Here is a 42,775-nt window from a genome sequence, read left to right as displayed (position 1 = left end):
AGCGGCTTCGCCTCGAACGGGCCGAACTTCGAGAAGTCGACCTTCGGCCACGGCAGCAGGTTCAGCTCGCCGCCGCCGGCCGGCGCGGCCGCTGCGGCCGGTGCCGCGCGCTGGCCCGTCATCACGCCCTTCACGAAACCGGTGATGTCTTCCTTCGTGATACGGCCCTTCGGACCCGAGCCCTGCACGCGTGCGACTTCGACGCCGAGTTCACGCGCGAACTTGCGCACGGACGGCGATGCGTGGCTCGCGCGGTACTCGCCCGACGCAGCGGCCGGCGCGGCGGCAGCCGGAGCCGGTGCAGCCTGCGCGGGTGCCGGAGCGGCAGCGGGTGCCGGAGCCGGCGCGGCAGCGGCCGGAGCCGGTGCGCTCGCCTGCGGCGCGGCGGCAGCCGGTGCGCCGGCGGCGTCGAGCAGCACGATCAGCGTGCCTTCCGACACCGAATCGCCCACCTTGACCTTGATGTCCTTCACGACGCCGGCGGCCGGGCTCGGCACATCCATCGTCGCCTTGTCCGACTCGAGCGTGACGAGCGACTGCTCCTTCTCGACCGTGTCGCCGACCTTCACGCCGATCTCGATCACCGGGACGTCCTTGTAGTCGCCGATGTCGGGCACCTTCACCTCGAGCGTGCCGCCCGACGCTGCCGGCGCGGCAGCCGGCGCTGCTGCAGCCGGTGCCGGCGCTGCCGCCGGAGCCGGGGCTGCGGCCGGAGCCGGGGCTGCGGCCGGCGCGGCCGCGCCGTTCACCTGCGCCGCGGCGGCGCCGTCGAGCAGGATGATCAGCGAGCCTTCCGACACGGAATCGCCCACCTTGATCTTCACTTCCTTGACCGTGCCGGCTGCCGGGCTCGGGACATCCATCGTCGCCTTGTCCGACTCGAGCGTGACGAGCGACTGCTCGGGCTCGACCGTGTCACCCACCTTCACGAGCACCTCGATGACGGGCACGTCCTTGTAATCGCCGATATCCGGCACCTTCACTTCGATCGCTTGACTCATCTTTTTGTGTCTCCATGGCCGCGCGCGCCCCTCCCGGAAGCGGCGCGCGGCATCACACGGCGCGTGTGCGTTAAACGGTCATCGGGTTGGGCTTCGACGGATCGAGGTTGTACTTGGCGATCGCGTCCGCGACCACCTTGCGCTCGATCGTGCCTTCGTCGGCCAGCGCGTTCAGCGCGGCGACGGTGACCCAGTGACGGTCGACTTCGAAGAAGTGACGCAGCTTCTCGCGGGTGTCCGAACGACCGAAGCCGTCCGTGCCCAGCACGACGAAGCGGCGATCGATCTGACCACGGATCTGGTCGACCAGCGCGCGCACGTAGTCGGTCGATGCGATGACCGGACCCTGCGTGTCCTTCAGGCACTTCTGCACGTGCGACAGGCGACGCTCCTCGGACGGATGGAGCAGGTTCCAGCGCTCGACTTCGTGGCCTTCACGCGCGAGCTCGGTGAAGCTCGGCACGCTCCAGAGGTCGGCCGCGACGCCCCAGTCGTTCTTCAGCAGGTCGGCGGCTGCGATCACTTCGTTGAAGATCGTGCCCGCGCCCAGCAGCTGCACGCGCGGTGCCTTCTGGTCGGCGTCGGCCTTCTTGAACGCGTACATGCCCTTGATGATGTCGGCCGCCACGTGCTCGCCCTGCGGAATCGCCGGGTGCTCGTAGTTCTCGTTCATCACCGTGATGTAGTAGTACACGTCTTCCTGGTCCTGCACCATGCGGCGCAGACCGTCCTGGATGATCACCGCGAGTTCATAGCCGAACGTCGGGTCGTAGCTCACGCAGTTCGGCACCGATGCCGCCCACAGGAGCGAGTGGCCGTCTTCGTGCTGCAGGCCTTCGCCGTTCAGCGTCGTGCGGCCCGCGGTGCCGCCGAGCAGGAAGCCGCGCGAGCGCATGTCGCCCGCCGCCCATGCCAGGTCGCCGATCCGCTGGAAGCCGAACATCGAATAGAAGATGTAGAACGGCACCATGATCTCGCCGTGCGTCGAGTACGACGTCGCCGCCGCGATCCAGTCGCACATGCCGCCCGCTTCGTTGATGCCTTCCTGCAGGATCTGGCCGGTTTCCGATTCCTTGTAGAACATCAGCTGGTCGGAATCTTCCGGCACGTACTTCTGGCCCTGCTGGTTCCAGATGCCGATCTGGCGGAACAGGCCTTCCATGCCGAACGTGCGCGATTCATCCGGGACGATCGGCACGACGCGCTTGCCGAGCGCCTTGTCCTTCAGCAGGATGTTCAGGATCCGCACGAACGCCATCGTCGTCGAGATCTCGCGGCCTTCGCCCGTGCCCTTCAGCAGCGGCTCGAACGTGTCGAGCGCCGGCACCGGCAGCGACGTCGCCTTCTCGCGGCGGTGCGGCAGGTAGCCGCCGAGGTCCATGCGCTGCTTGCGCATGTATTCGAGTTCCTTCGAGCCTTCCTCGAACTTCAGGTACGGCACGTCGGCGATCTGCTCGTCGGTGATCGGCAGGCGGAACTGGTCACGGAACTTCTTCAGTTGCTCGACCGGCAGCTTCTTCTGCTGGTGCGTGATGTTCATCGCCTGGCCCGACTCGCCCATCCCGTAGCCCTTGATGGTCTTCGCGAGGATGACGGTCGGCGCGCCCTTCGTGTTGCTGGCTTCGTGGAACGCCGCGTAGATCTTGTGCGGATCGTGACCGCCGCGGTTCAGCGCCCAGATGTCGTCGTCCGACCAGTCGGCGACGAGCGCCTTCAGTTCAGGCGTGTTGAAGAAGTGCTCGCGCACGTACGCGCCCGACTCCGACTTGTACGTCTGGTATTCGCCGTCGACGACGTCCATCATGCGGCGCATCAGCGCGCCGGACTTGTCGCGTGCGAACAGCGCATCCCAGCGGCTGCCCCAGATGACCTTGATCACGTTCCAGCCGGCGCCGCGGAATTCCGATTCCAGTTCCTGGATGATCTTGCCGTTGCCGCGCACCGGGCCGTCGAGACGCTGCAGGTTGCAGTTGATCACGAACACGAGGTTGTCGAGCTTTTCGCGGCTCGCCATCCCGATCGCGCCGAGCGATTCCGGCTCGTCCGTCTCGCCGTCGCCGAGGAACGCCCACACCTTGCGGCCTTCCGTCTTCGCGATGCCGCGGGCCTCCAGGTACTTCATGAAGCGGGCCTGGTAGATCGCCATGATCGGGCCAAGGCCCATCGACACGGTCGGGAACTGCCAGAAGTCCGGCATCAGCCACGGGTGCGGGTACGACGAGATGCCCTTGCCGTCGACTTCCTGGCGGAAGCTGTCGAGCTGCTCTTCCGACAGGCGGCCGAGCAGGAACGCGCGCGAGTACACGCCCGGCGACGAGTGGCCCTGCACGAACACGAGATCGCCGCCGTGCTGGTCGGACGCCGCGTGCCAGAAGTGGTTGTAGCCGACGTCATAGAGCGTCGCGGCCGATGCGAACGACGCGATGTGGCCGCCGACGTTCGTGTCCTTGCCCGCGCGCAGCACCATCGCCAGCGCGTTCCAGCGCGTGTACGAACGGATGCGGTGCTCGACGTCCTGGTCGCCCGGGATCTTCGCCTGGGCTTCGACGGGGATCGTGTTGATGTACGGGGTATTCGCGGAGAACGGCAGGTGTTCGCCGTGCATGCGGGCGAATTCGATCTGCTTTTCGATCAGGTAGTGCGCGCGGCCGGTGCCCACGGAGGAGATCACGCCGTCGAGCGACTCGAGCCATTCAACGGTTTCCTGCGGGTCGTCGTCACGTTCGGCGGCGACATATTTCATCACTTCGTTCGGTACAGCGGACATTCTCGTCTCCTGGGTCCTGGAATGTGAGGATCGCTCTCGTGCAGACGACGCGACGCGGCCGGCTGCGGGCAAGCTCCGACGGATTGTAATGAGCGTGCACGGGCCCGCGCAACAAAATTTTCGAATTATGAGATCTTTTCTCGTAATGCGGAATATTGCTGCGCCGCACCCTTGTTTCGGGCCTCTCCGGCGCGCGCCGCGAGCACAAATTCGTTTCCGTTCAACATATCCGGTATGGGTTTTCCATGTATTGCGCTGCGCTACAATCCTGCCATGTTGACCGATCGGCTTTTCGCACGCTCGGCGCGACCGTCGGGCCCGCCGGCGGAGTCGCAGCCGTCCCGCTGGCACCACGGACCGTGGTGGTCCAACTCCTATTTGCTGACGCCGCTGCTGTCGATCCTCGTGTTCCTCGTGGTGATGAGCCTGATTCTATGGAGTCTCAATCGCCGCGAACAGCAGCAGCAGGAAGACACCCTGTTTCGTAACGTCGCATGGGCGCAGCAGCAGATCCGCCTGTCGATGACGGGCGCGCAGGAGCAGCTGCAGGCGCTGTCGCGTGATCTCGCGTCCGGCCGCCTCGACCAGAATGCCTTCCAGATGGCCGTCGCGGACGTGATGCAGACGCATCCGGAAATCCTCTATCTGAACTGGTACACCGCGCCCGGCGTGCAGCGCTGGCCGACCGTGCATCCGCCGCTGCTCGGCCAGCGGCTCGCGAAGCCCGGCGACGCGCAGATGCAGGACGCCGTGCGCGGCGCGTACGACGAAGCGCGCAGCACGCGCCGCCAGGCCTATTCGCCACTGATCTACGACGACTTCGGCAACGGCTTCATCACGCTGCAGACGCCCGTGATGCGCGGCGACCGCGAGTATCTCGGCTCGATCGCCGCGGTGTTCTCGGTCGAAGGGATCCTGAAGCACGACATCCCGCAGGAGCTGTCGTCGAAGTACAAGATCTCCATCACCGACTCGAACAACCGCGAGCTGTCGTCGACGTCGACGCGCCCGCGCCTGCCGCGCGACTCCCACTACGACCTGCCGCTCGATCCGCCCGGCCAGGGGCTGACCGTGCGCGTGTACGCGTTCCCGCAGCTCACGAACCTGACCAACAACACGCTCGTGTGGCTGGTCGCCGGGCTGTCGTGCTTCGTGCTGTGGAGCCTCTGGAGCCTGTGGAAGCACACGCGCCAGCGCTTCGAGGCGCAGCAGGCGCTGTACGCGGAAGCGTTCTTCCGCCGCGCGATGGAAAACTCGGTGCTGATCGGCATGCGCGTGCTCGACATGCACGGCCGCATCACGCACGTGAACCCCGCGTTCTGCCGGATGACGGGCTGGGACGAGACCGACCTCGTCGGCAAGGTCGCGCCGTTTCCGTACTGGCCGCGCGATTCGTACCCGGAAATGCAGCGCCAGCTCGACATGACCCTGCGCGGCAAGGCGCCGAGCTCGGGCTTCGAGCTGCGCGTGCGGCGCAAGAACGGCACGCTGTTCCATGCGCGCCTCTACGTGTCGCCGCTGATCGACAGCTCCGGCCGCCAGACCGGCTGGATGTCGTCGATGACCGACATCACCGAGCCTAAGCGCGCGCGCGAGGAGCTCGCGGCCGCGCACGAACGCTTCACGACGGTGCTCGAAAGCCTCGACGCCGCGGTGTCGGTGCTCGCCGCCGACGAGGCCGAACTGCTGTTCGCGAACCGCTACTACCGCCACCTGTTCGGGATCCGCCCGGACGGCCACCTCGAGCTGTCGGGCGGCGGCTTCGATCGCGCGCAGGCGTCCTCCGACTCGATCGACATGGTCGACGCGTTCGCCGGCCTGCCGGCCGCCGCGCTGACGAGCAGCACCGCCGATGCGCAGGAAGTGTATGTCGAGAGCATCCAGAAGTGGTTCGAGGTGCGCCGCCAATACATCCAGTGGGTGGACGGCCACCTCGCGCAGATGCAGATCGCGACCGACATCACGACCCGCAAGAAGGCGCAGGAACTCGCGCACCAGCAGGAAGAGAAGCTGCAGTTCACGAGCCGATTGATGACGATGGGTGAAATGGCGTCGTCGATTGCTCACGAATTGAACCAGCCGCTCGCCGCGATCAACAACTACTGCTCGGGCACGCTCGCGCTCGTGAAGAGCGGCCGCGGCACGCCCGAGACGCTGCAGCCCGCGCTGGAAAAGACCGCGCAGCAGGCGCTGCGCGCGGGGATGATCGTCAAGCGGATCCGCGAATTCGTGAAGCGCAGCGAGCCGAAGCGCCAGCCGGCGCGGGTCGCGGACATCGTCGCCGACGCGGTCGGGCTCGCCGAAATCGAGGCCAGGAAGCGCAGGATCCGGATCGTCACGGAAATCCTCGCAAGAATGCCTATTATTTATGTCGACCCCGTGCTGATCGAGCAGGTGCTCGTGAACCTGATGAAGAACGCGGCCGAGGCGATGGCCGACGTGAAGCCGGCGTCGGCGGATGGCATGATCCGCGTCGTCGCCGACATCGAGGCGGGTTTCGTCGACATTCGCGTGATCGACCAGGGTCCAGGCGTCGACGAAGCGACCGCCGAACGCCTGTTCGAACCGTTTTACAGCACCAAGTCCGACGGCATGGGCATGGGGCTGAACATCTGCCGTTCGATCATCGAATCGCATCGGGGGCGTCTGTGGGTGGTCAACAATGTCGAACCGGACGGCCGCATTTCCGGCGCGACATTCCACTGCAGCCTGCCCATTGGGGAACCCGCTGATCTCGGCCAAGGGGGGCGCGAGGCATCGGCATCACATACCGTTACGGGAGAACTATGAATAGCCCTGTCACCACCACTCAGGAAACTGTCTTCGTCGTCGACGACGACGAGGCCGTACGGGACTCGCTGCGCTGGCTGCTGGAGGCGAACGGCTATCGCGTGCAATGCTTCTCGAGCGCCGAGCAGTTCCTCGATGCCTATCAGCCGGCGCAGCAGGCCGGCCAGATCGCCTGCCTGATCCTCGACGTGCGGATGTCGGGCATGAGCGGCCTCGAACTGCAGGAGCGCCTGATCGCCGACAACGCCGCGCTGCCGATCATCTTCGTCACGGGCCACGGCGACGTGCCGATGGCGGTGTCGACGATGAAAAAGGGTGCGATGGACTTTATCGAGAAACCGTTCGACGAAGCCGAGCTGCGCAAGCTCGTCGAGCGGATGCTCGACAAGGCCCGAAGCGAAAGCAAGAGCGTCCAGGAACAGCGCGCCGCGAGCGAGCGCCTGTCGAAGCTGACCGCGCGCGAGCAGCAGGTGCTCGAGCGGATCATCGCCGGCCGCCTGAACAAGCAGATCGCCGACGATCTCGGGATCAGCATCAAGACGGTGGAAGCGCACCGCGCGAACATCATGGAAAAGCTCAACGTCAACACGGTCGCCGACCTGCTGCGCCTCGCGCTGTCGAAGAAGCAGGCCTGAACGTCGCGCGGCTGCGGGGCACCTGCCCGGCCTGCCGCGCCACCGCGCCGCGCGATGCGGCCCACTCGCGCGGCGTGGCCCGGCGCTTCCTCCCGGAGCGCCGGCGCCGCCGACATGACGCTTCCCGTGCATTCGCTGTCGGACGACAGCAAGCGAACGGTATAATTGCGTGCTTTGCTGCGGCGCTTCAGGCGTCGTACGCCCGCATTCCAACTTCCCGGCAGGACCCACCACCATGACAGCCCTCCTCATCGACGGCAACGCCCTCTCGAAGACCTTGCGCGCGCAGGCCGCCGAACGCGCCGCCGCGCTGACCGCACGCGGCCACCAGCCCGGCCTCGCGGTACTCCTCGTCGGCGCGAACCCGGCGAGCGAAGTCTACGTGCGCAACAAGATCAAGGCGTGTGAGGACAACGGTTTCTTCTCGCAGAAGGATGCGTATCCGGACACGCTGTCGGAGGCCGACCTGCTCGCGCGCATCGACGAGCTGAACCGTGATCCGAAGATCCACGGCATCCTGGTCCAGCTGCCGCTGCCCGCGCACATCGACAGCCACAAGGTAATCGAGGCGATCGCACCTGAGAAGGACGTCGACGGCTTCCACGTCGCGAACGCCGGCGCGCTGATGACGGGCAAGCCGCTGTTCCGCCCGTGCACGCCGTACGGCGTGATGAAGATGTTCGAAACACATGACATCCCGCTGCGGGGCGCCAACGCGGTCGTGATCGGCCGCTCGAACATCGTCGGCAAGCCGATGGCGATGATGCTGCTCGAAGCCGGCGCGACCGTGACGATCTGCCACAGCAAGACGCGCGACCTCGCCGCGCACACGCGCCAGGCCGACGTCGTGGTCGCCGCGGTCGGCAAGCGCAACATCCTGACGGCCGACATGGTCAAGCCCGGCGCGACGGTGATCGACGTCGGCATGAACCGCGACGACGCAGGCAAGCTGTGCGGCGATGTCGACTTCGCCGGTGTGAAGGAAGTCGCCGGCCACATCACGCCGGTGCCGGGCGGTGTCGGCCCGATGACCATCACGATGCTGCTGATCAACACGATCGAGGCAGCCGAGCGCGCCGCCGCGGCCGCCTGATCGCCCTGCCCGCCCAGCCGGCGCGCATTCGTGCGCCGGCATCCCGCCGGTCGCCGCCGCGGCCGCGCCGTCACCCTGCCACCCCCCGCTGCGTTTCGCCCGTATCCGACCCCGCGTCGAGCGCATCCAATCGCGTCGTTAGAAACTAACGATTGGAAAGCGCGCGATGCGCCCCAATAATGTCGATATCGGGCGCCGCTGCTTCGCGCCTCACCCTTTTCACCCCGGTTCATCCGGCAACAGACAGGGAGTCTTAATGTCCGCCAGCGCCAATACCAATCCGCTTCTCGATTTCTCCGGCCTGCCCCGCTTCGGCGAGATTCGTCCGGAACACGTGACGCCCGCGCTCGACACGCTGCTCGACGCCGCCAATCGCGCTGTCGACACCGCGAGCGCACCCGCGACGCCGGCGACCTGGGCCGCGATCGTCGAGACGGTCGAGCAGGCGACGGAGCCGCTCGGGCGCGCATGGGGCGTCGTCGGCCACCTCAACGCTGTCGCCGACACGCCCGAGCTGCGCGCCGCCTACGGCGAGAACCTGCCGCGCGTGACCGAATTCTGGTCGAGCGTCGGCCAGAACCTCGCGCTGTACGAGAAGTACAAGGCGATCGCCGCGAGCGACGAATACGCGACGCTGTCCGCCGAGCGCAAGAAGATCCTCGACAATGCGCTGCGCGATTTCCGCCTGTCGGGCGCCGAGCTGCCCGAAGACCAGAAGCCGCGCTTCGCGGAACTGCAGGAGCAGCAGGCCGCGCTGTCGAAGGCGTTCTCCGACCACGTGCTCGACGCGACCAACGCCTATGCGTATTTCGCGCAGGACGAAGCCGAGCTGGCCGGCCTGCCGGGCGACGCAATCGAAGCGGCCCGCGAAGCCGCGCAGAAGGAAGGCAAGGAAGGCTGGAAATTCACGCTGCACTTCCCGTCCTACTTCCCGGTGCTGCAGTACGCCGAGAACCGCGCGATGCGCGAGACGCTGTACCGCGCGTATGCGACGCGCGCCTCCGAACTCGGGCCGCAGTATGGCGGCGGCAAGGCCGAATGGGACAACACGGCGATCGTGGCCGACGAGCTGAAACTGCGCCGCGAAGAGGCGCAGATGCTCGGCTACCGCAATTTCGCCGAAGTGTCGCTCGCGCCGAAGATGGCCGAGTCGCCGCAGCAGGTGATTGCGTTCCTCGAGGATCTCGCGACACGCGCGCGCCCGCACGCGGACAAGGACTGGGACGAACTGCGCGCCTTCGCCGCGAAGGAACTCGGCCTGACCGAGCTCGCGCCGTGGGACGTCACGTTCGCGGCCGAGCGGCTGCGCCAGCAGCGCTACGCGTTCTCGGAAAACGAGGTCAAGCAGTACTTCCCGGAACCGGCCGTGCTGAAGGGCCTCTTCACCGTCACCGAAACGCTGTTCGGCGTGCGGATCGCGCCGGACGATGCGCCGGTCTGGCACCAGGACGTGCGCTTTTTCCGCGTCGAGAACCGCGACGGTTCGCTCGTCGCGCAGTTCTATCTCGACCTGTATGCACGCGAAGGCAAGCGCGGCGGCGCCTGGATGGACGATGCGCGTGCGCGCGCGAAGCGCGGCGGCACCGTGCAGACACCGGTCGCGTACCTGACCTGCAACTTCTCGGCGCCGGTTGGCGGCAAGCCCGCGTGCTTCACGCACGACGAAGTCATCACGCTGTTCCATGAGTTCGGCCACGGACTGCATCACATGCTCACGCGCGTCGACGAGCTCGGCGTGTCGGGCATCAACGGCGTCGAATGGGATGCGGTCGAGCTGCCGTCGCAGTTCATGGAGAACTTCTGCTGGGAATGGGACGTGCTGTCGTCAATGTCGTCGCACGTCGATACCGGCGCCGCGCTGCCGCGCGAGCTGTTCGACAAGATGATCGCCGCGAAGAACTTCCAGAGCGGACTCGGCACGCTGCGCCAGATCGTGTTCTCGATGTTCGACATGCTGCTGCACGTCGACTTCGACCCGGCCGGCGCGACCGGCGTGAACGCGTTCGCGCGCGAGATCAACGAGCGCTACCACGTGATCCCGCAGGCGGCGTTCTCGCGCTGGCCGAACACGTTCAGCCACATCTTCGCAGGCGGCTATGCGGCCGGCTACTACAGCTACAAGTGGGCCGAGGTATTGTCCGCCGATGCGTACGCGGCGTTCGAGGAAGCGGCCGCCGCCAGCGGCAGCGTGCTCGACGCGGCGACCGGCACGCGCTATCGCCGCGAGATCCTCGAAGTCGGCGGCAGCCGCCCGGCGATGGATTCGTTCAAGGCGTTCCGCGGCCGCGAGCCGGAAATCGACGCGCTGCTGCGCCACAACGGGATGGCCGCCCCCGCGCACTGAGTGCGCGCCGCCCGGCGCGTCCGGCTGCATCGAAAGGCACCGCGCTTCGGCGGTGCTTTTTTCATGGCGCCGGCGTCTCACTGCCGGCGTCGTCCGCATGATCGGCGTCGTCATCGAACAGCAAGAACTGCCCGTGACGCTCGGCCGTATCCTCGTCGATGCGCACGCCGACGCCGAGCAGCCGCACGGCTTGCGCGCGCCGCTGCAGCCCCTTCGCGAGCAGCGCGACCGCCGTCTGCGCATTCGTCGCGTCGGCCACGCATTCGACGGTCGTGCGCTGGAAATCGGCGAAGCGGATCTTCACGTACAGCTTGCGGATCGCGCGGGCAGCACCGGCACGCGCGATCCGCGCGTCGAGCTGCACGACGAGGCGGCGGATTTCGTCCGCGCATTGTTCGAGCGTCGTCAGGTCGGTCACGTAGGTCGTCTCGACGCTGACCGACTTGCGCTCCTGGTCAGCCCGCACCGGCCGCTCGTCGATTCCGCGCGCCAACTGGTACAGCCGCCGGCCGAACGCACCGAACTCGCGATGCAGATCGATCAGCGACCAGTCGCGCAACTGCGCGCAGGTCTGGATGCCGAGCCGGTCGAGCCGCGTGGCAGTCACCTTGCCGACGCCGTGCAGCTTGCGCACCGGCAACGCCGCGACGAACGCATCGACTTCATGCGGGCGCACGACGAACAGGCCGTCGGGCTTGTTCCAGTCGGACGCGATCTTCGCGATGAACTTGTTCGGCGCGACGCCCGCCGACACCGTCACGCCGACCGTGTCGTACACACGCTGACGGATCTCCCGCGCGATCAGCGTCGCGCTGCCCTGGCACAGTTCCGACCCGCTGACGTCGAGGTAGGCTTCGTCGAGCGACAGCGGCTCGACGTCGTGCGTGTAGTCACGATAGATCGCCATGATCTGCCGCGACGCCGCGCGGTACTTGTCCATCGCGGACGGCAGGATCAGCAGGTCCGGACACTTGCGCATCGCCAGCGCCGACGACATCGCCGAATGCACGCCATAGCGGCGCGCCTCGTAGTTGCAGGTCGCGATCACGCCGCGCTGGTCGGGCCGGCCGCCGACCGCGAGCGGCCGGTTGCGCAGCGACGGGTCGTCGCGCATCTCCACCGACGCGTAAAAGCAGTCGCAGTCGCAGTGGATGATCTTGCGCACGCGCGGCGGCGCGTCGCCAAGGGGCGGCGCGCGCGGATCGGCAGGCGGGATGATGGTCGGGTTCACGGTGCCGATACTGTACAAAAACACAGTGCCCGTTTCAACTGTCGCGTGCTGCCGCGTTCGATCGCCGCCGGGCGCCTTTGGCCGCATCGGGCCGCTTCCCGTACTCCCCGGCGATCCGCGGCCATCTCCGGCCAAGCGGCCCTGGCCGGCGGCACCGTACCGGTCCGCTTCGAGCGGATCGTACCGCCGCGCGCACGGGCCGGCCCCTATACTCGTCTGCCACGACAGAAGAAACGCACAGGTGACGGATGAAGACGATCGGACTGATCGGCGGGATGAGCTGGGAATCGTCGGCCGAGTACTACCGGATGATCAACCGCCATTCGAAGGCGCTGCACGGCGGCCATCACAACGCGAAGAGCGTGCTGGTCACGGTGGATTTCGCCGAGATCGAAGCGCTGCAGCGCACGCAGCACTGGGCCGCGCTCGGCGAACGGATGGCCGACGCCGCGCGACAGCTCGAAGCGGCCGGCGCCGATCTCGTCGTGCTGACGACCAACACGATGCACCGCGTGCACGACGCGATCGAGGCCGCGGTGGCACTGCCGTTCCTGCACATCGCCGATCCGACCGGCGCCGCGCTGCGCGCCGCCGGCGTCGAGCGCGTCGCACTGCTCGGCACGCGTTACACGATGGAACTGCCGTTCTATGCGGAGCGCCTGCGCGACAGGTTCGGCCTCGACGTACTGGTGCCGGACGAAGCCGCACGCGGCGACGTGCACCGGATCATCTATGACGAGCTGTGTCACGGCGTGATCGATGCGGGGTCGCGCGCGACCTATGTGGCGATCATCGACGAACTGGCGAAACGCGGCGCGCAGGCCGTGATTCTCGGCTGCACGGAAATCACGTTGCTGATCGGTGCGGACGATTCGCCGCTGCCGGTATTCGATACGACCGCGCTGCATGCGAAGGCAGCGGTCGAGTGGGCGGCGTGCTGAAAACAAAAAACCCGGCACGAGGCCGGGTTCTTGTCGACGAAGCGCGCATCGGTCACTTGCGCTGCACATCGTCTGGTGTGCTTGGTTGCGGGGGTAGGATTTGAACCTACGACCTTCGGGTTATGAGCCCGACGAGCTGCCAGACTGCTCCACCCCGCGTCAGAGAAATAAATTATAGGGTGATGAAGCACTCACGTCAACACCTTTGTCACAATTTCTTTGCAAGCCGTCGATGTCGCGATGCCCGGCGCGTGCTTCGCATCGCGTGTCGCGCGCGTTCGCGCCCCGTGCTCGCGGTAAGATGGCGGCCTTCGCATTCACCCCGCACGCATTCCCGTTCATGAAAATCGCCACCTGGAACGTCAACTCGCTCAACGTCCGCAAGCAGCACGTGCTCGACTGGCTCGCGCAAAGCGGAACCGACGTGCTGTGCCTGCAGGAACTGAAGCTGCCGGACGAGAAGTATCCGCGCGCCGATCTCGAGGCAATCGGCTATCGCAGCTGGTTCGCGGGCCAGAAGACCTACAACGGCGTCGCGATCCTCGTGCGCGACACGCTCGCCGTCGACGAATCGGACGTCGTGCGCAACATCCCCGGCTTCGACGATCCGCAGCAGCGCGTGGTCGCCGTGACGGTCGACGGCGTACGCATCGTGTCCGCGTATTTCCCGAACGGCCAGGCGCCCGACTCCGACAAGTTCGTCTACAAGATGCAGTGGCTCGACGCGCTGCATGCGTGGCTGAGCACCGAAATGCAGCGCCACCCAAAGCTCGCGCTGCTCGGCGACTACAACATCGCGCCCGAGGACCGCGACGTGCACGACCCGGCGAAATGGGAAGGCCAGAACCTCGTGTCGCCGCAGGAGCGCGCGCACTTCGCGAAGCTGATCGAGCTCGGCTTCGTCGACGCGTTCCGCCGCTTCGAGCAGCCCGAGAAGACCTTCACGTGGTGGGACTACCGGATGTTCGCGTTCCGCCGCAACGCGGGGCTGCGCATCGACCACGTCCTGCTGTCGCCGGCGCTCGCCGCCACCTGCACGTCGTGCGAAGTCGACCGCACGCCGCGCACGTGGGAACAGCCGTCCGACCACACGCCGGTCGTCGCGATCGTCGGCTGACCACCCCGCCCGCTCACGCCCGCGCTCAACCGCGCGCGGGCGCGGGCCCGAGATGGGCCCACAGGAAGCCGAACTCCGCCGCATCCGATTCGGCACGCTCCAGGTCGTCGGCGCTGCCGTGGCCGCCGTCGGTGTTCTCCCAGTACCACACCCGTTCATGTCCAAGCTCATGCATGCGCGCGGCCATCTTGCGCGCATGCGCGGGATGCACGCGGTCGTCGCGCGTCGACGTGGTCAGCAACAGCGGCGGATACGCTACACCTTCGCGCACGCGGTGATACGGCGAGTAGGCGGCGAGCGCCGCGCCCTCGCGCACATCGTCCGGATCGCCGTATTCGTCGAGCCACGCGGCGCCCGCGTGCAGCTTCGGATAGCGCCGCATGTCGAGCAGCGGCACGCGGCACAGGACCGCGCCGAACAACTCCGGACGCTGCACCATGCACGCGCCGACCAGCAGCCCGCCGTTGCTGCCGCCCTCGATGCCGAGTTGCGCGGCCGTCGTCACGCCGGTGCGGATCAGATCCTCGGCCACCGCGATGAAGTCGTCGAACGAACGCTGCCGATGCTCGCGCTGCGCGTCGACGTGCCAGCCCGGCCCGAATTCGCCGCCGCCGCGGATGTGCGCGAACGCCGCGACGCCGCCGCGTTCGAGCCACCCGATGCCCAGTGCATCGCTATAGCCCGGCAGGTTCGGAATCGCGAAGCCGCCATAGCCCGACAGCAGGCACGGCCGCGCGACGCGGGCGCTGCCGTCGGGATGCGCCAGTCCATCGAGCGCGTCACGCGGCCCGATCAGCGTGTACGGCACGACCGTGCCGTCGCGCGAGCGGGCATTCGCGCGCCGCACGACGAGCCCGGCCGCATCGAACCGCACCGGCGGCCGGTCGAGCAGTACGCGGCGCGACGGCGCATCGGCCGCGCGATCGTCCAGATCGGCGAGCCAGCATTCGGGGGGATCGAGATAGGTATCGACGTCCACGTACACGTCGTCGTTCAGCGTCGACTCGACCGGCTCGACGTCGATCTGCGCATCGCCCGGCCACTCGAACGGCCGCGCGTCCCACGTCCATGCGCCATCATCGCCCTGGCGCGGCTGCCACAGCAGCGTGCGGTTGTGCACGTCGTCGAGCCAGCTTGCGATCAGCAGCGTGCGCGTGTGCGTCCACGTGCACGCGGACGTCGACGGCCGCGGCTCGAACAGCGTCGTGAGTTCGCGCGACCCGGCGAGGAACGCCTGCTCGCGGATCGCGAGCAGCGAGCCGCCCGCGTGACGCACGCCGCCGCAGTCCCAGTCGAGCCGCGGCTCCAGCATGAGCCAGCCTTCCCAGAAACCGACCTCGACGTGCGTCGGCACATCGTAGCGCGCCCACTCGCCCGCGTCGGTCAGCCGGTATGCATGCGCGTCGAAGAAATCGACGCTGCGCCACGCGACGTGGCGGCCGTCGATCGGATCGAACCCCGCGCCCGCGCTGATGTCGTCGGGTTCGCCGCGGAACACGACCGGCGCATCGGCGAGCGGCGTGCCGCGTACCCAGCGGCGCGCTTCGTACGGATAGCCGGCGGCGGTCACATGTGGCTCGCCGCGATCCCAGCTCACGTAGACGGTATCGCGGTCGATCCAGCCGACCGTGTGATTCCCGGGCTCGTCGATCGTGAACCCGCCGTCGACGAAACGGCGCTGCACGAGGTCGAATTCGCGCACGACGACCGCGTCGGCGCCGCCCGGCGACAGCGACAGCAAAGCACGGTCACCGTCCGGATACAGGATCGCGTCCTGCTCGAACACCCACGACTCGCCCTCTTGCGCGCCGAGCGCGTCGACGTCGAGCAGCGTTTCCCACTCGGGCCGGCCGGCGCGCCAGTCGTCCCAGCGCGCGCGGCGCCACAGTCCCTTCGGGTGGAGATCGTCCTGCCACAGGTCGTACGCCCAGTCGCGCCAGCGGGTCGGAATCACCGGGCGTTCGCGCGGCAGATACGCCTGCGCGAGCCGCGCGGTGAGCGCGCGATACGCATCGTCATCGCGCAGCACGACACGCGTGCGCGCGTTCTGCTCGTCGACCCACGCGCGGGCGCGCTTGCTGTCGAGCGCTTCGAGAAAACGGAAGGGATCGGCCCCGGCGGGCCAGCGGAAGGAATCGGACATGACGGGTGTGCACGTGACGGCAAACCGAGATTATGTCCGATCGCGGCATGCGCGATGCCCGCGCATGCCGCGACGGTTGCTTACGGCTCCAGATGCAGTTCCTGGATCTTGCGCGTGATCGTGTTGCGGCCGATGCCGAGCCGCTCCGCCGCCTCGACCTTGCGGCCGCGCGTGAAGTCGAGCGCCTCGCGGATCACGGCGGCCTCGAAGCGGCGCGCGAGCTCGTCCATCACGTCGGCCGAATTCTCGCGCAACAGCCGCGCGACCTCCGTGCGCAGCCCGTTTTCCCACATCGGATAGCCGGCCGGCGCGCCGTTCGGCACGGCCGCGACGGGCGCAACAACCGTCAACGGCATCGCACCGGCCGCCGGCTGCGCGCGCGCGACGTCGCCGCCGCCGACGCTGGTGCCGGCGTACGCATCCGCGCCATCGACCGTCGCTGTCACCGGCGCGCCTGCCGGCACGAGATCGGGCGGCAGATCCTTGATCTCGACCGTCTGCGCGGGCGCCATCACGGTCAGCCAGTTCGCGAGGTTCTCGAGCTGCCGCACGTTGCCGGGGAACGGCAACGAGGTCAGGTACGCAAGCGCCTCGTCGGACACGCGCTTCGGCTCGACGCCGAGATCGCGCGCGCTTTTCTGCAGGAAGTGGCGCGTGAGCAGCGCGATGTCCTCGCTGCGTTCGCGCAGCGGCGGCAACCGCAGCCGGATCACGTTGAGCCGGTGGTAAAGGTCCTCGCGGAACAGCCCCTGCCGCACGCGCGCCTCGAGATTCTGGTGCGTCGCGGCGATCACGCGCACGTTCGCGCGCAGCGGGTTGTGGCCGCCGACCCGATAGAACTGCCCGTCCGACAGCACGCGCAACAGGCGCGTCTGCAGATCGAACGGCATGTCGCCGATTTCATCGAGGAACAGCGTGCCGTTCTCGGCCTGTTCGAAGCGGCCCTGGCGCGTCGTCTGCGCGCCGGTGAACGCACCGCGCTCGTGACCGAACAGTTCCGATTCGAGCAGGTCCTTCGGAATCGCCGCGGTGTTCAGCGCGATGAACGGCCCGTTCGCCCGCGGGCTGTGACGGTGCAGCGCCCGCGCGACGAGCTCCTTGCCGGTGCCCGATTCACCGGTGATCAGCACGGTCGCCGCCGAATGCGACAGGCGGCCGATCGCGCGGAACATGTCCTGCATCGCGGGCGCCTGGCCGAGCATCTCGGGCGCCTCGGCGACGCGCTCGTCCTGCGGCGCGCCGCCGCGCAGGCTTTCCTCGACCGCGCGGCGGATCAGCTCGACCGCCTTGTCGACGTCGAACGGCTTCGCGAGATATTCGAACGCACCGCCCTGGAACGCCGCGACGGCGCTGTCGAGATCGGAGAACGCCGTCATGATGATGACGGGCAGGCCCGGCAGGCGCTCGTGCATCGCCTGCAGCAGCTCGAGGCCGGAGCCGCCCGGCATCCGGATGTCGGACACGAGCACCTGCGGCGTCTCGTGGTCGAGCGCGGCCAGCGCGTCGCGCACGTTCGCGAAGCTCTTCGTCGCGAAGCTGTCCCGGGCGAGCGCCTTTTCGAGCACCCAGCGGATCGATTGATCGTCGTCTACTATCCAGATCGGCTTCATAGGTCGGTCAGATATTGGTGAATCGGGTGAATCGCCATGCCGCCGCTCAATGGTCGAGCGGCAGCAGGATCTGAAATTCGGTACGTCCGGGCCGGCTCTCGACCTCGATCATCCCGTCGTGCTGCTGCACGAACGTCTGCGCGAGCGTGAGGCCGAGGCCGCTGCCGTCGTCGCGCCCGGACACGAGCGGGTAGAAGATCCGGTCGCGGATCTCTTCCGGAATGCCGGGCCCGTTGTCGACCACGTGCAAGTCCAGTGCCAGCTTGTACAGGCGCTTCGCGATCGTCACCTTGCGCGCGACGCGCGTGCGCAGCTCGATCTTCGCGTCGCCCTGCGCGATCCGTTCGCGCAGCGCCTGCGCGGCGTTGCGCACGATGTTCAGCAGTGCCTGGATCAGCTGCTCCTTGTCGCCGCGCAGGTCCGGCACGCTGACGTCGTAGTCGCGCTCGATCGTGAGCCCGCGCGGAAATTCCGCGAGCATCACTGCGCGCACGCGTTCGCACACTTCATGAATGTTCACGTCGCCGACGATGTGCGGATGCCGGTGTGGCTCCAGCAACCGGTCGACGAGCGTCTGCAGGCGGTCGGACTCCTTGATGATCACCTGCGTGTATTCGCGCAACTCGCCGCGCTCGCGCTCGCTCAGTTCGAATTCGAGCAGCTGGGCTGCGCCGCGAATGCCGCCGAGCGGGTTCTTGATCTCGTGCGCGAGGTTGCGGATCAGTTGCTTGTTGACCGCGGTCAGGTCGTGGATGCGCTCCTCGCGATCGGTGCGCGACTGCCGTTCGTTCTCGAACAGCTCGACGAGCACGAAATCGGGCGCGGTCTCGAGGAAGCCGACGATCGCATGCACGTGCAGCGCCTCGTGGCCGGGCCGGTCGAGCACGGTATCGAGATGCGTCGCGTGAAAGCGCTCCTCGCCGATCGCGGTGATCGTCGACGCGAGCTCGTTCGCGTTCGGAAAAATCTCGCCCCACGGCCGCTGCGCGAGCTGCCGGCGCGAGATGTCGAGCATCGCCTCCGCGGACGGGTTCGCGAACGCAACCCGCAGCGTCTTGCGGTCGAGCACGATCACGACCGTCGGCAGCGCTTCCAGCCCCGCAAGCAGGCCCGAGCGCGCGAGCCGCTCGTCTTCCGTCAGTCGCTCGGGCTGCCCCGTCTTCGCCTTGATCAGATTCTTCAGAGCCATCTTGCGTATCGTCGCGCCTCAGCGGGCCGGAAAATGAAAATTGTCGGAACAAAAAAGGGACGGCTGGACGCCGTCCCCTTTCAGACTCCGCGGTTCCCGCCGCAGGCCGCGCGACGGGAACGAACCGGCAGGACGGCGCTGAATCGAAGCGCCATCGCCGATTACAGCGAGTAGTACATCTCGAACTCGATCGGATGCGTCGTCATGCGGAACTTCGCCAGCTCCTGCTCCTTCAGCGCGAGGTACGCATCGATCATGCCGTCGGTGAACACGCCACCGCGCGTCAGGAACTCGCGATCCTTGTCGAGCGCTTCCAGTGCCTGGTCGAGGCCCGCGCAGACGGTCGGGATCTTTGCATCCTCTTCCGGCGGCAGGTCGTACAGGTTCTTGTCGGCAGCTTCGCCCGGATGGATCTTGTTCTGGATCCCGTCGAGACCGGCCATCATCAGCGCCGTGAAGCACAGGTACGGGTTCGCCATCGGATCCGGGAAGCGCGTTTCGATACGGCGGCCCTTCGGGTTCGACACGTGCGGAATGCGGATCGATGCCGAACGGTTGCGTGCCGAGTAGGCGAGCTTGACCGGCGCTTCGAAGTGCGGGACCAGACGCTTGTACGAGTTCGTCGTCGGGTTCGTGATCGCGTTCAGTGCACGGGCGTGCTTGATGATGCCGCCGATGTAGAACAGCGCCAGTTCCGACAGGCCGGCGTAGCCGTTGCCCGCGAACAGGTTCTGGCCGTCCTTCCAGATCGACTGGTGAACGTGCATGCCCGAACCGTTGTCGCCGACGACCGGCTTCGGCATGAACGTCGCCGTCTTGCCGTACGAGTGCGCGACGTTATGGATGATGTACTTCGACCATTGCGTCCAGTCGGCGCGCTGCACGAGCGTCGAGAACTTCGTGCCGATTTCGTTCTGGCCCTGGCCCGCCACTTCGTGGTGGTGCACTTCGACCGGGATGCCGAGCTGTTCGAGCAGCAGGCACATTTCCGAACGCATGTCCTGGAATGTGTCGACCGGCGCGACCGGGAAGTAGCCGCCCTTCGTGCCCGGGCGGTGGCCCGTGTTGCCGCCTTCGAATTCCTTGGCCGACGACCACGGCGCTTCTTCCGAGTTGATCTTCACGAAGCAGCCCGACATGTCCGTGTTCCACTGGACCGAGTCGAAAATGAAGAATTCCGGTTCCGGACCGAAGAAGGCCGTGTCACCGATGCCCGTGCTCTTCAGGTACGCTTCGCCGCGCTTCGCGAGCGAACGCGGATCGCGCTCGTAGCCCTTGCCGTCAGCCGGTTCGACCACGTCGCAGGTCAGCACGAGGGTCGACTCTTCATAGAACGGGTCGACGAATGCGGCGTTCGGGTCCGGCATGAGCAGCATGTCCGACGCCTCGATGCCCTTCCAGCCCGCGATCGACGAACCGTCGAATGCATGGCCGCTTTCGAACTTGTCTTCGTCAAACGCCGAAACCGGCACCGACACGTGCTGTTCCTTGCCGCGCGTATCCGTGAAGCGGAAATCGACAAACTTGACGTCCTCGTCCTTCACGAGCTGCATGACGTCGGCGACGGTTTTACTCATAACCTCTTCTCCTGATTGAACAATTCCGGCGGACTGGGAACCGCCTCGTTTATCGAGCTGCCCGGAGTCTGGCTTTGGCGCAGCGCGCCCCGGGTCGACCGAATTCTATATAGCAGCAACCGTGCCAGCCATGCGCAGAAGCGACATGAATCGTGCCAGCCCGCGCCACGGCAGGGCCCGGCTGCGCGATTCCGGGGCCGGGCGCCGCATCGGCGGTTGCCCGGCCGCACCGATACGGTGCAAATGACGGGACGCACCGGCGCGACGGGATCATTCTGGTGCACCCATGCCATTCTGCACTCTTCTGGTGAATCCGTGCGCGGTGCATGCGCCGCAGGGCACGGACATCCGCGCAGCGGTGCCGCGCTAGAATGTTCGTTTGACCGATACGGAGACCTCCTGCCATGAGTACGCTCGACCAGCTTTACGCGAAGGCCGAAGAACGCCGCGTCCAAGGCGCGCTCCACTATGCCGGCGCACTGCTGCCGGCCGAGGCATTCGAACTGCTGCAGCTCGATCCGTCGGCACGCCTCGTCGACGTGCGCACCCGCGCCGAGCTCGACTGGATCGGCCGCCCGCTCGTCGGCGACGGCCAGTACCTGCATCTCGAATGGACGCGCTACCCGGGCGGCGTGCCGAACGCCGAATTCATCGACGAACTGAAGGCGGCCCTCCCGGCCGATACGCCCATCCTGTTCCTGTGCCGCAGCGCGGCACGCTCGAAGCTCGCCGCGGTCGCGTCGTCGCAGGCCGGCTTCACGAAGGCCTTCGACCTGCTCGAAGGCTTCGAGGGCGGCAAGGACGCCGAGGGCCACCGCAAGACGGTCGACGGCTGGTGCTTCCGGAAACTGCCGTGGATCGGCGCCTGACGGCGCCGCCGTTCAGGCACGCCCGACTGCGACATCGTCGAGCCGGGCGATGACATCCCGATGACGGGCCGCGTTGCGCGGCCCGTGGTTCTGGTGCGGCCCGTTCAGGCGCGCGGTGCGTCCGGCTCGACGACGTCACCGCCGAGCAGGTGCACGCCTTCGCGCAGCTTCACGAACGCGGCCGCGACCGCTTCCGGCTCGCCCTTCACGCCGAGGTCGATATGCCGGCGCGCGTAGATCCCGCCGCGCTCGGCATCGCCGACGCTCGGCAGGCTGAACACGCGCACGCCCGGGAAATCGCGCTCGATCCTTTCCATCAGCGGCGTGAGCGTCGATTCCGGCAGTTCGAACACGTACAGCGAGCGCTCCGCGTGCGGCGTTGCGTGATGGAGATGCTGGTACTTCGTGTCGAGCACCCATTCGATCATCGGCCATGCCATCACCGGGAAGCCCGGCACGAAATGGAGATCGCCGACCGAGAAACCGGGAATCCGGTTGTAGCCGTTCGGGATGATCGTCGCGCCCGCCGGGAACACGCCCATGTTGAAGCGGTGCTGGTTTTCCGGCGAATCGAAGTCGACCGGCGTGGCCGGATCGGCGTGCGTCTCGCGGATGCGCTCCGAAATCAGCAGCTTCGCTTCCGGATGCAGCTCGAGCGGCACGCCGAGCGCGGCGGCGGCGCACTGGCGCGTGTGGTCGTCCGGCGTCGCGCCGATGCCGCCCGTCGAGAACACGATGTCGCCGGACGCGATCGCGCGGGCGAGCGTCGCGGTGATCCGCGCCGGATCGTCGCCGACGTATTCGGCCCAGTCGAGCGCGAGGCCGCGCGCGCCGAGCAGCTCGATGGCCTTCGCCAGATGCTTGTCCTGCCGGCGGCCCGAAAGGATTTCGTCGCCGATGATGATGATGCCGATGCTCATGCCTGCCCCATGTCGATTGCGGTGGCGCGCGAACTCGCGCGCAGGTCGTCCAGCGCGCGCAGGCAATAGTGCCCGAACCACAGCGCCGAGAAGACGAGGATGAAAGCGTAAACCCAGATCATCGCCGCCGCCACGAACGGAAACAGCACCATCATCCAGACCGACGACACCCACACGAAGGTCGGCACGGTGCCGAGCAGCCCGGTCGCGACGCCGATGCCGATCAGCGGCCAGCGATGCTGCCGCACGAGCGCGCGGCGCTCGTCGCGGCTCGCGTGCTGCGCGAGCGCGTCGTAGGTCATCACGCGGTACGTGAGCCAGCCCCAGATCACGGGCGGCAGCAGCGCGAAGAACGGCGGAATCAGCCACAGCGGGATCGTGACGACGAGCAGCACGACGCCGACGATGGCCGCGCCGAGCGAATTGAACACGCTGCCGAGGAACGTGCCGCCCCGCTTCGCCTCGAGCGCGGCGAACTGCCGGTTCGACAGGTGCTTGATCACGACCGGCATCGAGATCGTCGCGATCAGCAGCAGCACGGTCAGCACGATCAGCGGAATCGCGAGCGACACGACGACGAACGGCGCGACGACCGCATGCAGCTGCGACATCCCGATCGCGTCGAACGCGCGGTACAGCGCGGCGGTCAGCACGAAGCCGTCGAGCGCGCCGCGCGCGGCGTCGATCAGCGTCTGCCACGAGAACCACAGCACGACGCCCCACAGCAGCGCCGAGACGACGAACGGCATCAGGGTGAGCCACAGCATGCGCGGGTGCAGCGCGCTGGCGAAGGCCCGGACGAAAGAGCGCAGCAAGTCGTTCATGCGAACCTGTATCGACGGAGAAAAACGGGGAAAGGATAAACCACACGGCCCGCATGCGCCAAAGCGCATGCGGGCCGTGTGGTCACGCCGTTCAACGGGAGCTGGATCGGGTCAGGCCGACGCCGCGCCGCGCTTCGCGGGAACGAGACGCCGGAAGATCCGCACGAACGCGAGGCCGTGCTGCGCCCAGAAGCCGTCGCCGTAGGACACGCCCTCGACCTGCTCGCGGATGCCGGTCGGCTCGACCGTGCGGTTCCACGACGCGGTGCCGAACATCATGTCCCACCACGGGAACAGCACGCCGAAGTTGCAGCCGTACTTGGTGCCCTCGTGACCGTAGCCGACCGCGTGGTGACGCCGGTGGAAGGTCGGGCTCACGAGCAGGCGCTCGCCGAGCCGGCCGAACGACAGCCGCGCATTCGTATGCTGGATGCTCTGCAGGAAGTTGGTGACAGCGGTCAGCACGACGAACTGCGACGGCGTCACGCCGATCACGAGCGCGATCGCCGCGAAGAAGCACGACTGGATCACGTCGTCGAGCAGGTGGTTGCGGTCGTCGCACCACAGCGACATCTGCCGCTGGCTGTGATGCACCGCGTGCAGCTCCCACCAGATGCCGAACTTGTGCTGCCAGCGGTGATACCAGTAGCCGGCGAAGTCGAGCACGACGAGGTAGATCGCGAACGCGACGATCGGCTGCGAGGTCACGCCCGGCCACAGATAGTCGAGGTTGAAGTTCGCGACGCCGTGCAGGCGCAGCCATGCCTGAAAGTTGTCGAACACCGGCTGCAGCGCGAAGAAGAAGAACAGCGTGTAGATGCCGAGCTTCGAGATCGCGGTGTAGATCACGTCGACCCGCACCGCGCGGCGGTTCTTCCAGCGCTCGACGGGCGCGAGCGCCTCGAGCGGGCGCAGCAGCGCGAACATCAGCACCATCTGGAGCGCGCCGACGATCACCCAGTACAGCGCGTCGTAGGTGTCCTCGTCATAGTCCATCAGGTTGAACTTGAAGAGGAGCGGCTGCACGACGTCGACGTACAGCCAAGTCTGGATGTCCGACACGAACGCATCGATCAGGTGCAGCATCGTCCGCCTCCGCCCGTCACGCGCCGTTCGCAGCCTTCCACGGCGCGCGGTCGTAGAAGTAGATTCCGTGCGGCGAACGGCCGACGGAGATCGTCTGCACCAGCTTGCGCGATGCCAGATCGATGATTCCCACCTTCTTCGCGAAGCGGAACGTCACCCACAGCGTCTTCTTGTCGGCGGACAGCTCCATGTCGTCGGGGCCCGGCAGCAGGCCGGTGATGTCGCCGACGTTGGTGAGCGTGTTCTCGTCGATGATGCTGATCGTGTTCGCGACCCGGTTGGTGATCGCGACGTGCGCGCCATCGGCGAGCGAGCGAAAATTGTGCGCGCCCTTGCCCGTATAGATCTGCTTGACGATCTTCTGGTTGCGCCAGTCGACCACCGCGACGTAATCCGCGCCGGTCATCCCGACCAGCAGGAACTTGTCGTCCGGCGTGAGCCACAGGCCCGCCGGCACCTTGCCGACCGGCATCTTCCACTTGACCGTCTGCGTCGCGAGGTCGACCGCGGCGATCTCGCCGGACACCTGCAGCGACACGAGCACGGTCTTGCTGTCCTTCGTGAACGCGATGTGGCTCGGCATCGCCGCGAGCGGCAGGCGCTTCACGAGATGCAGGTCGCGGCCGTCGTAGCCGTAGATGTCGAGCCGGTCGAGGCGCAGCCCGGTCGACACGAACCACTTCTTATCGGGCGAGAAGCCGAGCTGGTACGGATCCTCGATGCCTTCGACCGTGCGTTGCAGCTTGCCCGTCTTCGGATCGACGAACATCAGGCTGTTCGAGACCGAATTCGCGACGATCAGCGACGAATTGTCCGGCGTCGCCATCAGGTGGTGCGGCTCCTTGCCGGTCGGCATCGTGCCGACGACCTGGCGGGTCTGCTGGTCGATCAGGGAAAGCGTCGCTTCGGCCGAATTGAGGATGATCACGTTATTCGCGTGTGCGGCGGGCGCCAGCACGGCGGCGGCCAGCGCAAGCGTGCGGCCGAAGGAAAGGAAGGTGCGCATGAAGACTCACGTCGTGGAACAGCAGTCATTGTAAAACGCTCAACCGGCCCCGCCGGTTGACGAGAATCGACGTTGCGCCACTTCGACGCACGCCGCGGCCGCCGTGCGGCCCGCCGCGGCAGGCGCCGCGCGGCCGGCCGGACCGGCAGCCGGTGCGGGCCCGGACAACCGCCGTTGCGCTAGCGCTGCATCGACTCCCAGACCTTGTGCAGACGCTTGACAGAGACAGGCATCGGCGTGCGCAGTTCCTGCGCGAACAGCGAAATGCGCAGTTCCTCCAGCAGCCAGCGGAATTCCGCGAGCCGCGGGTCGGCGACACCGCCGCGCTGCGACACCGCGCGCTGGTACTGCTGGACGAGCGGCAGCAGCTCGCCGGCCTGCTTCGCGTCGCGCGCCGGGTCCGCCTTCAGCTTGTCGATCCGCAGCGCGATCCCCTTCAGGTAGCGCGGGAAGTGCGCAAGCTGCACGTAAGGCGTGTCGATCACGAAGCGCTTGCCGACCAGCGCGGCGAGCTGCTGCTGCAGGTCCGCGTGGGCCTGCGCGAACGGCTTCGCCTGCGCGAGCTTCTTCGCGAGTCCCGCGTATTCGGCGAGGATCTGCCCGACGAGCCGCGCGATCTCCTGCGCGAGCAGGTTCAGGCGGCTCCGGCCCTCGTCGCGGCGAGCGTGGAAGCTCGCGTCGTCGTCGGGCAGCGGGTCCTGCAGGCACGCGCGATCGAGCGCCGTGTCGATCAGCTGGTCGCGCAGCTCGTCCTGCGTGCCGAGCGACATGTACTGCATCGCCATCTCGCGCAGCCCCGGCAGGTTCTTCTCGAGGAACTTGATCGGCTCCTTCAGCTGCAGCGCGAACAGCCGCCGCAAGCCGGCACGGTGGATCCGCGCGGCCTCCTCCGGCGAGTCGAACACCTCGACGTCGCAATGCGTGCCGCGATCGACGAGCGCCGGATAGCCGTACAGCGTCTGGCCGCGGCGGCGGATCTCGAGCAACTCGGGGAGCTTGCCGAAGTTCCACGTCGTCAGGTTCTCGTAAAGCGCGGTCGCGCCGGCTTCCGCCGGGGCGGCCGTGTGCGGCGCCGCGCCCCTGCCGGCCTTGCCGCCCTGCGCCGCCGAACCCGGCGCGGCAGCAGGCGCCGGCGTGTCGCCCGCGTCGCCGGCATCAGCGTCGCCGCCGGGCGCGATCGTCGACGCCGCCGCGATCTTCTGGAACTGCTGCTGCGCCTGCGCACCGAGTTCCTGACGCAGCTGCGCGAGATTGCGCCCCATCGCGAGCTGGCGGCCGTGCTCGTCGATCACCTTGAAGTTCATGAACAGGTGCGCGGGCAGCGTCTCGAGCTTGAAGTCGGCCGTCTTCATCGCGACCTGCGTCTGGCCGCGCACGTCGGCGATCAGCGCCTCGACGAGGCCGCCCGCGCCGAAGCGCTCGCGGCCCGCGCGCTCGACGAAGCCGGCCGCGTACTCGGGCAGCGGCACGCAGTGCCGGCGCAGTTTCTGCGGCAGCGACTTCAGCAGCAGCTGCACCTTCTCCTTCAGCATCCCCGGCACGAGCCATTCGCAACGGCGCGCATCGACCTGGTTCAGCGCGTAGAGCGGCACCGCAAGCGTCACGCCGTCGCGCGGCGTGCCGGGCTCGAAATGGTAGGTGAGCGCCATCTCGACGCCGGCCATCGTCGCGCGCTTCGGGAACAGCTCGGTCGTCACGCCGGCCGCCTCGTGGCGCATCAGGTCGTCGCGCGACAGGTACAGCAGCCGTTGCCTGTCCTCCGCCTGGCCGCCCTGCTTCACCTCGTCGCGATACCAGCGCTCGAATGCCGCGCCGGTATGGATGCCCTCGGGAATCGCCTGGTCGTAGTACGCGTAGATCAGCTCGTCGTCGACCAGCACGTCCTGCCGGCGCGACTTGTGCTCGAGCTGCTCGATGTCGGCGAGCAGCTTGCGGTTGTGCGCGAAGAACGGCAGCTTCGTGTCGAACTCGCCTTCGACCAGCGCGCCGCGGATGAACAGCTCGCGCGCACGCGCCGGATCCTGCTGGCCGAACGCGACGCGCCGGCGGTGATAGATCGGCAGCCCGTACAGCGTCGCGCGCTCGAACGCGCTGACCTGTGCAGGACGTTTTTCCCAGTGCGGCTCCGACAGCGACTTCTTCAGCAGGTGCGCGCCGATCTTCTCGACCCATTCCGGCTCGATCTTCGCGAGGCAGCGCGCATACAGCCGGCTCGTCTCGACGAGTTCGGCCGCCATCACCCAGCGGCCGGCCTTCTTCGCGAGCGCGGAGCCCGGCCACAGGTAGAACTTGATCCCGCGCGCGCCGAGGTAGTGCGGATCGTCGTCGGCCTTCATGCCGAGGTTGCCGAGCAGGCCTGTCAACAGGGCCAGATGGACCTGCTCGTAGGTTGCCTCGGCCTCGTTGAGCCGCCAGCCGTGCTCGCGCACGACCGTCAGCAGCTGCGAATGGACGTCGCGCCATTCGCGCAGCCGCAGGTGCGACAGGAAGTTCTGCCGGCACGCGTCGATCAGTTGGCGGTTCGACTTCTTGTGCGCGACGGCCTCTTCGAACCACGCCCAGATCTTCAGCCACTGCAGGAATTCGGAGCGCTCGTCGGCAAAGCGGCGATGCGCCTGGTCAGCCTGCTCCTGCGCTTCGATCGGACGGTCGCGCGGGTCCTGCACGGACAGCGCGCTCGCGATGATCAGCACCTCGCGCAGCGACTGCTGGTCGCGCGCGGCGAGGATCATGCGGCCGACGCGCGGGTCGAGCGGCAGCCGTGCGAGCTCGCGGCCGAGCGGCGTCAGCGCGTTGTCGTCGTCGACCGCGCCGAGTTCGTTGAGCAGCTGGTAGCCGTCCGCGATCGCGCGGCCGGGCGGCGGCTCGAGGAACGGGAACGATTCGATCGCGGTCAGGTGCAGCGATTTCATCCGCAGAATCACCGACGCGAGCGACGAGCGCAGGATCTCCGGGTCGGTGAAACGCGCACGCGCCTGGTAGTCGCTTTCCTCGTACAAGCGGATGCAGACGCCGTCGGCCACCCGGCCGCAGCGGCCCGCGCGCTGGTTCGCGGCGGCCTGCGAGATCGACTCGACCTGCAGCTGCTCGACCTTGTTCCGGTACGAATAGCGCTTCACGCGCGCGAGCCCGGTGTCGACGACGTAGCGGATGCCCGGCACCGTCAGCGACGTTTCGGCCACGTTGGTCGCGAGCACGATGCGGCGCGCGTTCGACGCCTTGAACACCTTGTCCTGGTCGGCAGCCGACAGCCGCGCGAACAGCGGCAGGATCTCGGTATGCGGCGGATGGTGCTTGCGCAGCGCCTCGGCCGCCTCGCGGATCTCGCGCTCGCCGGGCAGGAACACCAGCACGTCGCCGGGGCCTTCGCGGCACAGTTCGTCGACCGCGTCGACGATCGCGTCCATCAGGTCGCGTTCGGCCTCGCGCGCGGTCTTCACGCGGTCGCGGCCGCCGGTGCCCTCGGCGTGCTTCACGGCCGGGCGATCCTCGGCCACCGGGCGGTAGCGCATCTCGACCGGATACAGCCGCCCGCTCACCTCGATCACGGGCGCCGGGCGCGCGTCGGTGCCGAAGTGGCGCGCGAAGCGGTCCGCATCGATCGTCGCGGACGTGACGATCAGCTTCAGGTCCGGCCGCCTCGGCAGGATCTCCTTCAGGTAGCCGAGCAGGAAGTCGATGTTCAGGCTGCGCTCGTGCGCCTCGTCGATGATCAGCGTGTCGTACGCCTTCAGCAGCGGATCGGTCTGCGTCTCGGCGAGCAGGATGCCGTCCGTCATCAGCTTGACGGACGCGCCCGGCGCGAGATTGTCGGTGAAGCGCACCTTGTAGCCGACCACCTCGCCGAACGGCGTGCCGAGTTCCTCGGCGATCCGCCGGCCGGTCGACGACGCGGCGAGGCGCCGCGGCTGCGTGTGGCCGATCAGGCCCGTGCCGCCGGCGCCGAGGCCGCGGCCGAGCTCGAGACAGATCTTCGGCAGCTGGGTGGTCTTGCCCGAACCCGTTTCGCCGCAGACGATGACGACCTGATGACCGGCGATCGCGCGCGCGATTTCGTCGCGCTTGCCCGACACCGGCAGGCTTTCGGGGTAGGTGATCGGCGGGACGGGATTCGGCGCGACGGTCGCGCGCGGCGGACGTTCGCGGCGCGGCGCGCGCTCGCCGGTGGCCTGGGGCGCGCCCTTCGCGGCCGGCTGGCCCGCCTCGCGGCGCCGCTCATCGCCGTGCGGCCCGCGCGGCGGCTTGCCCGCCTGCTGCTGTTGCTGCTGGCGCGGCGGCTGGCCCTGCTGCTGACGCGCATCGGCCGCACCATCCGGGTGCCTGGCCGACGGCGCTTTGGCCCGCGTCGGCGCGGGACTTTTAGGTACATTCGACATGGGGGCGCATTATAATCCCGCCCATGAATTCCCAAACCGACCTCCCTCCCGCCCAGACCGGCGCCGCGACGCCGCCGGCCGCCGACGATTCGGCCGCCAGCCACGCGCAGTTCGTCGACTGGATGCGCTCCGTCGCGCCCTATATCCACAGGTTCCGCAACAGCACGTTCGTCGTGGGGTTCGGCGGCGAGGTGGTGCAGCAGGGGCTCCTGAACGCGCTCGTGTCCGACATCGCGCTGCTGCAGGCGATGGGCATCCAGATCGTGCTGGTGCACGGCTCGCGGCCGCAGGTCGAGGAGCAGCTGAGCCTGCATGGTGTCGAATCCGAGTTTTCGCACGGGCTGCGCATCACCGATGCGCGCGCGCTGGAATCCGCGAAGGAAGCGGCCGGCGAAGTGCGTCTCGACATCGAGGCCGCGATCAGCCAGGGTCTGCCGAACTCGCCGATGGCGCATGCGCACATCAGCGTCGTGTCCGGCAACTTCGTGACCGCACGGCCGGTGGGGATTCTCGACGGGGTCGATTTCGCGCACACCGGCATCGTGCGCAAGATCGACGCCGAATCGATCCGTCATTCGCTCGCGAGCCGCAAGCTCGTGCTGCTGTCGCCGCTCGGCTTCTCGCCGACCGGCGAGGCGTTCAACCTGTCGATGGAAGACGTCGCCTCGGCCGCCGCGATCGCGCTGCGCGCCGACAAGATCATCTTCCTGACCGAGGCGCCCGGCATCGTCGACGACGAAGGCGAGCTGATCCGCGAAATGTCGCTCGACGCGGCCGCCGAGCTGCTCGACTCCGGCAACATCCAGGGCGATGATGCGTTCTTCCTGAAGCACTCGATCCGCGCATGCCGCGGCGGCGTGACCCGGGCCCACCTGATTCCGCAGTCGCTCGACGGCAGCATGCTGCTCGAACTGTTCCTGCACGACGGCGTCGGCACGATGATCTCGTACGAGAACCTCGAGAGCCTGCGCGAAGCGACGCCGGACGACGTCGGCGGCATCCTGTCGCTGATCGAGCCGCTCGAGTCGGACGGCACGCTGGTGCGGCGCGGCCGCCACCAGATCGAACGCGACATCGACCACTTCTCGGTGATCGAGCACGATGGCGTGCTGTTCGGCTGCGCGGCGCTGTATCCGTACCAGCAGGAAAAGATCGGCGAGATGGCGTGCCTGACGGTCGCGCCGGAAGCGCAGGGCTCGGGCGACGGCGAACGCCTGCTCAAGCGCATCGAGCAGCGCGCCCGCGCGCGCGGCCTCACGCACATCTTCGTGCTCACGACGCGCACCGAGCACTGGTTCCTCAAGCGCGGCTTCGTCAAGGTCAGCGTCGACGACCTGCCGGAAGACCGCCGCAAACTCTATAACTGGCAGCGCAAGTCGCTCGTGCTGATGAAGCAGCTCTGAGCGCAGGCACGACTGCCCTCCCCCAGATCGATTACAGGAGAAGTACACGATGGCCCGAATGATTCAATGCGCGAAGCTCGGCAAGGAAGCCGAAGGTCTCGATTTCCCGCCGCTGCCGGGCGAACTCGGCAAGCGCATTTACGAAAGCGTGTCGAAGGAAGCGTGGCAAGGCTGGCTCAAGCAGCAGACGATGCTGATCAACGAGAACCGCCTGAACATGGCCGACCCGCGCGCACGCCAGTACCTGATGAAGCAGACCGAGAAGTACTTCTTCGGCGACGGCGCGGACCAGGCGTCCGGCTACGTGCCGCCGACGGAAGGCTGAGCGCCGCGCCTCGTGCAGGCCGGCCACGCCGGCCTCGCGCGAAACGACGCAAGGCAAACGGCACCGTGTTTCGCACGGTGCCGTTTGCTTTTGGGGAAGTGGAATCGAGCCGATGCGATCGGCCCGGCGCGTTCGACGCCGCGTGGTCGGCAAGCCGCACCGGCCTGCCGGCTCAACCCGCCGGTTTCAACGCGCCGCGCTCGTCCGGCTGCGCGGGCTCGCCGGCCGGACTTTCGGCGCTCGCGCTTTCGGTACCCCATTCGGCCGCATCGCTACGCTCGGCCGTCGACAGTTCGTCCGCGCGGTAGCCGGTACGATTCAGCAGCGCGAGCATGCACGCGAGCGACACGAGCGCATACAGCCCCGACGCGATCGCGACGCCGACGATGCTGCCGGTCGCGTTCAGGATCGCCTGCGCGAGCACCGGCGTGCCGCCGCCGACGACGAGCGCGCTCAGCTGGTACGCGAGCGACAGGCCCGTATAGCGGATGTTGGCCGGGAACACGCGCGCGAGCACGCCGCCGACCGCGCCGTAGAACATCGCCGACGGAATCGTCGAGATGCACATCCCCGCGACGGCGACCCAGTACGACCGGGTCGCGAGCGCATGGAACATCACCGGCATCAGCACGATCTCGGGAATCAGGATCCAGCACATCGCCCGCCGCATGTCGACCTTCGACACGAACCACGCGCCGACCGGCTGCATCAGGAACTGCACGACGAGCGAGATCGACAGGATGCCGAGGAACGTGCCCTGCGCGTAGCCGAGCGCCTTCGTCGCCCACGACAGCGCGAACGTGCTGCGGAAATACGTGACGTTGATCACCGGCAGCGTGCCGGCCGCGAGCAGCACGACGGGCCAGTGGTCGCGCACGACGTCGCGCAGCGGCAGCTTCACCGTCCGCTTGCGCGCGAGCACACGCTGCATGTCGATCGATTCCTCGAGTCGCAGCCGGATCACCATCCCGATGATCACGAGCACCGCCGACAGCAGGAATGGAAGGCGCCAGCCCCACATCAGGAACGACGGCGTCGGCAGCGCGCTCAGCGCGAAGAAGGCGGCCGTCGCGAGCAGATTGCCGGTGGGCGACCCCTGCTGCGCGAACGCCGCGTACAGGATGCTGCGGTGCTTCGGCGCGTTCTCGCTCGCGATGAGCACCGCGCCGCCCCACTCGCCGCCGACCGCGATGCCCTGCAGCACGCGCAGCACGACGAGGCCCGCGGGCGCCCACACGCCGATCGACGCATAGCCGGGCAAGAGGCCGATGCCGGTCGTGGCGAGCCCCATCATCACCAGCGTGATCACGAGCGCGGTCTTGCGGCCGACGCGATCGCCGAGGTGCCCGAACACGATCCCGCCGAGCGGCCGCGCGGCGAAGCCGGCCCAGAACGTGACGAACGCGAGCAGCGTCGCGACGCCGGGATCCATCGTGCTCGAGAAGAACACCTTGCCGAACACGAGCGCGGCGGCGGTGCCGTAGATGTAGAAGTCGTACCACTCGATCGTGGTGCCGACGAATGCCGCGAGGGCGGCGCGGCCTGGCCGCGGCTGTGCGGCGGACGGGGATTGCGGACGGCTCATCGATGTCTCCATGTTCGTGATCGGCGGCGCGACTGTCGCGTGCCTTGCCGGATGGCCGGCCTTGCGCCGCCGGCTGGCGGTATTGCCTTGCGTTGCGCTGCCTTGCGTCCCGTTTCGTCGGCCGGGGATGCTCGCCTGCAAGCCCCCTCGACCGGTCACGCCGGGTCGGGCGCGACCTTCAGCACGCCGGCGTCGAGCAACTGCTGCTGGAGCGCGGGATCGACGCCGAGGCGCTCGAGCACCGCGCGCGTGTCGCGACCGAGCGCGGGCGGCGGCGAACGGTAGGTCGCCGGCGTGCGCGACAGCCTCACCGGCGATGCGGTGCCGCGATACGCGCCGATCTCGACGAACAGCGCGCGGTGCAGCGCATGCGGATCGCGTGCGACGTCGGCGACCGTACGCACCGGCCCGCACGGCACGCCCGCCGCCATCAGATCGCGCGCGAGCGGCTCGCACGGATGCGCGGCGAGCCGTGCCTCGAGTTCGGCCTTCAGCTCGGGCCGGTGCGCGCAGCGGCTGCGGTTGTCGACGAAGCGCGGGTCGCCGGCCAGCGCCGGCGCGCCGAGATGCGCGACGAGGCGTGCGAACTGCCGGTCGTTGCCGACCGCGAGGAAGATCGGCACGGTCGCCGTGCGGTAGCTGTCGTACGGCGCGATGTTCGGATGCGCGTTGCCGCTGCGCTCGGGCACGCGCCCCGAGCCGAAGAAGTTCGGCAGGTGCGGATGCAGCAGCGACACGCCGCAGTCGTACAGCGCGATGTCGATCGACTGGCCCCGCCCGCTCCTCTCGCGCTCGGCGAGCGCGAGCAGGATGCCGGCCAGCGCGTTGAGCCCCGTGACCATGTCGACGATCGGCAACCCGATGCGCAGCGCGTCGCCGTCGCGCTCGCCGTTGACGCTCATCAGCCCGGCCATCGCCTGGATCACCGCGTCGTAGCCGGGCAGCCCGCCGAGCGGGCCGTCCTCGCCGAAGCCCGTCACCGCGCAGTGGATCAGGCGCGGGAAACGCGGCTGCAGGTCGCGCGCGTAGTCCATCCCCCAGCGCGCGAGCGTGCCGGGCTTGAAGTTCTCGACGAGCACGTCGGCGTCGTCGAGCAGGCGCCACAGGATCGCGCGCCCTTCGTCGCGCGACAGGTCGAGCGCAAGCCCTTCCTTGTTACGGTTCACACCCATGAAGTACCACGCGGTGTCGCCGAGGAACGGCGGCCCCCAGCCGCGCGTCTCGTCGCCGCCCGGCGGCTCGATCTTGATCACCGTCGCGCCGTGGTCGGCGAGCGCCTGCGTGCAGTACGGGCCGCCGAGCACGCGGCTCAGGTCGACGACCTTCAGGCCGTCCAGTGCGCCACGGGGCGCGTTCGTCTCGTTCGTCGCATTCATCGTTCGACCTCCGGCAGCAGGTCGAGCGCCATGTCGAGCGGCACCGGCGTGCCGCGCAGCAGCGCGTCGAACGCCGCCGCGTCGTCGTCGCGCGACGCCAGCGCGAGCGGGTCGACCGGCAGCAGCTTGTGACGCACGATCAGGTGCGCGAGCGCGAGGCGCCGGTGATCGGGCGCGAGCCGCACGCCCTCGCACGCCATCAGCACGGCCGCACTCGCGTAGTACAGCGCCGACGCAGCCTGCCGCACGCGCGCGTCATCGCCTTCCGCCGCGACGCGTGCGAGCGCATCGCATGCGCGCGCGAGAATGCGCCGCAGCGCCGCGCGGCTCGCCTCGGGCAGCGGCGCCGCGCCGAGCCGGTCGCCGAGGAACGTGCGCAGCGCGTCGAGCGCCTGCTCGCGCTGCGCGGCGCGCGCGACGTCGAGCGCGACGATGTTGCTGGTGCCTTCCCAGATCGAGCCGAGATGCGCGTCGCGCACGAGCCGCGCATCGCTCCATTCCTCGATGTAGCCGGTGCCGCCGCGCACTTCCATCGCATCGCCCGTCACGCGGCGCGCATCGCGGCACGCGCGGAACTTGATCAGCGGCGTCAGGATGCGCACGCAGCGCGCGGCCTGCTCGTCGCCCGCATCCGCCTGCGGCAGCAGCAGCGCGATCTGCATGAACATCGCACGCGCGGCCTCGGCGGGCAGCAGCATCTTCATCAGCTGGCGCTGCATCAGCGGCATCTCGATCAGCTTGCGGCCGAAGGCCTCGCGATGCGCGGCGACATGCAACGCTTCGTTCAGCGCGCGCCGCATCATCCCGGCCGCGCGCACGCCGTTCGACAGCCGCGACATGTTGATCATGTCGGCCATCTGGTGAAAACCGCGGCCGATCTCGCCGATCAGCCAGGCCTGCGCGCCTTCGAGCGCGATCTCGCCGCTCGCCATCGAACGGCTGCCGAGCTTGTCTTTCAGCCGCACGATCCGGTAGCGGTTGCGCGTGCCGTCCGGCAGCACCTTCGGCAACAGGAACAGCGCGAGCCCCTTGATGCCGTCGGGCGCGCCGTCGGGCCGCGCGAGCACCATCGCGAGATCCGCGTCCGCGTTCGAGCAGAACCACTTGTCGCCGTACAGGCGCCACACCGTCCCACCCTGCGCGTCCGTTTCGCGCACCGCGCGCGTCGCGATGCGGCCGACGTCGGAGCCGGCCGCCTGCTCGGTCATGAACATCGCGCCCTGGAACAGCGTGTCGAAATCGCGCGACGCGAGCATCGGCAGGTAGTGTTCGACGAGCGCCGGCTCGCCGAAACGGCGCAGCGTGCGCGTCAGCGAATCCGTCATGCTGACCGGGCAGCACAGCCCGAATTCGGCCTGCACGAACAGGAACGTCAGCGCGTACTTGACGAGCGGCGCCACCGCCTCGGGCTGGTGGCTCAGCGCCGCGAGCCCGAGTTCCGAATACGCGACGCGTTCGAGCGCGACATACGCAGGGTCCTTGTCGATCCGCTGCACGGCCTCGCCGCGCCGGTTGCGGTGCTCGAGCACCGGCGGATGCTTGTCCGCGCGCGACGCCCATTCGTCGAGTTCGCCCGACACGCGCGCGCCGAGCGCGTGCAGTTGCGGTTCGAGCCGTGCGTAATGAGTGGCGCCGAGATGCAGCTTCAGCAACGCGCCGAGATCGGGATCGGCGGTGAAGAAATTGACGCCCCGGCTGTCGGGGATGTTGCCGGATGCGCGGGCGTCCGGCGTGCGAGCGGTCTCGTTCATGCATGCGTCTCCAGGGGTGGCCCGGCTGCCGGCCGGCGCCCGCGCCGTGGCGGTGCGGCCGGCTCGTGCCAGGCGTTCAGCAGAGCGTAGGCGCGTGATCGATAAGCGTCCAATACAGGATTTATCCGGTACGATAGACAGCGCTTATCGATCCCGATGCGGGGAGGAGACAGCATGGAACTGAGGCAGTTGCGCTACTTCGTGGCGGTCGCCGAGGAACTGCATTTCGGGCGCGCGGCGAAGCGCCTGTTCATCTCGCAGCCGGCGCTGAGCTTCGACATCCGCAAGTTCGAGGAAGCGCTCGGCGTGCAACTCTTTTCGCGCACCAACAAGACGGTCGCGCTGACCAACGCCGGCGCAGTGCTGCTCGGCGAAGCGCGCCGGCTGCTGCTGCAGGCGGCCGAGGCCGAGCGCCTGACGGTACGCTCGGCGTCCGGCCTCGCGGGCCGGCTGCGGATCGGCTTCGTCCATTCGATGCTGTATCGCGGGCTGCCCGATGCGGTGCGGCGCTTCGAGGCCGACTACCCGGGCGTGGAAATCGTGCTGAGCGAAATGAACACGCAGGCGCAAGTGCAGGCGATCCAGCGCGGCCAGATCGATCTCGGCTATGCGCACTGGGGCCACTGCCCGCCCGAGGTCGAGTCGACGCCCGTCTACACGGAACCGTTCGTGTGCTGCCTGCCGGCCGCGCATCCGCTCGCAAGGCGCCGGCACGTCGCGCTCGCCGCGCTGGCCGCGGAACCGTTCATCCTGTTTCCGCGCGACGCGGCGCCCCACTATCACGACCTGATCATCGCGCAATGCGTGAACGCGGGATTCTCTCCGTTGATCCGTCACGAGGCGCGGCTGTGGCAGACGATTCTGTCGATGATCGAGTTCGGGATGGGCATCGCGCTGGTGCCGCGCGTGCTACAGCAGGCGAAGAGCGACCGGCTCGCGTTCCGGCCGCTGAAGGATGCGCCGCTCGAGTCGCGCACGCTCGAGCTGAAGCGCAGCGGCACCGCCGAACCGGTCGCGCTGCGCTTCGCCGACTACGTGCGCGCATCGATCGACGCGCTGCCCGCGCTCGCGGGCTGAACCGGCCCGCCGTTACTTGGCTGCGCTACTTGGCTGCGTGACTTCACCGCGTCACTTGGCTTCCGGCTGCAGCGCCGGCTGCGCGCGCCGGTACCACACCGCGTACACGACGGACAACGCAAGCAGGAACGGAATGCCGAAGATCAGCGTCATGTGGAATTCGACCGTGAAGTAGGTCGTCACCATCACCGCGAGCATCAGCGCCGCGCCGAGCAGCGTCAGCAGCGGGAAGCCGCGCATCCGGAACGCGGGCGCCGGCAGGCCGAGCGCCGCGCGACGCCGCCGGAAGCAGTAGTGCGTGACGAAGATCATCATCCACGTGAACAGCGCGCCGAACATCGACACCGACATCATGATCGTGAACGACGCGTCCGGATACAGCACGCTCAGGATCGTCGCGAGCGCGATGCCGAGGGTCGACAGCATCAGCGCGCCGAGCGGCACGCCGCGCGCGTTCACTTCGCCGAGCGCCTTCGGCGCATGGCCCGCACGCGACAGGCTGAACATCATCCGCGTCGTGATGTAGAGCTGGCTGTTCATCGCGGACAGCGCGGCGATCAGCACGACGAAGTTGATCAGCCCGGCCGCGCCCGGCAGGTGGATCGCCTCCATCACCTTCACGAACGGGCTCTCGTCGCGCCCCGCCGCCGTCCACGGCACGATCGCGAGCATCAGCGCGAGCGTGACGAGGTAGAACAGCACGAGCCGCACGATCGTCGAGCGGAACGCGCGCGTCACCGCACGCTCGGGATCTTCCGCCTCGCCCGCCGCGACCGCGATCATCTCGATGCTCAGGTAGCTGAAGATCGACACGATCACCGCGACCCACATCCCCCACATGCCCTTCGGAAAGAAGCCGCCGTGAGCGGTGTAATGGTGGAAGCCCGCGCGGGCCGCGCCGTCGCCGACCAGCGCCGGATTGCCGAACACGACATACGCGCCGAGCACGATGAAGCCGACGATCGCCGCGATCTTCACGACCGAGAAACCGTATTCGACCGCGCCGAACACATCGACGCTGCGCGCATTGACGAACACGAGCAGCGCCGAGAAGCCGACGATCCACAGCCAGCCCGGCACGCCCGGGAACCAGTACTTCATGTACAGCGCGATCGCGGTGACTTCAGTGCCGACCGCGAGCACGATGCACGCCCAGTACGCATAGCGCACCAGGAACCCGGCCCACGGGCTCACGTAATGTTCGGCGTACGCGCCGAACGACCCGGAGGTCGGGTGCGCGACCGTCATCTCGGCGAGACAGCCCATCAGCAGCAGCGAGATGAACGCGCCGATCGCGTAGCTGACGAGCACGCTCGGGCCCGCGAAGCCGATCGCGAACCCGCTGCCGAGAAAGAGACCGGTGCCGATCGCACCGCCGATCGCGATCATCGCCATCTGCCGTGCGGAAAGCGTGCGGCGCAGACCGTGCTCGCGCGCCGCGATGTGCTGGAATTGCCCTTCTGGTTGCATCGAATGACCTCGTTCGAAAGCGTGTGTCCGGTGGAAACGTCGACGACGCACGGGCCGGTGCCGGACCGCACCGGCCACCGCGCGCCGCGTGCTCAGAACAGGTGGCGCAAGCCGGCCGCGATGCCCGTCTGGTTGCCGCGTCCCGGCATTTCGGTGAACGCGCCGCCGGTCACCCGGTTGTAGTCGACCGTCGCGTAGACCTGCGTCGCCTTCGACAGCGCGTACTCGGCCTCGAGCACGCCCGTATAGCGCTTCCCGCCGTTACCTGCCATGCCGTTCACGTTGCGGATGTCGTCGTAGTACGCGACGCCCGTCACCGATACCGCCGGCGTGACCTTCACGCTCGCGCCGGTGTAGAAGATCGTGTCGCGGCGCGGGTTGTCGGCGAACGAACCGTAGGTCACGTCGCGGCCCGGCGCATTCAGCAGCTGCCGGTCGAGCATGCCCGTGCGGTCGATGCCGCCGAGATAGCCCGCATACAGCGTCGCCGCGCCGAACGCGTAGCGTGCGCCCGCGCCCCATGCCTGCTGTGCGCGGCTGTTCAGGTCGCGCACCTGCTGGTAGGTCGCGCCGAACATCAGCCCGCCGAGCGTATACGACGCGTGCGTGCCCCAGTACGCATTCGCGCCGAGGCTGCCCGCGACACCGCCGAAGCCGTAGCTCGCGCCGACGTTCAGCCCGCCGAAGGTGCCGTCGTAGCTGACGACGTTGCTTGCGCGGCCCTGCGTGAGGAAGTACGGCCACATGTTGGCCGTGTAGTTGCCGACCGTCAGCGGGTCGAGATCGCCGAACAGGTTGAACGCCTCGGTCGCCTGCCGGCCGAGCTTCACGGTGCCCCAGTCGCTCGCGAGGCCGACATACGCGTAGCGGCCGAACAGCGCGCCGTCGAGCTGCCCGTTCTGCGGCTCGAAGCCGCTCTCGAGCTGGAAGATCGCCTTCAGCCCGCCGCCGAGCGCTTCGCTGCCTTTCAGGCCCCAGCGGCTGTTGGTGATCGCGCCGTTGGTCATCTGCACGCTCGCGTCGTTCGACGCGTTCGCATGCGTCGTGTAGCGGATGCTCTGGTCGACGATGCCGTACAGCGTCACGCTGTTCTGCGCCATTGCGCCGCTCGCGGCGAGCAGGCCCGCCATCGTTGGCAGTGCGAATCGTCTGATGTTCTTCATCTTCGTCTCCATCCTTGTCTCGTTGCTTTAGGTTTGTTGGTGCTGGTTGGGGTGTGTCGGTAATCGTGGGGACTGCAATCCGCGCGAAGCCGCGCGCCTACTCGCGCGCCGCCAGCGCGACATACGCGACGAGTTCGACGCGCATGGCCGGATGCGCGAAGCCCTGTACGCCAACGCACGCGCGGTTCGGGTACGGTTCGCGGAAATGGCGCCGGTATTCGGCGTCGAATTCGGGCATCGCCTTCACGTCGGACAGGTAGACGAGCACCTGCGCGACGTCGCCCATCGTCGCCCCGGCGGCCGCGACGGCCTTCGCGAGATTGCCGAGCGTGACGCGCGCCTGCTCGGCCATCGTGTCGCCGACGATCGCGCCGGACGCATCGACCGGCCCGTGGCCGGTAAACATCAGCCCGCCCGCGCGGGTCGCCCACGAGAACGGCTGCGCAAGCTGCGGCAAGTCGACCGGGATCGTGTCTGCCATCGTGTCCTCCTTCGGTTTCGAATCTGAAGCTCAGGCGGCCTGACGCGACGAGCCGCCGAGCACGTCGGCGATCGCGTTCGCGACGTGGTCGACGTTCGCGTCGTTCAGGCCCGCGATGCACATGCGGCCCGAGCGCAGCAGGTAGACGCCGTGCGACGCGCGCAGCCGGTCCACGTCGGCCGCAGCGATGCCCGTGTAGCTGAACATGCCGCGCTGCGTGACGAGCGCATCGAACGCGGGCGCCGGCAGGCGCGCGTCGAGCCGCGTCTTCAGCGCGCCGCGCATACGCTTGATGCGCGTGCGCACCTGTGCGACCTCGTCCTCCCAGCACGCACGCAGGACGTCGTCGTTCAGCACGGTCGACACGAGCTGCGCGCCGAACAGCGGCGGGCTCGAATAGGTGCGACGCACGCCGGCCTGCAGCTGGCTCAGCACCGTCGCCGCTTCGCCCGCGCTCGCGCAGACGATCGACAGCCCGCCGACGCGCTCGCCGTACAGCGAGAAATTCTTCGAGAACGAGTTGCTGACGATCGCCGGCAGCCCGGCGTCGACGATCGCGCGCACCGCCCATGCGTCGTCGTCGAGTCCGTCGCCGAAGCCCTGGTACGCCATGTCGAGGAACGGAATCAGCCCACGGCGCGCGAGCACGTCGATCACCGCACGCCATGCGTCGCGGTCGAGGTCGAGGCCCGTCGGGTTGTGGCAGCACGGCTGCAGCAGCACGATGCCGCGCGCGGGCAGCGCATCGAGCGCCGCGAGCATCGCGTCGACGCGAAGGTCGTTGCGCGCTTCGTCGTAGTACGGATAGGTGTGCACGTCGAGGCCGGCCGCCGAAAGGATCACGCGATGGTTGTCCCATGTCGGATCGCTGATCCAGATCGCGCTGTCGGGGAAATAGCGCTTCACGAACTCGGCGCCGAGCCGCAGCGCGCCCGAGCCGCCGAGCGTCTGCAGCGTCGCGATGCGCCCCTGCGCGAGCGCCGCGCAGCCGGCGCCGAACACGAGGCGCTGCACGCCCTGCCGGTACGCGGCGAGTCCTTCCATCGGCAGATACGTATGCGGCGCGCCGGCTTCGCGCAGCCGCCCGGCCGCGAGCCGCGTGCTCTCGAGCACCGGGATGCGGCCCGCGTCGTCGTAGTAGAGGCCGATGCTGAGGTTGACCTTGCGCGGATGGGCATCCTGCTGGAACGCCTGGAACAGCGACAGGATCGGATCGCCCGGGTAGGCGGGAATGTGTGCGTACATGACGGAATGACGGTAGGAGTTGAATGCGGCAATACGGCCGGCGGCGTGGCATCGCGCCAGGCCGTTCGGTCGAGACATGGGCCGCATGTTATCGAGGACGAAATAGAATGAGCTTCACTTTTCGATGACGAATCGCGCCGATTGCAGTAGAGTCTGCATCTGTTATCTCAAAATTCACGGGATTCTGCGAAATGACCCTGGATCGAACCGACATGCGGATCCTCCGACACCTCGAGAAGGACGGACGCATCAGCAATCAGGACCTCGCGAACGCGGTCGCGCTGTCGCCGTCGGCGTGCCTGCGGCGCGTGAAGCTGCTCGAGGAACGCGGCGCCATATCCGGCTACCGCTGCACGATCGAGCCGAAGAAGGTCGGCGTCGCGTTCGAGGCGCTCGTGCACGTGTCGATGCGGCCGGACGTGCCCGAGTGGCACGACCGGTTCGTGGAGGCGATCCAGGCATGGCCGGAAGTCGTCGCCGCACAGATCGTGACGGGCGGCTCGAACTACGTGCTGACGGTGCGGGCGCGCGACCTCGACCACTACTCGGACTTCGTGATCAACCGGCTGCACCGCGCGACGGGCGTGATGTCGATCAATTCGAGCATCGTGCTCGCGACGCTCAAGCGCGACGGCTCGATCCTCGATCTCGTCGAGCCGTCGACGGCCGGCTGATGGCTTTTTGCGCCGGCCTGAAAAATATTTGAAGAAAGTGCTTTACGGACCCGAAAAGCTCTGACATAATTTCAGCTTCTTTGGGCGGTTAGCTCAGCGGTAGAGCACTGCCTTCACACGGCAGGGGTCACTGGTTCGATCCCAGTACCGCCCACCAAAGAATTCAAGGGCCTGCGTCTCACGACGCAGGCCCTTTTCGTTTTGCGGTCGCTTTTCTGCGCGCGCCCTCCCTGCCTGGTTCTTCACGAACGGGTTCGACGAGCGACGACGCTTCGACCACATGCAATCGAAGCGTCGCGTCGACTCCCTACCCTGCCAACCCCACCCGCTCCGCCGTCGCATCGAACGCGCGCGTTGCCTTGTCGACGATCTCGTCGACCTCGGACTCTCGGATCACGAGCGGCGGTGACAGCAGCATCCGGTCGCCGGTCGCGCGCATGATCAGGTTGCCGCTGAAGCAGAAGTCGCGGCAGATCGTGCCGATATCGACGCTTGCATCGAAACGCTCGCGCCGGTCGCGATCGCGCGCAAGCTGGACGCCCGCGACGAGCCCCGTCCCCGCGATCTCGCCGACGATCGGATGATCGCCGAGCGCTTCGCGCAGCCTGCGCTGGAAATACGGCCCGATGTCGTGCTTCACGCGCTCGACGATTCCTTCGTCGCGCAGCAGCTTCAGGTTCGCGACCGCAACCGCCGCCGCGACCGG

At 67.9% G+C, this 42,775-nt stretch carries 31 protein-coding genes and 2 tRNA genes; 12 read left to right on the top strand and 21 right to left on the bottom strand.

The window, feature by feature from the left end; translation table 11 throughout:
• Together DIE22_RS35675 and aceE are read right to left on the bottom strand one after the other, a co-directional pair.
• Positions 1-1,001: biotin/lipoyl-containing protein (locus DIE22_RS35675; protein ID WP_185640764.1), on the bottom strand; the 1,001-nt coding region annotated here is incomplete at its 3' end.
• Positions 1,002-1,071: 70 nt separating this feature from the next.
• Positions 1,072-3,768: a pyruvate dehydrogenase (acetyl-transferring), homodimeric type gene (gene aceE / locus DIE22_RS35670; RefSeq protein ID WP_124501727.1), complete on the bottom strand. Its 2,697-nt coding sequence runs from the start codon at positions 3,766-3,768 to the stop codon at positions 1,072-1,074.
• Between the two features lie 273 nt (positions 3,769-4,041).
• Here aceE and fixL point away from each other — a divergent pair, with 273 nt between their 5' ends.
• From fixL to DIE22_RS35650, 4 genes are all read left to right on the top strand, one after another.
• Positions 4,042-6,558 carry an oxygen sensor histidine kinase FixL gene (fixL, locus tag DIE22_RS35665; RefSeq protein ID WP_124501726.1) on the top strand — a complete coding sequence of 839 codons (2,517 nt, stop codon included), beginning with the start codon at positions 4,042-4,044 and terminating at the stop codon, positions 6,556-6,558.
• On the top strand, positions 6,555-7,193 hold the full coding sequence (gene fixJ / locus DIE22_RS35660) for an oxygen response regulator transcription factor FixJ (RefSeq protein WP_006493245.1): 639 nt from the start codon (positions 6,555-6,557) through the stop codon (positions 7,191-7,193). The genes fixL and fixJ overlap by 4 nt, the downstream gene beginning before the upstream one ends.
• Before the next feature lie 235 nt (positions 7,194-7,428).
• Positions 7,429-8,286: a bifunctional methylenetetrahydrofolate dehydrogenase/methenyltetrahydrofolate cyclohydrolase FolD gene (folD, locus tag DIE22_RS35655; protein WP_124501725.1), complete on the top strand. Its 858-nt coding sequence runs from the start codon at positions 7,429-7,431 to the stop codon at positions 8,284-8,286.
• Positions 8,287-8,542: 256 nt separating this feature from the next.
• Positions 8,543-10,630 (top strand): M3 family metallopeptidase, encoded by a 2,088-nt coding sequence (locus DIE22_RS35650; RefSeq protein ID WP_124607300.1) that lies wholly within the window; start codon positions 8,543-8,545, stop codon positions 10,628-10,630.
• Between the two features lie 61 nt (positions 10,631-10,691).
• Here DIE22_RS35650 and dinB read toward each other — a convergent pair whose 3' ends face one another.
• On the bottom strand, positions 10,692-11,885 hold the full coding sequence (dinB, locus tag DIE22_RS35645; RefSeq protein ID WP_124501723.1) for a DNA polymerase IV: 1,194 nt from the start codon (positions 11,883-11,885) through the stop codon (positions 10,692-10,694).
• Between the two features lie 224 nt (positions 11,886-12,109).
• Here dinB and DIE22_RS35640 point away from each other — a divergent pair, with 224 nt between their 5' ends.
• A complete protein-coding gene (locus DIE22_RS35640) occupies positions 12,110-12,802 on the top strand; it encodes an aspartate/glutamate racemase family protein (RefSeq protein ID WP_124607299.1) in 693 nt (230 codons plus the stop codon).
• An 82-nt stretch (positions 12,803-12,884) separates the two neighbouring features.
• Here the strand turns inward: DIE22_RS35640 and DIE22_RS35635 are convergent.
• Positions 12,885-12,961 (bottom strand) — tRNA-Met (locus DIE22_RS35635).
• A 181-nt stretch (positions 12,962-13,142) separates the two neighbouring features.
• On the opposite strand from DIE22_RS35635, the gene xth reads away from it, so the two are divergent.
• Entirely contained in the window at positions 13,143-13,919 is a 777-nt protein-coding gene (gene xth, locus DIE22_RS35630; protein WP_221622411.1) for an exodeoxyribonuclease III, read from the top strand.
• 25 nt (positions 13,920-13,944) lie between these two features.
• Here the strand turns inward: xth and DIE22_RS35625 are convergent, their stop codons facing one another.
• From DIE22_RS35625 to glnA, 4 genes are all read right to left on the bottom strand, one after another.
• Positions 13,945-16,062 (bottom strand): prolyl oligopeptidase family protein, encoded by a 2,118-nt coding sequence (locus DIE22_RS35625; protein ID WP_124501720.1) that lies wholly within the window; start codon positions 16,060-16,062, stop codon positions 13,945-13,947.
• A gap of 80 nt (positions 16,063-16,142) precedes the next feature.
• Complete coding sequence (ntrC, locus tag DIE22_RS35620) at positions 16,143-17,672, bottom strand: nitrogen regulation protein NR(I) (RefSeq protein ID WP_124607298.1); 1,530 nt, start codon at positions 17,670-17,672, stop codon at positions 16,143-16,145.
• Between the two features lie 46 nt (positions 17,673-17,718).
• The gene (glnL, locus tag DIE22_RS35615; protein ID WP_185640763.1) at positions 17,719-18,861 is read right to left on the bottom strand and encodes a nitrogen regulation protein NR(II); all 1,143 of its coding nucleotides are present in this window, start codon (positions 18,859-18,861) and stop codon (positions 17,719-17,721) included.
• Between the two features lie 161 nt (positions 18,862-19,022).
• Entirely contained in the window at positions 19,023-20,438 is a 1,416-nt protein-coding gene (gene glnA, locus DIE22_RS35610) for a type I glutamate--ammonia ligase (protein ID WP_124501718.1), read from the bottom strand.
• A gap of 404 nt (positions 20,439-20,842) precedes the next feature.
• Here glnA and DIE22_RS35605 point away from each other — a divergent pair, with 404 nt between their 5' ends.
• On the top strand, positions 20,843-21,307 hold the full coding sequence (locus DIE22_RS35605; RefSeq protein ID WP_124501717.1) for a rhodanese-like domain-containing protein: 465 nt from the start codon (positions 20,843-20,845) through the stop codon (positions 21,305-21,307).
• A gap of 104 nt (positions 21,308-21,411) precedes the next feature.
• Here DIE22_RS35605 and DIE22_RS35600 read toward each other — a convergent pair whose 3' ends face one another.
• The 5 genes from DIE22_RS35600 to hrpA all read right to left on the bottom strand — a co-directional run bounded on the left by DIE22_RS35600 (position 21,412) and on the right by hrpA (position 29,519).
• Entirely contained in the window at positions 21,412-22,227 is an 816-nt protein-coding gene (locus DIE22_RS35600; RefSeq protein WP_124501716.1) for a molybdopterin-binding protein, read from the bottom strand.
• Complete coding sequence (locus DIE22_RS35595) at positions 22,224-23,051, bottom strand: EI24 domain-containing protein (RefSeq protein ID WP_124501715.1); 828 nt, start codon at positions 23,049-23,051, stop codon at positions 22,224-22,226. Before DIE22_RS35595 ends, DIE22_RS35600 begins: the two co-directional genes overlap by 4 nt.
• 111 nt (positions 23,052-23,162) lie before the next feature.
• On the bottom strand, positions 23,163-24,137 hold the full coding sequence (locus tag DIE22_RS35590) for a sterol desaturase family protein (RefSeq protein WP_124501714.1): 975 nt from the start codon (positions 24,135-24,137) through the stop codon (positions 23,163-23,165).
• Positions 24,138-24,153: 16 nt separating this feature from the next.
• Positions 24,154-25,143, bottom strand: coding sequence for a beta-propeller fold lactonase family protein (locus DIE22_RS35585; protein WP_124607297.1), 990 nt, complete (start codon positions 25,141-25,143; stop codon positions 24,154-24,156).
• A gap of 179 nt (positions 25,144-25,322) precedes the next feature.
• Positions 25,323-29,519, bottom strand: a complete 4,197-nt coding sequence (gene hrpA, locus DIE22_RS35580; RefSeq protein ID WP_124607296.1) for an ATP-dependent RNA helicase HrpA — start codon at positions 29,517-29,519, stop codon at positions 25,323-25,325.
• A 23-nt stretch (positions 29,520-29,542) separates the two neighbouring features.
• Here hrpA and argA point away from each other — a divergent pair, with 23 nt between their 5' ends.
• Positions 29,543-30,922 (top strand): amino-acid N-acetyltransferase, encoded by a 1,380-nt coding sequence (argA, locus tag DIE22_RS35575; RefSeq protein ID WP_124607295.1) that lies wholly within the window; start codon positions 29,543-29,545, stop codon positions 30,920-30,922.
• Positions 30,923-30,971: 49 nt separating this feature from the next.
• The gene (locus tag DIE22_RS35570; RefSeq protein ID WP_006478357.1) at positions 30,972-31,247 is read left to right on the top strand and encodes an oxidative damage protection protein; all 276 of its coding nucleotides are present in this window, start codon (positions 30,972-30,974) and stop codon (positions 31,245-31,247) included.
• A gap of 172 nt (positions 31,248-31,419) precedes the next feature.
• Here DIE22_RS35570 and DIE22_RS35565 read toward each other — a convergent pair whose 3' ends face one another.
• From DIE22_RS35565 to DIE22_RS35555, 3 genes are all read right to left on the bottom strand, one after another.
• Positions 31,420-32,832, bottom strand: coding sequence for an MFS transporter (locus DIE22_RS35565; RefSeq protein ID WP_124607294.1), 1,413 nt, complete (start codon positions 32,830-32,832; stop codon positions 31,420-31,422).
• 155 nt (positions 32,833-32,987) lie between these two features.
• On the bottom strand, positions 32,988-34,208 hold the full coding sequence (locus DIE22_RS35560; RefSeq protein ID WP_124607293.1) for a CaiB/BaiF CoA-transferase family protein: 1,221 nt from the start codon (positions 34,206-34,208) through the stop codon (positions 32,988-32,990).
• The gene (locus tag DIE22_RS35555) at positions 34,205-35,959 is read right to left on the bottom strand and encodes an acyl-CoA dehydrogenase family protein (protein ID WP_124607292.1); all 1,755 of its coding nucleotides are present in this window, start codon (positions 35,957-35,959) and stop codon (positions 34,205-34,207) included. The genes DIE22_RS35560 and DIE22_RS35555 overlap by 4 nt, the downstream gene beginning before the upstream one ends.
• A 174-nt stretch (positions 35,960-36,133) precedes the next feature.
• Between DIE22_RS35555 and DIE22_RS35550 the strand changes: the two genes are divergently transcribed.
• Positions 36,134-37,036, top strand: coding sequence for a LysR family transcriptional regulator (locus tag DIE22_RS35550; protein WP_124501707.1), 903 nt, complete (start codon positions 36,134-36,136; stop codon positions 37,034-37,036).
• 51 nt (positions 37,037-37,087) lie between these two features.
• Here DIE22_RS35550 and DIE22_RS35545 read toward each other — a convergent pair whose 3' ends face one another.
• The 4 genes from DIE22_RS35545 to DIE22_RS35530 form a co-directional block, all read right to left on the bottom strand.
• The gene (locus tag DIE22_RS35545) at positions 37,088-38,506 is read right to left on the bottom strand and encodes an amino acid permease (protein WP_124501706.1); all 1,419 of its coding nucleotides are present in this window, start codon (positions 38,504-38,506) and stop codon (positions 37,088-37,090) included.
• A 92-nt stretch (positions 38,507-38,598) separates the two neighbouring features.
• Positions 38,599-39,669: a porin gene (locus DIE22_RS35540; protein ID WP_409364669.1), complete on the bottom strand. Its 1,071-nt coding sequence runs from the start codon at positions 39,667-39,669 to the stop codon at positions 38,599-38,601.
• 97 nt (positions 39,670-39,766) lie between these two features.
• Positions 39,767-40,150: a RidA family protein gene (locus DIE22_RS35535; RefSeq protein WP_124607291.1), complete on the bottom strand. Its 384-nt coding sequence runs from the start codon at positions 40,148-40,150 to the stop codon at positions 39,767-39,769.
• Between the two features lie 30 nt (positions 40,151-40,180).
• Positions 40,181-41,395 (bottom strand): amino acid aminotransferase, encoded by a 1,215-nt coding sequence (locus DIE22_RS35530; protein ID WP_124607290.1) that lies wholly within the window; start codon positions 41,393-41,395, stop codon positions 40,181-40,183.
• A 191-nt stretch (positions 41,396-41,586) separates the two neighbouring features.
• On the opposite strand from DIE22_RS35530, the gene DIE22_RS35525 reads away from it, so the two are divergent.
• Together DIE22_RS35525 and DIE22_RS35520 are read left to right on the top strand one after the other, a co-directional pair.
• Complete coding sequence (locus tag DIE22_RS35525; protein WP_124501702.1) at positions 41,587-42,069, top strand: Lrp/AsnC family transcriptional regulator; 483 nt, start codon at positions 41,587-41,589, stop codon at positions 42,067-42,069.
• Between the two features lie 82 nt (positions 42,070-42,151).
• A tRNA-Val gene (locus DIE22_RS35520) sits at positions 42,152-42,226 on the top strand.
• A gap of 150 nt (positions 42,227-42,376) precedes the next feature.
• On the opposite strand, the gene DIE22_RS35515 is transcribed toward DIE22_RS35520, so the two are convergent.
• A partial coding sequence (locus DIE22_RS35515) for an aminotransferase class III-fold pyridoxal phosphate-dependent enzyme (protein WP_124607289.1) occupies positions 42,377-42,775 on the bottom strand: 399 nt, incomplete at its 5' end.

The sequence above is a fragment of the Burkholderia sp. Bp9142 genome, assembly GCF_003853415.1.
GTDB lineage: Bacteria > Pseudomonadota > Gammaproteobacteria > Burkholderiales > Burkholderiaceae > Burkholderia.
Note: the sequence above shows the minus strand (reverse complement) of the source record. Positions and strands in the feature narration are given on the sequence as shown.

Coding starts and splice junctions, on each gene's coding strand:
- aceE (WP_124501727.1), bottom strand. CDS start 3,768: ATGTCCGCTGTACCGAACGAAGTGATGAAATATGTCGCCGCCGAACGT.
- fixL (WP_124501726.1), top strand. CDS start 4,042: ATGTTGACCGATCGGCTTTTCGCACGCTCGGCGCGACCGTCGGGCCCG.
- fixJ (WP_006493245.1), top strand. CDS start 6,555: ATGAATAGCCCTGTCACCACCACTCAGGAAACTGTCTTCGTCGTCGAC.
- folD (WP_124501725.1), top strand. CDS start 7,429: ATGACAGCCCTCCTCATCGACGGCAACGCCCTCTCGAAGACCTTGCGC.
- DIE22_RS35650 (WP_124607300.1), top strand. CDS start 8,543: ATGTCCGCCAGCGCCAATACCAATCCGCTTCTCGATTTCTCCGGCCTG.
- DIE22_RS35640 (WP_124607299.1), top strand. CDS start 12,110: ATGAAGACGATCGGACTGATCGGCGGGATGAGCTGGGAATCGTCGGCC.
- xth (WP_221622411.1), top strand. CDS start 13,143: ATGAAAATCGCCACCTGGAACGTCAACTCGCTCAACGTCCGCAAGCAG.
- DIE22_RS35625 (WP_124501720.1), bottom strand. CDS start 16,062: ATGTCCGATTCCTTCCGCTGGCCCGCCGGGGCCGATCCCTTCCGTTTT.
- ntrC (WP_124607298.1), bottom strand. CDS start 17,672: ATGAAGCCGATCTGGATAGTAGACGACGATCAATCGATCCGCTGGGTG.
- glnL (WP_185640763.1), bottom strand. CDS start 18,861: ATGGCTCTGAAGAATCTGATCAAGGCGAAGACGGGGCAGCCCGAGCGA.
- glnA (WP_124501718.1), bottom strand. CDS start 20,438: ATGAGTAAAACCGTCGCCGACGTCATGCAGCTCGTGAAGGACGAGGAC.
- DIE22_RS35605 (WP_124501717.1), top strand. CDS start 20,843: ATGAGTACGCTCGACCAGCTTTACGCGAAGGCCGAAGAACGCCGCGTC.
- DIE22_RS35600 (WP_124501716.1), bottom strand. CDS start 22,227: ATGAGCATCGGCATCATCATCATCGGCGACGAAATCCTTTCGGGCCGC.
- DIE22_RS35595 (WP_124501715.1), bottom strand. CDS start 23,051: ATGAACGACTTGCTGCGCTCTTTCGTCCGGGCCTTCGCCAGCGCGCTG.
- DIE22_RS35590 (WP_124501714.1), bottom strand. CDS start 24,137: ATGCTGCACCTGATCGATGCGTTCGTGTCGGACATCCAGACTTGGCTG.
- DIE22_RS35585 (WP_124607297.1), bottom strand. CDS start 25,143: ATGCGCACCTTCCTTTCCTTCGGCCGCACGCTTGCGCTGGCCGCCGCC.
- hrpA (WP_124607296.1), bottom strand. CDS start 29,519: ATGTCGAATGTACCTAAAAGTCCCGCGCCGACGCGGGCCAAAGCGCCG.
- argA (WP_124607295.1), top strand. CDS start 29,543: ATGAATTCCCAAACCGACCTCCCTCCCGCCCAGACCGGCGCCGCGACG.
- DIE22_RS35570 (WP_006478357.1), top strand. CDS start 30,972: ATGGCCCGAATGATTCAATGCGCGAAGCTCGGCAAGGAAGCCGAAGGT.
- DIE22_RS35565 (WP_124607294.1), bottom strand. CDS start 32,832: ATGAGCCGTCCGCAATCCCCGTCCGCCGCACAGCCGCGGCCAGGCCGC.
- DIE22_RS35560 (WP_124607293.1), bottom strand. CDS start 34,208: ATGAATGCGACGAACGAGACGAACGCGCCCCGTGGCGCACTGGACGGC.
- DIE22_RS35555 (WP_124607292.1), bottom strand. CDS start 35,959: ATGAACGAGACCGCTCGCACGCCGGACGCCCGCGCATCCGGCAACATC.
- DIE22_RS35550 (WP_124501707.1), top strand. CDS start 36,134: ATGGAACTGAGGCAGTTGCGCTACTTCGTGGCGGTCGCCGAGGAACTG.
- DIE22_RS35545 (WP_124501706.1), bottom strand. CDS start 38,506: ATGCAACCAGAAGGGCAATTCCAGCACATCGCGGCGCGCGAGCACGGT.
- DIE22_RS35540 (WP_409364669.1), bottom strand. CDS start 39,669: ATGAAGAACATCAGACGATTCGCACTGCCAACGATGGCGGGCCTGCTC.
- DIE22_RS35535 (WP_124607291.1), bottom strand. CDS start 40,150: ATGGCAGACACGATCCCGGTCGACTTGCCGCAGCTTGCGCAGCCGTTC.
- DIE22_RS35530 (WP_124607290.1), bottom strand. CDS start 41,395: ATGTACGCACACATTCCCGCCTACCCGGGCGATCCGATCCTGTCGCTG.
- DIE22_RS35525 (WP_124501702.1), top strand. CDS start 41,587: ATGACCCTGGATCGAACCGACATGCGGATCCTCCGACACCTCGAGAAG.